This window comes from Arthrobacter sp. TMT4-20, from assembly GCF_054510775.1.
Genome location: NZ_JBTNDW010000006.1, coordinates 1 through 57,671, shown reverse-complemented (window position 1 = coordinate 57,671; position 57,671 = coordinate 1). Strand labels below are relative to the sequence as shown.

Annotated in this window: 53 protein-coding genes, 1 tRNA gene and 1 riboswitch (1 of these 55 running past the window's edge); of the genes, 38 read left to right on the top strand and 16 right to left on the bottom strand. The window is 64.0% G+C overall.

From position 1 onward, the window contains the following. A protein-coding gene (locus ACX80Z_RS07525) for a DUF7455 domain-containing protein (protein ID WP_019483236.1) crosses the window boundary here: on the bottom strand, positions 1-107 show its 5' end (the start). The gene continues 118 nt to the left of window position 1, outside the view; 107 of the gene's 225 nt are visible here — the first part of the coding sequence; the start codon lies at positions 105-107; the stop codon falls past the left edge of the window. Positions 108-365: 258 nt separating this feature from the next. Here ACX80Z_RS07525 and ACX80Z_RS07520 point away from each other — a divergent pair, with 258 nt between their 5' ends. Then, complete coding sequence (locus ACX80Z_RS07520; protein ID WP_019483235.1) at positions 366-2,474, top strand: DNA gyrase/topoisomerase IV subunit B; 2,109 nt, start codon at positions 366-368, stop codon at positions 2,472-2,474. Positions 2,475-2,539: 65 nt separating this feature from the next. Here ACX80Z_RS07520 and ACX80Z_RS07515 read toward each other — a convergent pair whose 3' ends face one another. Next, on the bottom strand, positions 2,540-3,997 hold the full coding sequence (locus ACX80Z_RS07515; RefSeq protein WP_459315515.1) for a multicopper oxidase family protein: 1,458 nt from the start codon (positions 3,995-3,997) through the stop codon (positions 2,540-2,542). 10 nt (positions 3,998-4,007) lie between these two features. Beyond that, on the bottom strand, positions 4,008-4,277 hold the full coding sequence (locus ACX80Z_RS07510) for an SHOCT domain-containing protein (RefSeq protein ID WP_459315449.1): 270 nt from the start codon (positions 4,275-4,277) through the stop codon (positions 4,008-4,010). 302 nt (positions 4,278-4,579) lie between these two features. On the opposite strand from ACX80Z_RS07510, the gene ACX80Z_RS07505 reads away from it, so the two are divergent. Further along, positions 4,580-4,903: a heavy-metal-associated domain-containing protein gene (locus tag ACX80Z_RS07505; protein ID WP_459315448.1), complete on the top strand. Its 324-nt coding sequence runs from the start codon at positions 4,580-4,582 to the stop codon at positions 4,901-4,903. Positions 4,904-5,136: 233 nt separating this feature from the next. Here ACX80Z_RS07505 and ACX80Z_RS07500 read toward each other — a convergent pair whose 3' ends face one another. Then, positions 5,137-5,544, bottom strand: coding sequence for a metal-sensitive transcriptional regulator (locus tag ACX80Z_RS07500; RefSeq protein WP_459315447.1), 408 nt, complete (start codon positions 5,542-5,544; stop codon positions 5,137-5,139). Positions 5,545-5,846: 302 nt separating this feature from the next. Then, positions 5,847-6,063, top strand: a riboswitch (cyclic di-AMP (ydaO/yuaA leader). Positions 6,064-6,066: 3 nt separating this feature from the next. Here ACX80Z_RS07500 and ACX80Z_RS07495 point away from each other — a divergent pair. Then, positions 6,067-6,948: a C40 family peptidase gene (locus tag ACX80Z_RS07495; RefSeq protein ID WP_459315446.1), complete on the top strand. Its 882-nt coding sequence runs from the start codon at positions 6,067-6,069 to the stop codon at positions 6,946-6,948. A 342-nt stretch (positions 6,949-7,290) separates the two neighbouring features. On the opposite strand, the gene ACX80Z_RS07490 is transcribed toward ACX80Z_RS07495, so the two are convergent. Both ACX80Z_RS07490 and ACX80Z_RS07485 read right to left on the bottom strand, forming a co-directional pair. Beyond that, complete coding sequence (locus ACX80Z_RS07490; RefSeq protein WP_019483228.1) at positions 7,291-8,271, bottom strand: M56 family metallopeptidase; 981 nt, start codon at positions 8,269-8,271, stop codon at positions 7,291-7,293. Positions 8,272-8,275: 4 nt separating this feature from the next. Continuing rightward, entirely contained in the window at positions 8,276-8,641 is a 366-nt protein-coding gene (locus tag ACX80Z_RS07485; protein WP_019483227.1) for a BlaI/MecI/CopY family transcriptional regulator, read from the bottom strand. 133 nt (positions 8,642-8,774) lie between these two features. On the opposite strand from ACX80Z_RS07485, the gene ACX80Z_RS07480 reads away from it, so the two are divergent. Beyond that, positions 8,775-9,761 (top strand): GNAT family N-acetyltransferase, encoded by a 987-nt coding sequence (locus ACX80Z_RS07480; RefSeq protein WP_459315445.1) that lies wholly within the window; start codon positions 8,775-8,777, stop codon positions 9,759-9,761. Positions 9,762-9,823: 62 nt separating this feature from the next. Here ACX80Z_RS07480 and ACX80Z_RS07475 read toward each other — a convergent pair whose 3' ends face one another. Further along, on the bottom strand, positions 9,824-12,304 hold the full coding sequence (locus tag ACX80Z_RS07475; protein WP_024477343.1) for a DNA gyrase/topoisomerase IV subunit A: 2,481 nt from the start codon (positions 12,302-12,304) through the stop codon (positions 9,824-9,826). Positions 12,305-12,389: 85 nt separating this feature from the next. On the opposite strand from ACX80Z_RS07475, the gene ACX80Z_RS07470 reads away from it, so the two are divergent. The 4 genes from ACX80Z_RS07470 (at position 12,390) to ACX80Z_RS07455 (ending at position 17,784) form a co-directional block, all read left to right on the top strand. After that, a complete protein-coding gene (locus ACX80Z_RS07470) occupies positions 12,390-15,110 on the top strand; it encodes a bifunctional acetate--CoA ligase family protein/GNAT family N-acetyltransferase (RefSeq protein WP_459315444.1) in 2,721 nt (906 codons plus the stop codon). Between the two features lie 90 nt (positions 15,111-15,200). Then, the gene (locus ACX80Z_RS07465) at positions 15,201-15,875 is read left to right on the top strand and encodes a DUF5998 family protein (RefSeq protein ID WP_019481102.1); all 675 of its coding nucleotides are present in this window, start codon (positions 15,201-15,203) and stop codon (positions 15,873-15,875) included. 6 nt (positions 15,876-15,881) lie between these two features. Then, positions 15,882-17,078 (top strand): alkaline phosphatase family protein, encoded by a 1,197-nt coding sequence (locus tag ACX80Z_RS07460; RefSeq protein WP_459315443.1) that lies wholly within the window; start codon positions 15,882-15,884, stop codon positions 17,076-17,078. Beyond that, on the top strand, positions 17,071-17,784 hold the full coding sequence (locus tag ACX80Z_RS07455) for a thymidine kinase (protein WP_459304627.1): 714 nt from the start codon (positions 17,071-17,073) through the stop codon (positions 17,782-17,784). The genes ACX80Z_RS07460 and ACX80Z_RS07455 overlap by 8 nt, the downstream gene beginning before the upstream one ends. Before the next feature lie 49 nt (positions 17,785-17,833). Here the strand turns inward: ACX80Z_RS07455 and sepH are convergent, their stop codons facing one another. Continuing rightward, positions 17,834-19,111, bottom strand: a complete 1,278-nt coding sequence (sepH, locus tag ACX80Z_RS07450; RefSeq protein WP_459315442.1) for a septation protein SepH — start codon at positions 19,109-19,111, stop codon at positions 17,834-17,836. 60 nt (positions 19,112-19,171) lie between these two features. On the opposite strand from sepH, the gene ACX80Z_RS07445 reads away from it, so the two are divergent. Together ACX80Z_RS07445 and ACX80Z_RS07440 are read left to right on the top strand one after the other, a co-directional pair. Next, positions 19,172-19,312 (top strand): hypothetical protein, encoded by a 141-nt coding sequence (locus tag ACX80Z_RS07445; protein ID WP_162148071.1) that lies wholly within the window; start codon positions 19,172-19,174, stop codon positions 19,310-19,312. 37 nt (positions 19,313-19,349) lie between these two features. Beyond that, the gene (locus tag ACX80Z_RS07440) at positions 19,350-19,649 is read left to right on the top strand and encodes a DUF4193 domain-containing protein (RefSeq protein ID WP_459304629.1); all 300 of its coding nucleotides are present in this window, start codon (positions 19,350-19,352) and stop codon (positions 19,647-19,649) included. Between the two features lie 23 nt (positions 19,650-19,672). Here ACX80Z_RS07440 and ACX80Z_RS07435 read toward each other — a convergent pair whose 3' ends face one another. After that, positions 19,673-20,137 carry a DUF3093 domain-containing protein gene (locus ACX80Z_RS07435; RefSeq protein WP_019481097.1) on the bottom strand — a complete coding sequence of 155 codons (465 nt, stop codon included), beginning with the start codon at positions 20,135-20,137 and terminating at the stop codon, positions 19,673-19,675. Positions 20,138-20,265: 128 nt separating this feature from the next. On the opposite strand from ACX80Z_RS07435, the gene dut reads away from it, so the two are divergent. The 4 genes from dut to ACX80Z_RS07415 all read left to right on the top strand — a co-directional run bounded on the left by dut (position 20,266) and on the right by ACX80Z_RS07415 (position 22,787). Continuing rightward, a complete protein-coding gene (gene dut, locus ACX80Z_RS07430; RefSeq protein ID WP_024477339.1) occupies positions 20,266-20,760 on the top strand; it encodes a dUTP diphosphatase in 495 nt (164 codons plus the stop codon). Between the two features lie 68 nt (positions 20,761-20,828). Further along, a complete protein-coding gene (locus ACX80Z_RS07425; RefSeq protein ID WP_459315441.1) occupies positions 20,829-21,677 on the top strand; it encodes a DUF3710 domain-containing protein in 849 nt (282 codons plus the stop codon). Then, positions 21,670-22,050 carry a single stranded DNA-binding domain-containing protein gene (locus ACX80Z_RS07420; RefSeq protein ID WP_459315440.1) on the top strand — a complete coding sequence of 127 codons (381 nt, stop codon included), beginning with the start codon at positions 21,670-21,672 and terminating at the stop codon, positions 22,048-22,050. The genes ACX80Z_RS07425 and ACX80Z_RS07420 overlap by 8 nt, the downstream gene beginning before the upstream one ends. Beyond that, a complete protein-coding gene (locus ACX80Z_RS07415; RefSeq protein WP_019483775.1) occupies positions 22,047-22,787 on the top strand; it encodes a DUF3159 domain-containing protein in 741 nt (246 codons plus the stop codon). Before ACX80Z_RS07420 ends, ACX80Z_RS07415 begins: the two co-directional genes overlap by 4 nt. Here the strand turns inward: ACX80Z_RS07415 and ACX80Z_RS07410 are convergent. Beyond that, positions 22,784-23,500 (bottom strand): potassium channel family protein, encoded by a 717-nt coding sequence (locus ACX80Z_RS07410; RefSeq protein ID WP_019483774.1) that lies wholly within the window; start codon positions 23,498-23,500, stop codon positions 22,784-22,786. The two genes, ACX80Z_RS07415 and ACX80Z_RS07410, sit on opposite strands and share 4 nt — an antisense overlap. Continuing rightward, a complete protein-coding gene (locus ACX80Z_RS07405; protein WP_459315439.1) occupies positions 23,497-24,171 on the bottom strand; it encodes a potassium channel family protein in 675 nt (224 codons plus the stop codon). Before ACX80Z_RS07405 ends, ACX80Z_RS07410 begins: the two co-directional genes overlap by 4 nt. Positions 24,172-24,299: 128 nt before the next feature. On the opposite strand from ACX80Z_RS07405, the gene ACX80Z_RS07400 reads away from it, so the two are divergent. From ACX80Z_RS07400 to ACX80Z_RS07320, 17 genes are all read left to right on the top strand, one after another. Further along, a complete protein-coding gene (locus tag ACX80Z_RS07400; protein WP_459315438.1) occupies positions 24,300-26,276 on the top strand; it encodes an APC family permease in 1,977 nt (658 codons plus the stop codon). Beyond that, positions 26,273-27,586, top strand: a complete 1,314-nt coding sequence (locus ACX80Z_RS07395) for a class I SAM-dependent RNA methyltransferase (RefSeq protein WP_019483771.1) — start codon at positions 26,273-26,275, stop codon at positions 27,584-27,586. The genes ACX80Z_RS07400 and ACX80Z_RS07395 overlap by 4 nt, the downstream gene beginning before the upstream one ends. Before the next feature lie 56 nt (positions 27,587-27,642). Further along, positions 27,643-30,453, top strand: a complete 2,811-nt coding sequence (gene acnA, locus ACX80Z_RS07390) for an aconitate hydratase AcnA (protein WP_459315437.1) — start codon at positions 27,643-27,645, stop codon at positions 30,451-30,453. Between the two features lie 56 nt (positions 30,454-30,509). After that, complete coding sequence (gene dxs / locus ACX80Z_RS07385; RefSeq protein WP_019482659.1) at positions 30,510-32,483, top strand: 1-deoxy-D-xylulose-5-phosphate synthase; 1,974 nt, start codon at positions 30,510-30,512, stop codon at positions 32,481-32,483. A 393-nt stretch (positions 32,484-32,876) separates the two neighbouring features. Next, the gene (locus ACX80Z_RS07380; protein ID WP_459315436.1) at positions 32,877-36,023 is read left to right on the top strand and encodes an Rne/Rng family ribonuclease; all 3,147 of its coding nucleotides are present in this window, start codon (positions 32,877-32,879) and stop codon (positions 36,021-36,023) included. Positions 36,024-36,240: 217 nt separating this feature from the next. Further along, complete coding sequence (gene rplU / locus ACX80Z_RS07375; RefSeq protein ID WP_019482657.1) at positions 36,241-36,549, top strand: 50S ribosomal protein L21; 309 nt, start codon at positions 36,241-36,243, stop codon at positions 36,547-36,549. Positions 36,550-36,584: 35 nt separating this feature from the next. Further along, positions 36,585-36,845 carry a 50S ribosomal protein L27 gene (rpmA, locus tag ACX80Z_RS07370; RefSeq protein WP_081743419.1) on the top strand — a complete coding sequence of 87 codons (261 nt, stop codon included), beginning with the start codon at positions 36,585-36,587 and terminating at the stop codon, positions 36,843-36,845. Between the two features lie 116 nt (positions 36,846-36,961). Continuing rightward, on the top strand, positions 36,962-38,617 hold the full coding sequence (obgE, locus tag ACX80Z_RS07365) for a GTPase ObgE (RefSeq protein ID WP_459315435.1): 1,656 nt from the start codon (positions 36,962-36,964) through the stop codon (positions 38,615-38,617). A 1-nt stretch (position 38,618) separates the two neighbouring features. Further along, positions 38,619-39,758 carry a glutamate 5-kinase gene (proB, locus tag ACX80Z_RS07360; RefSeq protein WP_459315434.1) on the top strand — a complete coding sequence of 380 codons (1,140 nt, stop codon included), beginning with the start codon at positions 38,619-38,621 and terminating at the stop codon, positions 39,756-39,758. 9 nt (positions 39,759-39,767) lie between these two features. Then, on the top strand, positions 39,768-41,051 hold the full coding sequence (locus tag ACX80Z_RS07355) for a glutamate-5-semialdehyde dehydrogenase (RefSeq protein ID WP_019482653.1): 1,284 nt from the start codon (positions 39,768-39,770) through the stop codon (positions 41,049-41,051). 93 nt (positions 41,052-41,144) lie between these two features. Further along, complete coding sequence (locus ACX80Z_RS07350; RefSeq protein ID WP_019482652.1) at positions 41,145-41,393, top strand: hypothetical protein; 249 nt, start codon at positions 41,145-41,147, stop codon at positions 41,391-41,393. A gap of 88 nt (positions 41,394-41,481) precedes the next feature. After that, positions 41,482-42,102: a nicotinate-nucleotide adenylyltransferase gene (gene nadD / locus ACX80Z_RS07345; RefSeq protein WP_459315433.1), complete on the top strand. Its 621-nt coding sequence runs from the start codon at positions 41,482-41,484 to the stop codon at positions 42,100-42,102. A gap of 7 nt (positions 42,103-42,109) precedes the next feature. Next, a complete protein-coding gene (locus tag ACX80Z_RS07340; protein ID WP_459315432.1) occupies positions 42,110-43,216 on the top strand; it encodes a hypothetical protein in 1,107 nt (368 codons plus the stop codon). A 31-nt stretch (positions 43,217-43,247) separates the two neighbouring features. Continuing rightward, entirely contained in the window at positions 43,248-43,649 is a 402-nt protein-coding gene (rsfS, locus tag ACX80Z_RS07335) for a ribosome silencing factor (protein ID WP_019482649.1), read from the top strand. Then, a complete protein-coding gene (locus tag ACX80Z_RS07330; protein ID WP_024477433.1) occupies positions 43,646-44,326 on the top strand; it encodes a histidine phosphatase family protein in 681 nt (226 codons plus the stop codon). Before rsfS ends, ACX80Z_RS07330 begins: the two co-directional genes overlap by 4 nt. A gap of 108 nt (positions 44,327-44,434) precedes the next feature. Further along, positions 44,435-44,510, top strand: a tRNA-Ala gene (locus tag ACX80Z_RS07325). Between the two features lie 190 nt (positions 44,511-44,700). After that, entirely contained in the window at positions 44,701-44,943 is a 243-nt protein-coding gene (locus ACX80Z_RS07320; RefSeq protein WP_133185422.1) for a hypothetical protein, read from the top strand. Between the two features lie 45 nt (positions 44,944-44,988). Here the strand turns inward: ACX80Z_RS07320 and ACX80Z_RS07315 are convergent, their stop codons facing one another. Continuing rightward, the gene (locus ACX80Z_RS07315) at positions 44,989-46,011 is read right to left on the bottom strand and encodes a DUF808 domain-containing protein (RefSeq protein ID WP_024477432.1); all 1,023 of its coding nucleotides are present in this window, start codon (positions 46,009-46,011) and stop codon (positions 44,989-44,991) included. A 134-nt stretch (positions 46,012-46,145) separates the two neighbouring features. Then, positions 46,146-47,186, bottom strand: coding sequence for a GGDEF domain-containing protein (locus ACX80Z_RS07310; RefSeq protein WP_459315431.1), 1,041 nt, complete (start codon positions 47,184-47,186; stop codon positions 46,146-46,148). 210 nt (positions 47,187-47,396) lie between these two features. On the opposite strand from ACX80Z_RS07310, the gene ACX80Z_RS07305 reads away from it, so the two are divergent. Next, positions 47,397-47,786, top strand: a complete 390-nt coding sequence (locus ACX80Z_RS07305; RefSeq protein ID WP_459315430.1) for a hypothetical protein — start codon at positions 47,397-47,399, stop codon at positions 47,784-47,786. Between the two features lie 63 nt (positions 47,787-47,849). Continuing rightward, positions 47,850-48,239, top strand: a complete 390-nt coding sequence (locus tag ACX80Z_RS07300) for an SHOCT domain-containing protein (RefSeq protein WP_459315429.1) — start codon at positions 47,850-47,852, stop codon at positions 48,237-48,239. Between the two features lie 32 nt (positions 48,240-48,271). On the opposite strand, the gene ACX80Z_RS07295 is transcribed toward ACX80Z_RS07300, so the two are convergent. Further along, the gene (locus ACX80Z_RS07295; RefSeq protein WP_459315427.1) at positions 48,272-50,098 is read right to left on the bottom strand and encodes a S8 family peptidase; all 1,827 of its coding nucleotides are present in this window, start codon (positions 50,096-50,098) and stop codon (positions 48,272-48,274) included. Between the two features lie 291 nt (positions 50,099-50,389). Between ACX80Z_RS07295 and ACX80Z_RS07290 the strand changes: the two genes are divergently transcribed. The 4 genes from ACX80Z_RS07290 (at position 50,390) to ACX80Z_RS07275 (ending at position 54,655) form a co-directional block, all read left to right on the top strand. Continuing rightward, a complete protein-coding gene (locus ACX80Z_RS07290) occupies positions 50,390-51,736 on the top strand; it encodes a sensor histidine kinase (RefSeq protein WP_459315426.1) in 1,347 nt (448 codons plus the stop codon). Positions 51,737-51,752: 16 nt separating this feature from the next. Beyond that, complete coding sequence (locus tag ACX80Z_RS07285) at positions 51,753-52,442, top strand: response regulator transcription factor (RefSeq protein ID WP_459315425.1); 690 nt, start codon at positions 51,753-51,755, stop codon at positions 52,440-52,442. Between the two features lie 81 nt (positions 52,443-52,523). Then, positions 52,524-53,405, top strand: coding sequence for an ABC transporter ATP-binding protein (locus ACX80Z_RS07280; protein ID WP_459315424.1), 882 nt, complete (start codon positions 52,524-52,526; stop codon positions 53,403-53,405). After that, positions 53,402-54,655, top strand: coding sequence for an ABC transporter permease (locus tag ACX80Z_RS07275; protein ID WP_019482508.1), 1,254 nt, complete (start codon positions 53,402-53,404; stop codon positions 54,653-54,655). Before ACX80Z_RS07280 ends, ACX80Z_RS07275 begins: the two co-directional genes overlap by 4 nt. Positions 54,656-54,694: 39 nt before the next feature. Here ACX80Z_RS07275 and ACX80Z_RS07270 read toward each other — a convergent pair whose 3' ends face one another. Together ACX80Z_RS07270 and ACX80Z_RS07265 are read right to left on the bottom strand one after the other, a co-directional pair. Next, complete coding sequence (locus tag ACX80Z_RS07270) at positions 54,695-55,360, bottom strand: hypothetical protein (protein WP_459315423.1); 666 nt, start codon at positions 55,358-55,360, stop codon at positions 54,695-54,697. 203 nt (positions 55,361-55,563) lie between these two features. Beyond that, a complete protein-coding gene (locus ACX80Z_RS07265) occupies positions 55,564-55,923 on the bottom strand; it encodes a VOC family protein (protein WP_459315422.1) in 360 nt (119 codons plus the stop codon). Between the two features lie 345 nt (positions 55,924-56,268). On the opposite strand from ACX80Z_RS07265, the gene ACX80Z_RS07260 reads away from it, so the two are divergent. Beyond that, positions 56,269-57,549: an ice-binding family protein gene (locus tag ACX80Z_RS07260; protein ID WP_459315421.1), complete on the top strand. Its 1,281-nt coding sequence runs from the start codon at positions 56,269-56,271 to the stop codon at positions 57,547-57,549. Positions 57,550-57,671: the final 122 nt, after the last annotated feature.

The window sequence follows — 57,671 nt, the reverse complement described above, 5'->3', positions numbered from 1 at the left end:
AGCTCACCACCGGAGGACTGAAGAACTGCGCGCACATAGGCCTGGGCTCCGCAGCGGTCACAGCGGTCCAGCGCGGACATTTCGCGGGTTGCTACTGCTGTTGTCATGATTGCCTCCTTAGTGGTTCCTGTAGTTCATATAACCACTATTCGTTGCCGTTCTATTGCAGGCTGGGTGGTCTTTCGCTGAGCGCGTAGCATAGACCGACGTCGTCACACCTTTGCCGCTTGATCTGCGGCCCGCCTAAACCGAACGACCCGGGTGGGGGAATATGCTTAAGCCATGCGTCCGGAGGCCCCCGGCGCGGCGCCCGAAGACCGGTGTCGCCTCTCACCTGTACCCCCTGCCAAGGAGTCTCACCCAACGTGGCGCCACCAAGCACCGAATACAACGCCCGGCACCTATCCGTCCTGGAAGGCCTTGAAGCCGTCCGTAAACGGCCCGGCATGTATATCGGGTCAACTGATTCCCGCGGATTGATGCACTGTCTCTGGGAGATCATCGACAACTCGGTGGATGAGGCACTCGCCGGACACGGCCAAAGCATCAAGGTGATACTCCACCCGGACGGTTCGGTCGAGATTCACGACGACGGGCGGGGCATTCCGGTGGACGCGGAACCCAAGACCGGTCTGAGCGGCGTCGAGGTGGTCTTCACAAAACTGCATGCCGGCGGAAAATTCGGTGGCGGTTCGTACACGGCCTCCGGCGGCCTCCACGGTGTCGGCGCCAGCGTGGTCAACGCCCTGTCAGCCCGGCTGGATGTCCAGGTTGACCGCGGTAGCAAGACCTACCAGATGTCGTTCAGGCGTGGCGAACCTGGCCGTTTCCTGGACGCGAAGTCACCGTCACCGACCGCCAAGTTCGAACCGTTCCTCGAAAGCTCCCGGCTCGAGGTGGTCGGCACCACCAAACGGGGTGTGACAGGTACCCGGATCCGGTACTGGGCTGACCGGCAAATCTTCACCCCGGACGCAAAATTCTCCTACGAGGAACTCCAGGCACGGGCCCGCCAAACCTCCTTCCTGGTCCCAGGGCTGAGGATCACCCTCCGTGACGAGCGGCGCCTCCCTGGCACCGCAGCCGAGGCGGGAGCGTTGGAGGAAGTCTTCCAGCACGACGGCGGAATCTCGGAGTTCACCACCTTCCTCGCAGCGGACAGCGCGGTGACTGATGTGTGGCGCCTGCACGGCTCAGGCCGGTTCAAGGAGTCGGTGCCGGTGCTGGGCGAGAACGGGCATAGCGAGATCGCCGAGGTGGAACGCGATTGCGAGGTGGACATCGCGTTGCGCTGGGGGATCGGCTACGACACCACGGTGAAGAGCTTCGTGAACATCATTGCCACTCCCAAGGGCGGCACCCACCAGAGCGGTTTCGAACAGTCCCTCCTGAAGTCCTTCCGCAAAGTGATCGAGGCCAACTCTCGAAAGCTCAAGGCCGGCAACGACAAGATCGAGAAGGATGACGTCTTCGCCGGACTGACAGCGGTCCTGACCGTGCGTCTGGCAGAGCCCCAATTTGAGGGCCAGACCAAGGAAATCCTGGGCACTTCCGCGGTGCGGGCAATCGTCGCGAAAGTGGTCGAAAAGGAGATTCTGGCCAAGCTCAATTCCACGGCCCGGGGCGACAAGGCCCAGAGCGCGCTCCTGCTGGAAAAAGTTGTTGCCGAGATGAAATCCCGGATCTCCGCGCGGGTACACAAGGAAACCCAGCGGCGAAAAAACGCCCTGGAAACGTCCTCAATGCCATCGAAGCTGGCCGACTGTCGGATTGACGACGTCGAACGGTCCGAACTGTTCATCGTCGAGGGTGACAGCGCGCTGGGCACCGCCAAGCTCGCCCGCTCCTCCGACTATCAGGCGTTGCTACCCATCCGGGGCAAGATCCTGAACGTACAGAAGGCATCGGTGGGGGACATGCTCGCCAACGCCGAGTGTGGGGCGCTGATCCAGGTGGTGGGCGCCGGGTCGGGCCGCAGCTTCCAGCTGGACGCAGCGCGGTATGGGAAAGTGATCCTGATGACCGACGCCGACGTTGACGGCGCCCACATCCGCACCCTGCTCCTCACCCTTTTCTTCCGGTACATGCGGCCGCTCGTAGACGCCGGCCGGGTGTATGCGGCGGTCCCGCCGTTGCACCGGGTCGAGGTGGTCAACCACGGGTCCAAAACGAACGACACCATCTACACCTACTCCGAGCAGGAACTCTCCCGGCTGCTGGCAGAGTTGGAAAAGCAGGGCAAGCGTTACAAGGAACCCATCCAGCGGTACAAGGGGCTCGGTGAGATGGACGCCGAGCAGCTGGCGGAAACCACCATGGACCCGAGGCACCGGACTCTTCGGCGGGTGCGGATCCAGGAAGCCGAATCGGCTGAGCGGGTGTTCGATCTGTTGATGGGCAGCGACGTCGCCCCGCGCAAGGATTTCATCGTGGCTGGCGCCGCCTCCCTGGACCGGGAGCGGATTGACGCCTGACCCCTCGTGGGGTCAAGTCCCGCCAAGGGCACAAGGTCAGTCGGATAAGTCTTGCTACGGATTTGTCAGCGGACTTCGATGGTCCCCATCATGCCGAGGTCTTCGTGATCCAGGATGTGGCAGTGGTAGACGGAGCGTCCGCGGAAATCGTTGAAAGCCACCCGAACTTTGACACTTCCGTTGGCGGGCACGTTCACCACGTCCCGCCATATCGTTGTGTTCGCTACCTGACCGTTTTCTTCAATAATTTGCATCGGCCAGACGTGCAGGTGGAACGGGTGGTCCATGGGGCTCGTGTTGGTCAGCGTCCATTCCTCCACATTCCCGGCCGCTACCGTTGTGTCTGTTCTGTCCCGGTTAAATTCATTGCCGTTAATGGTGAAACGCATCATGCCCATGCCCCCGCCCATGCCCCCGCCGGCCATGACGATTTCCCGGCGTGCCGCGATGGGGGCTGACCTCAGGTCTCCCAGTCCCTTTTGCGTGGTCGGGGCTGTCAGGGATGCGACCGGTTCGCCGGACACGTGGAGGGTGGCCAGCGCGAAGCCGTCGGGGCGGTCGGCCGGGTTGTTGCGTGCTCCGGATTCCCGTCCCGTCATTCCTGGCGCCCTTCCCCGGCGCTGGTAGAACGCTCGGAGCACGGAATCACCGGCCGGGATGGAGATGAGAAGATCGGCCCGGTTTCCGGGCAGCAGGAGAAGTCGATCCACGTTCTCGGGTGTTGGCAGGCGCCCGGAGTCAATGCCGAGAAGCTGCAGTTGCCCCTCGTCGACCTGTAGGCGGAGGTAACGGGACACGCACGTGTTGATGATGTGCCACCGTTCCCGTTGCCGGGGGCGGGCACTGAATTGCGGGTTGCTTTGCCCGTTGACCAGGATCAGTTCACCTTCCCGGCCCATCATTCGTTCCATCGCCGGGACTGCGACGATGTTTCCCAGTCCGTCCAGGGTGGTGTCCGAAATGACCAGTACCCGTTCCGTACTCACCTCGATGGGTTCCACATCCTCAACGATGATTGCTCCAAAGAGCCCGGCGAAGATCTGATCGGCGACCATGCCGTGGTGGTGTGGGTGGTACCAGTACACGCCAGGTGGATGATCCTCTGGGAGTTTGTATTCGTAGTTGAAGGTGTTGCCGGGCTCGACTGAGATGAAGACATTGTCCCCATTGCCTTCGGGAGAAACGTGAAGCCCGTGAACGTGCAGGTTGGTGGGCTGGTCCAGGTTGTTGACGAGTCTGATCTTGAGGACATCGCCAGCTTGTACGCGGAGTGTCGGGCCGGGGATACCCCCGTTGTAACCGAGGGCTGCGGCCTGTCGGCCGGCCAGCAATATTTGTCCCGGTGCGGCTTCCAGCCGTACCTGTAGCTGACCGTTGTTGCTTCGTAACTCTGGAGGTTGGATTAGTTCGCTTCCCGTGACGGGTGGCTCCCGCGTTGTTAGCGTCCAGATCAGGCCTGCACCTCCAGTCGCCGTCCCCGCGATGCCGAGTCCCCCCAGTAGCAGCGCTTGGCGGCGGCTGATGGGGGGTTTGCTACGGGCCCTCACCGAGAACTTCGAGTTGTTCGCGGTACTCGTCGGCGGTGAGTTCTCCCTTCGCGAAGCGCTCGTCCAGGATCTGGTGGGCAGTGCTCCGGCCGTGGGGCGGGCCGCCCACCCCTGAGGCATCCCGTGACGCGTATCCGACACGGCCTCCGTTGCCAAGGACCCTGACTGCGAGCAGTACCAACAGCACAATCCCAACGATCAGGAGGACGCCCCAAAGCCACATCCACGCTGATCCCTGCCCATAACCCCACATCATGCCGGATACCTTTCACCTCGAGATGATTTCCAGTCTCCGCCTAGCGTCGGCCCACAAGTAGAGTCTTAGGTCCCAATCGGTCCCAGGGTGACTTCAGTCGCTGCGGGATCCGGGTACCCGGATCAACCCTTGACACATACCCCTAGGGGGTATACATTATGAGTACCCAAGTGGGAAGTCCGGCCCTAGATGGGCCGCTTACTCCCAGAAGGTCCCTCAAGCAGCTGTAGCCAACGTGAATGACCCCGGATGGCTACACCCGCTGATTCTCGAACAACCATTCCTCATTTTTGGAGACCCTCATGTGTGGCACTTCTTCCGAACTGACCCTGACCGACACATCATCTTCCGGATGTGCCTGCTGCGCCCCCCAGGACAGCAAAGCCAAAACGGTTCCCCAGGCTGGCAGCATCAGCGCCAGTTTCGGTGTCGCTGGCCTGACCTGTGGGTCGTGCGCGTCCCGGGTTAGCTCTGCAGTCGGCGGGATTGATGACGTCGCCGACGTCCAGATTGATCTCGTGTCCGGCGGGACCTCCACGGTCACCGTTTACAGTAACCAGGTGGTTCCCTCAGCAGCAGTACGCTCGGCGGTCGAGCAGGCCGGGTACCAGCTTTTGAGCGCCTGACTTTTTCCCTGGTCCGGCCGGATTTCCCGGGCGCGAGGTGGATCTCACCGATTCTGGGTACGGATGACCACCCTCGGATGTGCTTCTGTCAGATGAGGCAGATAAAGTCACCGACGCGAAAATCGAAACCGTCTTCGTGGCCGTTCCCGAAGCTCATCCGGCCGGGCTCACCAATTGAAGCCACTCACGCCAACCTGATGAAGCCTGGGGGCGCATATGCGCCGACGGAAGGCTCAGCGCAGTAGTCTGCTGATTGCCTGTGTTGCTTCCTTGACCTTCGCGTCGACGGCTTCGGAGGACCCAGTGGTTTGGGCTTCTTGGGCTGCGGTGACGACGCAGTGTTGCAAGTGGTTTTGCAGCAGGCCCAAACTCACGGCGTGCATGGCACTGTTGACCGCCGCGACCTGGGTGAGAATGTCGATGCAGTACTGATCTTCGTCGACCATCCGCGCTATCCCACGGACCTGTCCTTCAATGCGCTTCAGACGCCGCAAATAGGCCGCCTTGTCCGGGGAATAACCGTGCACCGCACCGGAGGTAACCGGCTGATCCGCGACGGTGGACTCCGCCGCGGGGGCTTCCGTGGCAGCTGCCCCAGGGGTGTCATCGGTACTGTTCCGAGGTCCGGCTCCGGCGTTCACGGCGCTATCCTTTCAATGCTCCGACCTGTTCTGGTCGGACCCAGATGAGGCCGTTGGTACGTCCTCGACCATGCGCTCTGCGCGGCCTTTATAAGTATCATCGACGATCCGCTCCGCCGTGAACGCTCGATAGATGAAATAGGTTCCCTGAAGGGTCGGTGGCCCGCGGGTACGGTGATCCTTGAAAAGCCCGTTACCTTAACGTGACTTCAATACCACGGTGGGGTATTCTCATTCGAGTGATCCCGGCACCCCGCCGAGATGACATTCCCGCGCAGAATGCCGAGCCCTGCCGCTGCACCGGGACCCGTTCGCACAATCCAGATGGCAGGGACGGGGGAACCACGTTTCCACCGGGCCACCGCACGCGGTGACCCTCGGGGTTAAGTCGATCTGACTATCCAGTGCTAGACCTGCAGCATCGTTCGCGATGGCAGGCGTAGCCCATAGGTAGAGGACGGCCGGGTGACTCCCATCCGAACCCGACAGCTCACCCCGCAGGCATGGGAGAGGCAAACAATCATGTCACGTCAGTCCATTTCGGCACGCCACCGCGCCGCCACCACCCACTCCATCGCCCTCGAGGGTCTGACCCAGTCGGCCAGGACCAAGGCCGTAGCACTGGGCAAGCCAGCCATCATCGCCGTCGCGACCGGCAGCCTCGTCTTCTCCGTCGGAGCGACCGCCCACGCAGGAACCTACACCCAGGGCGCAGCAACCACCGCGCCAGCAGTCTCAGCACCCGCAACAGGAGTCCACACTGTCGCAGCCGGAGACACGCTGGGAGCGATCGCCGCATTGCACGGTATTAACCTCGACACCCTGTTGGCGCAAAACGGCCTGTCCTACGCTTCAATCATCTACCCGGGTCAGCAGATCCAGCTCACCGGCGGCGCAGCCGTCAGTGCAGCCGCCGTTCCAGCAGCAACTGCAAGCCAGGCGTTCTACTCAACACCTGCACCAGCACCCGCCGCACCGGCAGTAGTTCCAGCACCAGCCGCGCCCGCTGCCGATGCGGCACCAGCAATGATGACACTGGCCTCCGGTGCCATCACCCCGATCGCACCCGTAGCCAAGGCGGCTCCGGCCAGCGGAGTTGGCGCAGCACTGGTCGCCTCGGCCTATGGGCAGCTCGGTTCCATCCAGGACTGCACCATCCTCGTCGAACGCGCTCTGCGCTCCATCGGCCTGAACGTCGGCGACCTTGGACCCCTGCAGTTCGACCAGTACGGAACCCGGGTCTCCAGCCCCGCGCCCGGCGATCTCGTCGTCCGCCCCGGCCACATTGCCATCTACGTCGGCAACGGCAAGGTCATCAGCAGCGGCATGAACGGATCAAACCTCACCATCGAGCACCCACTGTCCGACCTCGGCGGTTCATACTTCGTACGAGTCAACGGCTAATACCCTGACTCACGGAGTTTCTTTGTGAACTGAACTGAAAGTGGCGGGTGTCCTGGACGGAGGGCACCTGCCATTTTCGTATCTCAAGAGAGCAGATAGTGCCACACGATCCGCTCCCATGACTACTCGTCATGGCACCTGCCACGAGCCAACTCATTAGCTCGCCGAGCTCCCCCCCCACTTTGGGGCGCGGATTATTTCCACAGTTCTTGTACCAGCCGCGCCGGATGCCGCGACTAAGTGTCCCAACGATCACCGACGGTCACTGAGAGTATTTAGACAATCCCAGTGACCGTGCCCGATCAGTGGGAGCATTGTTCATAAAACCAGCGCCAGGCAGCGCTAACCCAGCACCCAGGGGGCAATCAGCAGTAGCGTCGGCGCCCCCAGTAGCAGTCCCGAGGCACCGAGGGCGGCCGCCTGCTGGGGCAGCGACAAGGGCGGCTGCGGAGTGAGTAGCCGGTGAATCCGGTTAAGGGTGGCACCAGCATCCTGGTCAGGGGTCGCACCGGGAGCAAGCGCCGTCACCGCAAACGAGTCACCGTGGGCGAAGCCGCCCTGCTGGTCGGGCAGCGACCCGGAGGCGACGATAGCGATCGCCCGGGCCAGGACTGGCTCCCGAACCTGCTTCAGAGCCTCGTCGTCGGCGAGCATCTCGATCAACTCGTTGACGGCCCGCTGCGCCAGTTGTGACGTGGGCAGCCACGGGAGGGCCGCGCGCCAGGCTGCAAACGCCCACAGGAGTAGGTGATGTCGCTGGTGGAGGTGTGCCAGCTCGTGCACCAGTACGGCGTCGAGTTCGGCGGGGGTCAGCAGGTCGAGGAGCCCGTCGGAGAGTACGGTCACTGATCTGGCACCACCCGGAAGGCAATAGGCCACAGGAGTGGGATGGTTGATCACCAGCGTTGCCGGCCGGTTTGCTGCCGGGGAGCTGAGCAGGTTCAGCATGTCTCGGTGTCGCTTACGCTGCCCACGAATCTTGGCGTAGGTCAGCAGCAGGGTAAAGATCAGGTGGGCGCTGAGCAGCCCAGCGGCGCTCAGGGCGAAGACGTGGACCAGGCCGAGCGTGTCGACCGGCTGGTTGGCAAACGCCATGTCGCCGAAGCGGCCAAGGGCTTCCACCAGGTTGTCGCCGAGCGGGTCGAGACCCCAGACCAGCATCGCGCCAATCATTGACAGTCCGCCCGCGAGGGCGATCGCCTGCCACAGAATCATCGCCGTAAACGGTGAACGGGTGGGCCACTTTGCCCGAGACAGGGCTACCGGCGCAGGCCAGGCGAGGACGACGGCGAGCCCGGCCAAAAAATGGGCGGCCCAAAACATCCGTTCAGCTGCCGAGCAGTTTGCGCAGAGCCTGTGCCTCGCTGTCGGAAACGCTTCCGATGAACCGTGCCAGGACTGCTTCCCGGTCAGGGGCGGTGACGAGGACTTCGTGCATCAACTCGGCGGTGTGTTCCTCCCGGCTGGTGATCGCACGGTAGCGGTGCGGGCGGGTTTCCCGCTCCCGTTCCACGAGCCCCTTCTTCTCCAGCCGTGAGAGGACAGTCAGGACTGTCGTGACGGCGAGCTCCTTGCCCACGGCTTCCTTCGTCGCCAACGCCAGCATGTCGCGCAGTGCGTTCGCGGTCAGTGCCCCGGGGGTGCCCCACAGCAAATCCATCACTGTGCGTTCGAGTTCTCCGAGGGTGGCCATGCAAGTCCTTCGCTAAAATTGTGGATGAGTACTTCAAATCTACTCTCTTTTTCGCCAAGGTTCTACATGCGGTAGAACAAGATGTCGGTTGCTCAGCCGATGGTTGACCGTCCCGGTGATTTAGGCTTTTGCCATGACAAAGCCAGAATCGGACTTCTTTCCCTCCGGCACGCCGCTGCATTGGCGTGCCATCACGCCTAAGGATCTGGGTAGTTGGCATGAGCTGCTGCACCGGATGGCCAAGGAAGACCAGCCGGACTGGGTGGAGGAGCGGGCCGACCTGGAGCAGATACTGGGCTCATCGAAAACCGACCCGGCAAAGGACACCATCCTGGGTCTCGACGATGCGGGTGTGCCCCGCGCCGTTGGGGTAATCCAGCGGAATCCCGGGTCCACTGTGGTTCACAGTATGGGTGGGGTGGACCCCGCCAGGCGCCGGCAGGGGATCGGTACCGCACTCTACTCCTGGCAGGCGGGGCGCGCGCGTCGCAGGTTGGACGACGACGGCGCCGGGGAAGGAGTGCTGCGTACCTACGCGGAGGAACGGGTGCCATCCCAGCTGGCGCTGATGGAAGCTACCGGCAACGCCGTCGTCAGGTATTTCACGGAGATGACCCGTCCGCTGCAGGCGGAGATCCCCGAAGTCGATATTGCAGCCGGACTGCAGATTGTCACGTTCTCGGACGATCTGTCCGAGGCGGTACGGCTCGCCCACAACGAGGCGTTCCAGGACCACTGGGGGAGTGAACCACGCGACGAGGAGTCCTGGCGGTTCACAGTGACGCACCCCGAGTTCAAACCCGAATGGAGCCTCGCGGTGGTGGACGAGGCGTCCGGCGAAGTGGCTGCCTACCAGCTGGCCAGTTACGATCCCGCGTCCGGGGAACTGCTGGGCCACACCGAGGGCTACACCGACCTGCTGGGAGTGCGGCGGAAATGGCGGGGCCTGCGGCTCGCCCCGGCCCTGCTGGTCGAGGCGATGCGCCGCTTCAAAGCTGACGGCATCGAGCACGCTGGCCTGGGCGTCGATACCGAGAACCCGTCGGGTGCCCTTGGCCTGTACGAACGTCTGGGTTACGAAGCCACCCACCGGGTCAGGGTGTACGAACTGCGCATCTAAACCATGGACGCGGTTGGCCCCGGCCAACCATAGCCGGGGCCAACCCTAGACCGGGGCTAACCCTAGACGAGGCTGGGTCCGATCGAGTCGACTGACTGGCTCAGGGTGACACCAGAACCGTCACGGCGCCCGTGTTCGGTGGGGAGGGCCCTGGATACTCCGGAAGCTGACGCGGCTTTTGCCGGACCGTGTCCGGCCCAGGCGAGCAGCAGGATGTCCTCATCCTTGAGGAACCGGTGGGCCCGGACCCCCGCTGTAGCCCTACCCTTGGTCGGATACTCCGCGAAATCGGTCACCTTGACCGATCCAGCCGAGGTGCCCGGCAGCGCTCCGCTCGCGGCGGCAATCGTCACGACGACGGCGGCCGAATCCTCGGCACCCACAGCGCCGAAGTGGATGACCGAGTCACCGGATCCCAGTTTGATGCCTGCCATACCACCGGCGGTGCGGCCCTGCGGACGGACGGTCGATGCGGGGAAGCGCAGCAGTTGCGCCTGGGCCGTGATGAAGACCAGCAGGTCCTGGTCACTGGCCGCGGCCAGGCCCACCACCTTGTCTTTGGGCTTGAGGGAAATGATCTCCCATTCGTCGCGGTTCAGTGGATACTCGGGGGCAACCCGTTTCACCACGCCCTGCGCACTGCCCAGGGCGATTACCGCGTCGAGCGGTGCCAACCCCACCAGGGATTCTCCGGGCAGCAGGGTCATGAACTCCTGCGCCGGTACGCCGCCCGCCAAATTGGGAATCCCGGCGGTTGGTGCGAGAGCAGGCATATCCATCACCTGAAGGCGCAGCATTCGCCCGGCCGAGGTGACCGCTCCAACCTCCGCCCTCGCCGTTGAACGAATCACCGAACTGAACACGTCGTGCTTGACCCGTTGCCCGCCCTCACCGAACGGTTCCTGGTCGGCGGTGCGTGCCAGCTGTCCCGACGTCGACAGGATCACCCAGCAGGGATCGTCAGCAATTTCCAGGGGTAATGGCGTCGTTTTCCCGCCGGGCGATATTGCCGCGGGCATCACCGTGCCCTTCAGTGGTGCACTGGACTCGGACTCCAGCAACACCGTGCGACGGGGGGTAGCGAACTTCGCCGCCACCTCTGCAAGTTCCTCCGACAGGAGGGCACGCAGCTTCTCTTCCGAGCCGAGCAGTTCCTCCAGCAGGGCAATCTCCCGGCGCAGTTCGTCCTGCTCCTTCTCCAACTCGATGCGTGAATACTTGGTCAGCTGACGCAGCCGAAGCTCAAGAATGTAGTTCGCCTGCAGCTCGGTCAGATCATAGATCGACATCAGCCGTTCCCGGGCCTGGGCCGACTCATCCGAAGAGCGAATGATCTGGATGACCTCGTCAATATCGACGATCGCGATCAGCAGACCCTCGACCAGGTGAAGCCTGTCCTTCTTGCGTCCCAGCCGGTAGGCGGTGCGGCGGCGGACCACCGACAGTCGGTGCTTGATGTAGACCTGCAGCAACTCCACCAGGCCGAGTGTCCGGGGCTGACCGTCAACGAGGGTCACATTGTTGATGCCGAACGAATCCTCCATCGGCGTGTACCGGTACAGCTGGGCCAGCACGGCGTTGGGGTTGAAGCCGTTCTTCAGCTCGATCACCAGGCGCAGCCCGTGACGCCGGTCGGTCAGGTCCACAATGTCGGAGATGCCCTGGAGCTTCTTCGATGTGACGGCGTCTTTGATCTTCTCGATGATCTTTTCGGGGCCCACCGTGTAGGGCAGCTCAGTCACCACGAGGCCGGTGCGCCGGGCGGAAAGCTGCTCGATTCCCACGGTGGCCCTGGTTTTGAAGGACCCCCGGCCGGTCGCATAGGCGTCCCGCACACCCTCAAGCCCCACGATTTTACCGCCACTGGGAAGGTCCGGTCCGGGGATGAAACGCATCAGGTCATCGAGCCCGGCGTCAGGGTTGGCGATCAGGTGCCGGGCTGCCGCGATTACCTCGCCCAGGTTGTGGGGGGCCATGTTCGTCGCCATACCGACGGCGATGCCGGTCGCCCCATTGACCAGCAGGTTGGGGAAGGCGGCGGGGAGCACCTCCGGCTGCATGAGCTGGTTGTCGTAGTTCGGGACGAAGTCCACCACGTCTTCGTCGAGGTGGTCGGTCATGGTGAGGGCCGCCGCGGCGAGGCGGGCCTCGGTGTAGCGGGGGGCGGCCGGGCCGTCATCGAGTGACCCGAAGTTGCCGTGCCCATCGATCAGGGGCAGGCGCAGCGAAAAGTCCTGTGCCATGCGGACCATTGCGTCGTAAATCGCGGCGTCGCCGTGCGGGTGGAGCTTACCCATCACTTCGCCCACGACCCGGGCGGACTTCACATGGCCACGGTCCGGGCGCAGCCCCATATCGGTCATCATGTACAGGATGCGCCGCTGCACGGGTTTCAGCCCGTCCCTGGCATCGGGTAGGGCCCTGGAGTAAATCACCGAGTACGCATACTCAAGGAAAGAGCCTTCCATTTCGGAAGTGACGTCAATGTCGATGATGTTCTCGGTGTAATCCACCGGGGCTGCTGTGCTTTGGCGCCTGGCCATGATCGGATGGTCCTCGGGTTGTGAAAAAGGGTAGGTGCTGCCAAGGGTAATGACGTGAACGCCGAACGCCCACTAGGGTGAGTCTATGGCGGCTGACGGACATTACCCGGAATATTGGGAGGCCGACGTCGTGTTGCGGGACGGCGCCACTGCACATTTGCGGCCGATTTCGCCCGATGATGCGCCAGCAATGCAGCACTTCCACATGCAACAGTCCGAGAACTCGATCTACCTGAGGTTCTTCACCTACAAGTCCTCGCTGAGCAACAAAGAGCTCAAACGATTCACTGAGGTGGACCACCGGGACCGCGTGGCGTTCGTCGTCACCCGCGGTACGGACATTCTGGGTATTGGGCGGTACGACCGGCTCGATGACCCCACCGAAGCCGAGGTCGCCTTCAACGTCTCTGATGCCCACCAGGGCAGGGGGTTGGGGTCGATCCTGCTCGAACACCTCGCCGCGGCTGCCCGGGAGAACGGCATCAGCCGGTTCTCGGCAGAGGTCCTGCCGGAAAACCGCAAGATGATCACCGTCTTCGCCGAGGCCGGCTACGAGGTGCAACGGCGCTTCGACGACGGCGTGGTGATGCTGGAGTTCAACATCGACCCCACCGAGAAGTCACGCGCCGTGATGGAGTCCCGGGAACACCGCGCCGAGGCACGCAGCGTCGCCGGACTGCTCTCGCCGTCGTCGGTCGCTGTAATCGGTGCCAGCCGCGAGTGGGGGACCGTCGGGTATTCCTTCCTGGAACACATCATCGATGGCGGCTACACCGGTGACGTGTATGCGGTGAATCCCGAGGCTTTCGAACTGGCGGGCATGATTTCGTTCGCCTCCATCGGCGAAGTCCCGGGGCCGGTCGAACTAGCCGTGATCGCCGTCCCCTATGACCAGGTGGCGTCGGTCGTGGATCAGTGCGGCGTGGCCGGGGTGAAGGGCCTCCTCGTGGCGACCGCCGGGTTCGCCGACGACGGCGCCGAAGGGCTGGCCCGGCAGCGGGCCCTGGTGCATCGTGCGAGGGCCTACGGCATGCGGGTGGTCGGCCCGGCATCTCTGGGCCTGGTCAACACGCACCCGGAGGTCAGGCTCAATGCCTCGATGGCCCCCGCACTGCCGGCCGCCGGTGCACTGGGTTTGTTCAGCCAGTCAGCGGCGATCGGAGTGCTGTTGTATGCGGCGGCAGGACGCCGCGGACTGGGCCTGAGCTCCTTCGTGTCTGCCGGCAACCGGGCCGATATCTCGGGCAATGACGCAATGCAGTACTGGGAGGATGACCCGTCCACCCGCGCCGTGGGGCTCTACCTGGAGTCGGTGGGCAACCCACGCAAGTTTTCCCGGATTGCCCGCCGGCTGGCGAAGACCAAACCGGTCATCGTCGCGAAGTCCGATGTGATGGGCCTGCAACTACCGCCCGGCCACGCCGTCCGCACCACCCAGGCGCCCTCGGGGGCGCTCGACGCAATGCTGAGGCAATCGGGGGTCATCCGGGTGGAAACGACTGCCCAGTTGGTGGACATTGCCCAGATTCTCGTCAGCCAGCCCCTCCCGGCCGGTCCAGCGCTCGCCGTTTTCAGTAATTCGCTGGCTCTCGGCAAGGTGGTCGCCGACGCCGCCGCTGCCCAGTCCCTCGACGTGCGGCGGCTGGTGACGGACATCGATCTGGACACCGGGCAGTCCATTGCGCTGCCAGTCCTGCGCGCGGCAGTTCTCGACGCGCTGTCCGACGACGAAGTGCACTCGGCCGTTGTCGCCCTGCTCCCGGCGCCCGGGCTGACAGTCGAGGCCATTGCCGACTGCCTGCGGGACTGCGCCGAGACAGCCAACAAGCCTCTTGTCGCCTCCTTTGCTGGCATCCTGGACCCGGCTGTGCAATCAGATGGGCTATTGGCTTCACCCCGAAACCCGCTGGCGTCAGCCGACGGGGACGCCGCGGTGCCAAGCCAGCGTGGGGTGCCCTGCTACGCGGGACCGGGGGCCGCCGTCGCCGCCCTCGGCGCAGTGGTGACCTATGCCCGATGGCGCTCCCGGGACAGCGGCGGCTTCCACGAACCGGCTGACATCGACTCCGATGCCGCGTCTGCGGTGCTGCAGCAGGCGCTGCTCCGGGTCGACGGCGATGGCCTGACCCGGCTGGACGGGGCCGAGTCGGCCACCCTGCTCGGCCACTACGGCATCTCCCTGCTACCCGCCGTCCGCTTCGCGACAGCCGATGAGGCTGTCGAAGCCGCTGACCGGCTCGGGTGGCCGGTGGTCATCAAAACCGTCGACGAACATCTACGGCACCGCCTCGACCTTGGGGGCGTCCGGTTGAACATCGAGGACGCAGAATCCCTCCGCCAGAACATTTCGCAGATGGAGAAGGTCCTAGCACCCTTCGGAGTCAGCGGAATGGAGGTGCAGTCCATGGCGCCCTCCGGACAGGCCTGTACGCTCCGCGCAATTGAAGATCCCCTGCTGGGGCCGGTGCTGTCCTTCGGACTGGCAGGCGACGCCGTCGACCTTCTCGATGACTGGGCGCACAGCATCCCGCCGCTATCCGCCGTCGACGTTTCCGATCTGGTCCGCGGCCCGCGCGCATCCCGCAAACTGTTTGGCTACCAGGGCCTGCCGGCGACCGACATCGCCGCGATCGAAAACCTGATCAGCCGGGTGGCTGTCCTCAAGGACCACCACCCGGAGATCGCTTTGCTTGAGTTCAACCCGGTGCTGGTCTCGGCCACTGGACTGGTCATCCTCAGCACCGACATTATGGTCGGCAACCCGCAGCGTCGCACCGACAGTGCACGACGGGCCATGCGGGACTAACGACGACGCCGGCCGCCGTCCTGGGTGAACGGCGCGCCCTACCGGTCGCCGGGTTAGGTGGCGGGTGCCCGGGTGGGGGAAACTGGAGGTATGACATCGCTTTCCGCTGAACGCCGCAGCCTCGACGCCTCCCTGGAACGGGCAGGATTTTATCCGCGCCTGGTGGCAGACACGGTGCACGACGCCCTTGACGGTCGGGAACCGCTCTCCCATGTGGTGCACCTCGAAACCCACTTCGAACGCAACGAGGTTCACCGCCATATCACCGTGCTGGTTCTCACCGAGGACATGCTGGTGATCACCCACGTCGACGACCAGCAGCTGGACGAGGACGGGCAGCAGATGATGGCCCAGGTCTCCACCGAGTCCGTCCCGGTCAGCCAGATCCGCTCAGTGGTCCTCAGCTACCTCTACGCCCAGCCCCAGGACTACAAGCCTTCCGACCAGGCTCGGGAGCTGACCCTCGCCATTGCCTGGTCCGGCGGGCAGCGCCTGGACATGGGTCCGGCCGGGTGCAGCGACCCCCAGTGCGACGCCGACCACGGGTACACCGGCACCATTTCCCAGGAAGACATCGTGCTGCGCGTCAGCGCTGAGGCCGACGGTATGCAGGCGGTCCAGAACGCGAAATCATTCGCCAGGGCCCTGCGGAAGGTCAACACAGCCAACCCGGTGATGCCGGGTGCCGGGAGCACCGTCAGCCCGACGCCGCGCAGGCAGCCCGGCCTCGGCGCCCGCTTCAGCCGAACCCACCACCAGGGCTAGCCGCTGGTGGAATCCCTGACCGAACACCGGGAGCCTCTTCCGGCGGCGCCGCCCTATGGGCGCAGCACCGTCGCCGAGGTCTTCACCAGCGCGGCGGCGGCCCTGGGACTGGACTCAGCGTCCGGCCCCTTCCTCAACGCCCTGGGCTTGCCCACGGCCTCACGAGTGTGTGTGGTGGTGGTCGACGGGCTCGGCTCCTCATTGCTGAAGAAACGCGGCGGTCACGCGCCGTTCCTGCGCCGCCATCTGGACGGCGCACGAACCCTCAACTCGGCTTTCCCCTCAACAACAGCCGCATCCCTCGGGAGCCTGGGCACCGGCCTGCCGCCGGGCAAGCACGGGCTGGTTGGCTACGATGTGCTGGACCCGGAGCAGGGGAAAGTCGTCAACATGTTGGGCGGGTGGGACCCGGGAGTCGACCCGCTGCAGTGGCAACCGTATCCCTCAGTCTTTGAGCAGGCGGCCGGGCAGCTCCCGGTGGTCAGCGTGTCCCTCCCCAAATTCGCCGACTCTGCAATGACCAGAGCGGCGTTGCGGGGCGGCAGTTATGTGGCGGCGGGAACACTCCAGGCCCGGGTGCGCGGCGCCCATGAGCAACTCGCTGCCTCCGACCGGGCGCTGGTCTACCTGTATTTCAACGAGATGGATAAGGCCGGCCACCGCTACGGCTGCGGCTCGGCCGAATGGGGCAACCAGTTGGAGGATGTTGACTCAGCGATCAGGACCCTCGCGGCACGCGTACCGTCCGATACGCTGTTGCTGCTCACCGCCGATCACGGGATGGTCGACGTCGACGTCGACCACCGCCACGATTTCTCCACCCAACCGCAACTCATCGACGGGGTGGCCCACACCGCTGGCGAGCCGCGGATGCTCCACTTGTACTTTGAACCGGGCCTGTCCCCCCAAGGGCAGGAACGACTCCTGGCGGCGTGGCGGGACGCCTACGGCCGGCTCGCATGGATCTTCACCCGCGACCAGGCCGTTGACGCGGGCCTGTTTGGCGAGGTCGATCAGCGAGTGCTGCCCCGCATCGGAGACCTCATGATCGCGGCGCGGGAGCCCATCGCGTTATACGATCGCCGTCGGACCTCCGCGTCGGCCATGGAAGTGGTCGGCCAGCATGGCTCGCTCACCCGGGCCGAGCGGGAAGTCCCACTCCTGACCCTGAACCGCCCGGGAGGGAAGGGCACCCGTGGCTGAGCTGATCTTTTTCTCCGGCACCATGGACTGCGGGAAGTCCACCCTGGCGCTGCAGATGGACCACAACCACCGCGCCCGCGGCCGGGCCGGTCTGCTCTTCAGCTCCCATGACCGGGCGGGGGAGGCAATGATTTCCAGCCGGCTCGGGTTACAGACCGCAGCGGTGGAAGTCACCGACACCACCGACTTCTGGGCCGAAATTGTCAGGCGCCGGACGTCAGCTGAACGGGTGGACTACCTCATCTGCGACGAGGCCCAGTTTTATCTGGGCGAGCAGATCGATCAGCTGGCCCGTATCGTCGACGAGATGGACGTCGACGTGTTCGCGTTCGGTATCACCTCCGATTTCCGCACCAGGCTCTTTCCCGGTTCGCAGCGGCTCATCGAACTCGCCGACCGGATCCAGGTCCTTCAGGTGGAGGCGCTTTGCTGGTGCGGGCGCCGGGCAACCCATAACGCGAGGACCGTCGACGGCGTCATGGTAGTTGAGGGCGACCAGATGGTGGTCGGCGACGTTGAGCTGGCCTCGGAGCCGCGGGATCCGCTCCAGCCGGAACTACCGCTCACCGGCGGCTCGGTTGCCGAGTCCCCGCACGCACCAGTGACAGGCTATGAAACACTCTGCCGGCGCCATCACACGCGGAGGGTCACCCTGAGGACCGCTACGGCGATGAAAAGCAACGAGATGTTGCTGCCGTTCGCCTAGGAGCAAGCGGCAACCAGGAAATCCCCGGCGATCTACTCGTTCACTGCGACTAGTCGCTTTTGGTGCCGAAGACGATTTCGTCCCAGCTGGGGACGCTCGAACGCTTCGGCCGGATCTTGCGATCCGATGCTTCCTCAACCGGTTTCGCCGATCGATCTGCTGCTGATCGATCGGATGCTGAGGCGTGCTCGGGAGCGGGACCGCGATCCTCACGTGGTTCGGTGGCTTCCGGCCCGGGCTGTGCTGGCCGATTGGGGCGGGCAAAAATGCTGATTTCCCGGGTTTCGGTGCTGACCGATTCGAAGAGTCTTGGTGTGCCGTCGCTGTAGGTCGCTTTGCCCTCAATGCCGGACTCGACGTCGTCGGCAACTGACGGGGCCAGGCTCAGGCCCGCGAACTTGCGTGGCTCGACGTCGTCGTCATCAGTTGAGGCTGGGGTTTCCGTCCCATCGTCCTCCGTGGGGCGGGGATGGGCTGCCGGGATCGCCCCCTTGGCCAGCAGATGAGCCAGGGCGTCATCGCCGTCCTCGTCCACGCCGAGACGCTGGCCACGGCGGGACCGGAGGACGTCGAGCAGGTTGTCTGAGGCTTCTTCCTCTTCGGGTGCAGCCTCAGGGGTTTTCTGCGCTTCAAAGTCGAAGACATGATCAGCAACGGCGCTGAGCCGCCGTGTGGGCAGGGGGCCGTCGAGCGGTTCCAGTTCGCTGAGCAACTGGGCCCACCGGTTGGTGTTCAGGACGGTTTTCCGGCTGGGGTTGAACGTCCACTGAGCGGGAGGTTCCTCTCCAACGGTGACCCGGGTGTCTGGTGCCAGATCAAAACGTGCCACCACGTTCCAGAGTCCATCCTGGCGTCGCCAGGCATCCCACTCAACAGCGTTGGCATCGACCCCATACGCCTGCAACCGGTATGCGACCATGTCGCCGAGTTGGGCGGGGTTTTCCCCGAAGGCTGACCGGTAGCCGTCGTTCGAAGGCACGGCAGAGGAAACCTCCACCCGCTGGGCCAGAATGGCCATATAGTCGCGTTCGGCTCGCACTGGCCCTTCATATCGGAGCACCTGCGCAAGGTCCTGGCCGGACTCGTCGACGATATCCTGGGCAGTGGCACCGCTGCGGATGCGGGACTGGATATCGCGGGGTGAGAGCGGAACAATTGGTTTGCCTGCGGGGGGAGGTGGAGTGCTGATCTTGTGCTGTTCCATTGGGCGGGTGACCGCCATGCGCAGCGCTTCGTTGATCGGCAGGCTGAAGTTGGAGCCGTCCTCACCGTTCAAGTGCAGGTGTCCGCCGTCCTCGTGAACACCCACCAGCCGTAGTTCCTGCATGAAAATCCTCCGAGCCGACAATGCTTCCTTACCCTGAAACTCTGCCACCTGAAGGCCGACATGCCTACTACACCCGTGGTGTGGCGCGGAAGTTTCGACGCCGATTGGGATCAGAGTGGGTTGTTCAGCGACAATCTTTGGCGTACGGGCACAAAATACCGGCTGTCAGCGTTGGACTCGACGTTGGACAGTCCCGACTAACCAATCTCACAGCACACCGGAGAGTGAACCCCCAATTATGGCGACCGATTACGACACGCCGCGTACCACCCCCGAAGACGCCGGGGACGCCTCAATTGAAGAGTTGAAGGCCCACCGCGCTGGCCACCAGTCACCTGTGGTTGACGAAGACGAGATCGAGGCAGCGGATTCCTTCGAACTCCCGGGAGCTGACCTTTCCAGCGAAGAGATCCAGGTGCTGATTCTTCCCGCGCAGGCCGACGAATTCACCTGTGCGTCATGCTTCCTTGTCCGGCACCGTTCCCAGATCGCCAAACACGTAGACGGGCTTGCCTACTGCAGCGACTGCGAAGGCTGATCGGCCCGGCGAGGGAGGAAGCCTCAGCCGGCGAGGGCTGCCACCAGGCGGTCCGGTCGCCGGGTGGACGTCAGCCAGTAGGGAGTGGGGTCATCCGGGTCGGTGATCTCCACCCGGACAACCGGTGAGATCCAGCCGCGAATACACAGGTAGGCAATCCCATTGAGCTGCGGCCCTCGCTGCGCGGTGGCGTCTTCACCGGTGTAGGCGGCAGCGCCGCCCAGGAAGCGGCGCTCGATCGTGGCCCGCCCCACCGTCAAATGTGTTGTGGTCACCACGATCCGGGGGGTTGACAGGACCAACAGGGTGCCGAGGACCACTGCAACCACAGTCGCAGCAATGAACCCGGTGGTGAGATTGATCGGAGCAAACGTGACCACCGATGCACCTGCCGCTCCCGCCGCGACCAGCCAGATCCAGAGGGCGGGCCACAGCCGCTCCTCATAGAGGACAGTGCTGACTGATGATCCTGGCGCGGGTGTTGACATACCCCTACCTTCCCAGATTTTCCTGGGTAGTTCATCCTCGCCCGTTGGCCTGCCGGTACCCGGTGATCGTTCAGGTTTTCGCGCTAGAGTGAAGGCCTAACCCCGATCACTTTCAAGGCAGCTGGAGTATGAACGTGCTGGACCCACAGCGGAGACTTCCCGTGCAAATCAAACTGCTCGACGCCGGGATGGCCCCACCCGAATATGCGCAGCCGGGTGACGCCGGCGCTGATCTACGGAGCCGCATCGACTTCCGGTTGGCGCCGGGTGAGCGTTTGCTGGTGCCTACCGGTCTGGCCATCGCGCTACCGGACGGGTACGTTGGGCTGGTCCATCCCCGGTCAGGTTTGGCCACGAAGCACGGGGTGACGGTGGTGAACGCACCTGGCACCATTGACGCTGGTTACCGGGGCGAGATTGCTGTCACCCTGCTGAATACTGACAAAACCGAATCGCTGGCGTTTCAACGAGGGGACCGGATTGCCCAACTCCTCATCCAGCAGGTTGAGCACGCCGAATTTACCGTGGTTGAAGAACTCCCCGGATCAGTGCGCGGCAGCGGGGGCTTCGGCTCCACCGGAGGCTACAGCGTTGATGCTGCTGCCGCTCCGACTCACGCATAACCTCAAGGATATCCAGACCAGGAACCCCCTCCCGGAGGATCCACACACCCAAGGAAAGGAACCCAATCATGGTTTTTGGGCGCCTGAAGAAGAAGCAACAGAATCTCCCGGCTGAAGACACGACACCCGCTGACGCGCCGGTCGAGGTAACCGAAACTGCCGAGACCGCTGAGCCGACGGACGCCGAGCCAACGGGCCCCGCAGCCACCACGGACACGGCCGAGCCGACGGACACCGAGCCTGTCGGGACGCCTGCGGCAGCCGACGCGGAGCCGGCTGCCGGCGTAGTCGTCTCGCGGAGCAACGGCCCGTTTGACGTGTCGGAGAAGGACTCCGACGCCGGATATATTGACCTGGGAGCGCTGCGTATCGGCGCAGCCGAGGGTCTCCAGCTTCGGCTCGAGGTGGAAGAGAAGACCAAACGGGTAATCGCTGTCACCCTGGACCTCAACGGTTCCAACCTGCAGTTGCAGGTGTTCGCCGCACCACGCACCGACGGCCTCTGGGACGAGATTCGGTCCCAGATCGGCGTCTCGGTCGGCGCGCAGGGCGGAACGGTCCAGGACCGGGTCGGTTCCTTCGGCACCGAGTTGGTGGCCAAGCTTCCGGCTCAAACCCCCGATGGCCAGCCTGGGTACCGGGTTGCCCGGTTCATTGGAGTGGACGGCCCCCGATGGTTCCTGCGCGGAGTGATTGGTGGGCCGGCGGCGATCAACCGCGAGGCTGCCGCACCGATGGAAGAACTTTTCCGCAACGTTGTAGTGGTCCGGGGAGATCACCCGTTGCCGCCACGTGAGTTGCTGCAGCTTCGCCTTCCCAAGGAGACTGCCACCGCATCACCGGCCGCCGCTGCGGCGCCGAAGCCCGATCTCACCGATCCGCTGAAGCGCGGACCCGAGATCACTCACATTGGCTGACCGCCCGGGCTTCGATGGGATCGACGGGACCCCGCATTCGGCCACGGTGGCGGGGCTTCCCAGCCGGGGGCGTGCCCGGGCGCGGGGTTTCATTTCCCGGATCACCATTCTTCCGCGGGGCGCGGCGCCCCAGTTCGCTGCGGTGGTCTCCGACGACACGCCGCCGGGGGCCGCCGGATTCGAGCGTCGGGTACACGCCTCACGACGTCGGTCCGCCCAGGTGCGGCTGGTCTGGATTGGGCAACGCCGGGTTCCGGGCATTGAAGCCGGAACCCAGATTGCCTTCGAAGGAATGGTCAGCCCGGTGGACGGGATGCCCACGATCTACAACCCACGCTATGAAATCATCGGCCGTCCGGAGGCACAGCAGTGAGTACCACCCCACCCCCCAGCACCCCGTCTGGGGATAACCCGGCCCCGCGTCAGGGTCCTACCGCCGCCGAGTTGGCCGGTCAGTACGCCGCACGATCCGGGGTGCAGCGCAGCGACGACGGGCAGATCGACGTGCTGCAGTCGATTGGCGGCGTCCGTGGGCTGGCTGAGAGCATCCTGCCGGGCCTGATCTTCACCGTCATGTTCACGATCAACCAGGACCTGCAGGTCTCCCTGATCGCGGCCATCGGCGTAGCAGCCATCTTCTCGATCATTCGGTTGGTTTCACGGACACCCCTGACGCAGGCGCTGTCCGGTCTGATCGGCGTGGCGATCTGCGCCTTCGTTGCCGGCCGTACCGGGAATGCCGAGGACTTCTTCGTTCCCGGTTTCTTCACCAATGGTGGCTACATCATCGCAATGGTCATCTCCATAGCGGTCCGCTGGCCGATTGCCGGCCTCCTGTTCGGCTTCATCCGCGGCGAAGGCGTCGAATGGCGGAAAGACCCCAAACGGGTCAGAGCCTACACCATCGCCACCTGGATTATCGTGACTGTCCTCGGCCTCCGGCTCGCCGTGCAGATGCCCCTCTACTTCGCGGAGAATTTCGTGGCGCTCGGAACTACCCGGCTGATCATGGGGCTTCCGCTCTACGCACTCGGGTTATGGCTCGCCTGGCTCGTATCCCGCCCGACGGCCCAACCGCAGGAGTCCAGCGAACCCCGCGAACGCAGCTAAGGCAGGCCGGGGGCGTCGATCTGCCCGCCGTCGTCGGGATCCCCGGATTCCCCAGGAACCGCCAACAGGACACTCCGGAGCGCATCCTCCGCGGCGATCGCGGCAATCAGGAACAGCTCATCTCCGGGTTCGACGACGTCGTCCGGGCTCGGTGTAATCGACGCATCGTCCCGCAAAATTGCCACCACCGTGCAGTCCTCGGGCAGGATCAGCGAGCCCAGCGTCCGACCCACGATCGGGGACTCCTGGGGGACAGTAAACTCGACGATCGAGGTGACACCGCTCTGCAGGGTCAGTAGCCGGACCAGGTCGCCGATTTCGACTGCTTCCTCAACCAGCGCAGTCATCAGACGGGGAGTATTGACCGCGACGTCTACACCCCAGGAATCGTCGAACATCCAGTCGTTTTTCGGGTTATTGACCCGGCCCACCGTCCGGCCCACCCCGAACTCGCTTTTCGCGAGCAACGACACCACCAGGTTCACCTTGTCGTCGCCAGTGGCAGAAACCACCACGTCGGCTTCATCCAGTCGGGCATCCTTCAGGGTGGTCAACTCGCAGGCATCGCCGATCAGCCATTTGGCGCCCTTGAGCCCGCTGCGGCCAATCACCTCGGGTTTCTCGTCAATCAACAAGATCTCGTGGTTGTTGGAGAGCAGCTCCTTGGCGATCGAAGATCCCACGCTTCCCGCGCCCGCAATGACAACCCTCACTCGGACTCCTCCACTGGTTTCTTGGCGAGAATGCGCCCTATTTCGTCGGTAACGGCGGTCTGCATCATTGCATGCACAATGTCACCTTCCTGGTAGCTGGTCTCCGAGGTGGGCAGCATGCCCTCCCCAAACCGGGTGAGGTAGGCGACTCGGATCCCCGAGGCCGCTTCGATATCGGCGAGGGATCGGCCTAGCCAGCCATCGTGCAACGAGAGCTCGCCCAGGATCAGGCGGCCCGAGGTTTCCCTGAAGTCTCCGTTGATGCTTTGTTCCGGCAGGATTCGGCGGAGCACCTGATCGGCGCTCCAGCGTACGGCCGCCACCGTGGGGATTCCCAGCCGCTGGTAGATTTCCGCGCGTCCTGGATCATAGATTCGAGCCACCACGTGGGGCACATGGAATGTCTCGCGTGCCACCCGGGTGGCGAGGATATTGGAGTTGTCACCGCTGGACACGGCGGCGAAGGCGTAGGCGTTCTCGATGTCGGCGTTCTTCAGCGTCTCCCGGTCAAAACCAACCCCGGTAACCTTGCGGCCGCCAAAGGAGCCCCTGAGCCTCCGGAACGCGCGGTCATCCTGGTCGATGATTGCGACGGTGTGTCCCGACTCATCCAACGTGTGAGCGAGGCTGACGCCTACTCGGCCACACCCCATGATTACAAAATGCGCCACCCGTACTACCTGCCGTTCCAACCGATTGCCAGCCTGCTTGTCGGCGCCGCCCCCCCTGATGGGGCACTGCGTCCGCTGCACCCAGCCTAATGGAGTTGCGCGGGCGGAAACGCGCTAGTCTGTGGGCTGTGCTGACTTTCTTTGAAGCCGCCAAGCGGGTCGTGGTGGGCAAGCCGTTCCGCAACGACCGGCTACGGCATCAGACCCTGCCCAAGCGGATCGCGATGCCGGTGTTCTCCGCCAATGCCCTCTCCTCGGTGGCATACGCACCCGATGAGATCCTGCTGACCCTTGCCCTGGCGGGACTGGCCGCCGTGTCGGTTTCCCCATGGGTGGGTCTTGCGGTGCTCGTGGTGTTGCTGGTGGTGATCGCTTCCTATCGGCAGGCCGTCCACGCCTATCCCACTGGCGGGGGCGACTATGGGATTGCCCGCCGCAACCTGGGCAACTCTGCTGGCCTCACCGTCGCTTCGGCGCTGATGGTGGACTACGTCCTGACGGTCGCCGTATCGGTGTCGGCCGCCGCCCACTATGTCATAGCCCTGGCTCCCGGGTTGGCCGGGGGACAGACGGTCATGGCGGTGGCAGGCGTCGTCGTCCTGGTCTTGTTGAACCTGCGCGGCGTCACGCGTAACGCGCTGGCCCTGGCCATCCCGACCTACGTTTTCCTTGCTGCGATTCTGGGCATGTGCGCCGTCGGTATCATCCAACGGCTCAACGGGACTTTGGGCGAGGCCCCCAGCGCCCGGTTCGAAATCATCCCCGACCCAGCCCTCGACGCCGGTCTCGTGGGTCTGGCTGGGGCGCTCCTGATCCTGCGGGCCTTCTCCGCTGGCGCGGCCGCGCTGACCGGGGTGGAAGTGCCCAGCGCCAACGTGCCAAGCTTCCAATCCCCGCGCAGCCGCAATGCCGCCTCCACCCTGTTGATGCTGGGGGTGGCGGCAGGGGCGATGACTGCGGGCGTCATTTACCTCGCGAACGCGGTGAAGGTCCATGTGGTGCAGAACCCGCAGGAACAGTTGCTGCTGGACGGCAATCCGGTGCCAGAGGATTACATTCAGAACCCGGTGGTGAGCCAGCTCGCCCGCACCATTTTCAGCGAAGCAGCTGTGCCGTTCGTTCTGGTCGTCGGCGCCACTGCCCTGATCCTCGTGCTGGCAGGACACGCCGCTTTTAACGGCTTTCCGGTGCTGGCCTCGATCCTCGCCAAGGACGGGTACCTGCCACGCCAGCTCAGGACCCGCGGCGACAGGCTGACCTTCAGCAACGGCATCCTCGCGCTGGGCGCCGGAGCGATCCTGCTGATCCTGGTGTTCAGCGCCGATGTGACCCAGTTGGTTCAGCTCTACATTGTCGGCGTGTTTGTCTCCTTCACCGCGAGTCAGGCCGCATTGATCAAGCACTGGACCCGTGAGCTGCGGAGCACCGCCGATAAAAAACGCCGCTGGCGGATGAAAAAGTCGCGGGCCATCAATGCCGTCGGCTTCGTGCTGACCGCCGCCGTGCTGGTGGTGGTGCTGGTGACCAAGTTCGAGTACGGGGCGTGGGTGGCGGTGCTGGCGATGGTGGTGCTGTTCGCCGTCATGCACGGCATCAAACGGCACTACGACCAGGTGGCCCGCGAACTGGCGCTCGACGACAGCACCTTTTCCCGGGCGTTGCCTTCACGGGTGCACGCGGTAATTCTGGTGTCCCTCGTTCGTAAACCAGTGCTGCGGGCCCTGGCCTTCGCCCGCGCGTCCCGTCCGTCCAAGCTGGATGCCATCGTGGTCGACGTTGACCCGGAGGAAACCGAACGGACGCTGCAGGACTGGGAACGATACGAGATTCCCGTGCCGATCACCGTCCTGGCGTCGCCCTACCGTGACACGATCACGCCCATCATGGAGTACATCCGAAGCATCCGCAGCGACTCGCCGAGGGACCTGATCGTGGTCTACATCCCGGAGTACGTGGTGGGACGCTGGTGGGAGCGGCTGGTCCACAACCAGACAGCACTCCGAATCAAAACCCGGCTGCACTTCGAGCCGGGGGTTATGGTGGCAAGTGTCCCTTGGCAGCTCGCGTCTTCTGACGCCGCACGAAAGTTTCAGGATCTTCAGTGACAGATGACCCGGCAGGCACCCTAGAACTCACTATCGGCCCGGTAGCCCATGGCGGCCACTGCGTCGCCCGACATGAGGGCAGGGTCATTTTCGTTCGGCACGCCCTGCCGGGGGAGACGGTGCGTGCCCGGTTAACCGAGCACGACGACGGCGCCAGCTTCTGGCGTGCGGACGTGGTCGAGGTGGTCCAGGCCTCCCCGGATCGGGTCAACCACCCGTGGCCGCTCGCTGACGCCCTGTTGTCAGCCCAGCGCGGAGCTTCCCCGGTGGGCGGCGCCGAGTTCGGGCATATCGCTCTCGCCGCCCAACGAAAGTTGAAGGCAACGGTTTTCAGCGAGCAGCTTCACCGCCTCGCCGGAGTGGACCGAGAAATTGAGGTGGAGCCGGTCCCCGGCGAATCCCCTGACGGCCTGCGGTGGCGCACCAGGGCCAGCTTCGCGGTCGCACCGGACGGGCATCTGGCCATGCACGCCCACCGTTCCAATGAGCTGATCCCCGTCGCCGAGATGCCGCTGGCCATCGATGCCATCAACGAACTACAGCTGTGGACCGTTAACTTCAGCGGAATCCAGCGGGTCGAGGTCGCTGTGGGCTCCGCAGGAGACCCGCCACTGGTGCTCCTGGTGCCGGCCCCCGGCGCCCGGCGGAAACAGACCGCCGCCGTCGTCCACCAGATCGACGGACCATCGGTGGCCCTCTGGGACCCGGAAAAGGGCACCGTCGAGCGGGTGAAAGGCAAGACCTGGCTGGCTGAAACTGTCGGATCCCAGACCTACCGGATCACCGGGGACGGTTTCTGGCAGATTCACCGGGGCGCGCCCGGACTGTTGATGGACGCCGTCCTCGGCGGGCTGGCCATCCAGCCAGGGGAACGCGCCGCCGACCTTTACTCCGGGGCAGGGCTTTTCACGGCCCCCATCGCCGACGCGGTCGGGGAAACCGGCAGCGTCCTCGCCGTCGAGGGATCCCCGGGCGCCTCCCGCGACGCTAAACGGAATCTCCATGGCCGGGGTCAGGTGGACATTGTGCAGGGCAAGGTTGACCGGGTACTCCGAGACCGCAAACCCTCGCTTGACGTAGTGGTCCTCGATCCGCCCCGCGCCGGTGCAGGGCAGGCGGCCATCACCGAGGTAATTGCGGCGGGCCCCCGCGCTGTCGGGTACGTTTCCTGCGACCCGGCGTCGTTTGCGCGCGACGTCGGCTACTTTCAGCAGGCGGGCTGGGAACTGGACACCCTCCGGGTGTTTGATCTGTACCCCCACACCCACCACATGGAGTCCTTCGCGGTACTCCGGCCCAGCCAGGGATAGCGGACCGCAAACGGACTAGGATGATGTTCCCGGGTGCAGGCGAGAGGAGCCCAGCAATGAGCAGCATGGACAGCTTTGGTGCCAAGGGAACGCTTGATGTTGCTGGCGCCCAGTACGAGATCTACCGACTGAGCGCGGTAGCAGGCGCCGACAGTCTTCCGTTCAGTCTCAAGGTGCTCCTGGAGAACCTGCTCCGCACCGAGGACGGCGCCAACATCACGGCCGACCACGTGCGTGCCCTGGCCAACTGGGACCCCGAAGCTGAGCCCGACACCGAAATCCAGTTCACCCCGGCCCGCGTGATCATGCAGGACTTCACCGGTGTGCCCTGCATCGTCGACCTCGCCACCATGCGCGAGGCAGTCGTCGAACTCGGTGGAGACCCCAAGCGGGTCAACCCGCTGGCGCCCGCCGAACTGGTCATTGACCACTCGGTGCAGATCGACGTTTTCGGGAACGCCAACGCACTCGAGCGCAACATGGACATCGAGTACCAGCGCAATGGCGAGCGGTACCAGTTCCTGCGCTGGGGTCAGACCGCGTTCGATGACTTCCTGGTGGTGCCGCCCGGCATGGGCATTGTCCACCAGGTCAACCTCGAGTACCTGGCCCGCACGGTGATGACCCGTGAGGTCACCACCGACGGCACCACCGCCCTGCAGGCCTACCCCGATACCTGCGTCGGCACCGACTCGCACACCACCATGGTCAACGGGCTCGGCGTGCTCGGCTGGGGCGTCGGCGGCATCGAGGCCGAGGCTGCCATGTTGGGCCAGCCCGTGTCCATGCTGATCCCTCGGGTGGTGGGCTTCAAGCTCACCGGTGAGATCCCCGCCGGCGCCACCGCGACCGACGTCGTGCTCACCATCACCGAGAAGCTGCGTCAGCACGGCGTCGTCGGCAAGTTCGTCGAGTTCTACGGCGAAGGTGTCAGCGCTGTGCCATTGGCCAACCGCGCAACCATCGGCAATATGAGCCCGGAGTTCGGCTCCACCGCTGCCATGTTCCCGATCGATGAGGTCACCATGGACTACCTGCGGCTGACCGGCCGCTCGGAGGAGAACCTGGCACTGGTCGAGGCCTACGCCAGGGAACAGGGCCTCTGGCACGACCCATCGCGGGTCACCCGGTTCTCCGAATACCTGGAACTCGACCTCTCAACCGTGGTGCCCTCACTCGCCGGCCCGAAGCGCCCCCAGGACCGGATCGACCTGACGCGCGCCAAAGACCAGTTCCGGAAGGACATCCACCATTACGTCAACTCGGTGGACGACGCAGCGCTCGACGAGGCGCTCGAGGAATCCTTCCCCGCGTCGGACGTCCCCGCGATGACCTCCACAGTGAGGCATGCAGGGCGCTCACGCGTAATGGGCCGGCCATCAAACGCAGTCCAGGTCACCATGCCGGATGGCCGGGCGTTCGAGCTGGACCACGGCGCCGTCACTATTGCGTCGATCACCTCCTGCACCAACACGTCCAACCCATCCGTGATGCTGGCCGCTGCGCTGCTGGCACGCAACGCGGTGGACCGCGGACTCACCGCGAAACCCTGGGTGAAGACCTCGCTTGCTCCCGGCTCCAGAGTGGTCACCGATTACTACGACAAATCGGGGTTGACCCCCTACCTCGAAAAGCTGGGATTCTACGTGGTGGGATACGGCTGTACCACGTGCATTGGAAACTCGGGTCCCCTTGACGAAGAGATTGCTGCGGCGATTCAGGCCAATGGCCTGGCGGTGACAGCGGTGCTCTCGGGGAACCGCAACTTTGAGGGCCGGATCAATCCCGACGTGGTGATGAATTACCTCGCTTCACCGCCGCTGGTGATTGCCTACGCCCTCGCCGGCACCATGGACTTCGACTTCGAGTCCGACCCCCTGGGACAGGACCGGGAGGGCACCAACATCTTCCTGCGGGACATCTGGCCCGCCCCGGCGGAAATCCAGCAAACCATTGACTCCTCAATCGACCGGGAAATGTTCGACAGAGGCTACGAGGGAGTGTTCAAAGGCGACCACCGGTGGAAAGCACTCGACACCCCCCACGGAAGCACTTTCGCCTGGAATGCAGACTCCACCTACGTCCGGAAGCCCCCGTACTTCGAGGGGATGCAGGCGACGCCGGACCCGGTCGCCGACATTACGGGCGCACGAGTGCTCGCCGCGCTCGGTGATTCGGTGACGACCGACCACATCAGCCCGGCCGGATCCTTCAGGGCGGATAGCCCCGCCGGACGCTACCTGCTCGAACACGGGGTGAACCGGAAGGACTTCAATTCCTATGGGTCCCGCCGAGGCAACCACGAGGTGATGATTCGCGGCACCTTCGCCAACATCAGGCTGCGCAACACCCTGTTGCAGGGGGTCCAGGGGGGATTCACGCGGGACTTCACCCAGACCGGCGGCCCCCAGACCTACATCTACGACGCAGCCGTGAACTATCAGGCAGCCAATATCCCCCTGGTGGTTCTGGCCGGAAAAGAATACGGTTCCGGCTCATCCCGTGACTGGGCGGCGAAAGGCACCGCACTGTTGGGCGTCCGTGCGGTAATTGCCGAGAGCTTTGAGCGGATCCACCGGTCCAACCTGATCGGCATGGGGGTGCTCCCGCTGCAATTCCCGGCGGGGCAGAGTGCAGCAACCCTGGGCCTCACCGGCACCGAGACCTTCGCCGTCGCAGGGGTGACGGCGCTCAACGAGGGCAGGACCCCGGAAACGGTCCGAGTCAGTGCCGTGCCGGAGGAGGACGGCGACACGATCACGTTCGACGCGGTGCTGCGTATCGACACTCCGGGGGAAGCCGACTACTACCGCAACGGTGGAATCCTTCACTATGTGCTGCGACAGCTCACAGCCAACCCGCGTTAGAGTTAATGACCCGCAGGCGTAGGTCCGGCGGGAATGACAAATACAAGGAGGCACCGATGGGACTCTTGGAAACCATCCGCCACCCTCAGGATCTCAGCCGGCTCACCAGCGACCAGTTGGAGCGACTGGCAGGTGAAATTCGTGACTTCCTCATCACGAACGTCTCCCGGACCGGAGGGCACCTCGGCCCTAACCTGGGGGTCGTTGAACTGACCCTTGGCATGCACCGGGTCTTTGATTCCCCGCGTGACTCGATGATCTTCGACACCGGTCACCAGTCCTATGTGCATAAACTGCTCACCGGGCGCCAGGATTTCAGCACGCTGCGCCAACAGGGCGGACTCTCCGGATACCCCTCGCGGGCCGAATCCGAGCACGACGTCGTCGAAAGCTCCCACGCCTCATCCTCCCTGTCCTGGGCTGACGGAATTTCCCGCGCCCGGGTCCTCGCTGGCGAGGGCGACCGCTACACGGTGGTCATGGTCGGTGACGGCGCCCTGACCGGCGGTATGGCCTGGGAAGCCATCAACAACATCGCCGCCGACAAGCGGCGCCGCGTAGTGATCGTCGTCAACGACAACGGCAGGTCCTACGCACCGACCATCGGGGGAGTGGCCGACTATCTGGCGTCCCTGCGTCCCACCCTTGACACGGTCCGTACCCACCGCGTCTACGAGGGCACTCTCGACTGGTCCAAGCGTCGCCTCCAGAACGGCGGGCCGCTCGGCCGGTTCACCTACAAGAGCCTGCACGCCACCAAGAAGGGCATCAAGGACTGGTGGGCGCCCCAGGGGTTGTTTGAAGACCTCGGAATGAAATACATCGGGCCCATCGACGGCCACGATATGTCAGCCGTCGAGCATGCGCTCCATCAGGCACGCAACTACGAGGGTCCGGTGATCGTGCACGCGATCACCGAAAAGGGGTATGGCTACGCGCCGGCCCGGGCCCACGAAGCTGACCAGTTCCATGCGGTAGGCGTCATTGACCCAGAGACCGGCCAGCCCGTCGGGGCAGCTGGACCACAGTCCTGGACCAGTGTGTTCGCCGACGAAATCGCGGCCCTGGCCGACGAGCGCACGGACATTGTCGGTATCACCGGCGCCATGCTCATTCCCGTCGGGCTCCACAAGTTCGCTGAGAAGTACCCCGAACGCGTGTTCGACGTCGGGATCGCCGAGCAGCACGCCCTCACCAGCGCCGCGGGCATGGCTTTTGGTGGGTTGCATCCGGTCGTGGCGCTGTACGCGACGTTCCTGGGGCGCGGATTCGATCAACTGCTCATGGATGTTGCCCTGCACAAAGCCGGGGTGACAGTAGTTTTGGACCGCTCGGGCGTCACCGGCCCCGACGGCGCCAGCCATCACGGGATGTGGGATATGGCGATGCTGCAGATCATCCCCGGATTGCACCTGGCCGCTCCACGGGATGCCACCAGGCTGCGTGAGGAACTCAGGGAGGCCGTCGCTATTGGTGACGCGCCGAGCGTGGTGCGCTACTCGAAGGGCGCTGTGGGTGCCGAGGTGCACGCGATTGAACGGCTCGACGACGGCGTCGAGGTGCTGTCCCGCCGCCCAGCGGGGTCCAACAACAACGATGTCCTGATTGTCAGCGTCGGCGCGATGAGCGAACTGGCCCTCGACGTGTCCAACCGGTTGGGTGCCCAGGGGATCAGCTCGACCGTGATTGATCCACGCTGGGTGCTCCCGGTGCGCCAATCAGTGATCAGGATGGCCGCCGAACACCGGATCGTCATTGTGATTGAGGATGGCGTGCGGGCTGGCGGGGTTGGGTCACGGATCCGGCAGGAAATGCGCGCCGTCGGTGTGGATACTGCGTTGAACGAGGTGGGGTTGCCCGTCGAGTTCCTCGACCACGGCACACGCAGCGAAGTGCTGGAACGGGTTGGGCTGACCGCGCGTAAGGTGGCCCAGGATGTCGTCGAGCAGGTACTGGGTACCAGGGTGCCGGTCGCCCGTCCCCTCCCGGGACAGGACGCACCAGTCACCGGGCAGCTGCCCAAGCTCTGATCGAGTCAGCTCAGAAAGTCGGATACCAAAAGCCGGGCGCCTGAAATAGTCTGTGAGACAATGAACGTGGCTGGCAGGGGAACCACATTCCCCGGCCGGTCCAGTGACAGGCTTCCGGCTTCGCCGGCGACGCTTCTGAGCGCATCGTGAAAACATCCGTACGGATGGGATGCCGAGAATCCGCTGTGCAGGCCAACCGTTGGGAAAGCAGCGGATAAGGAAAAGCGCCACTGGTCTTCGAGTGATGCCGCACCCCACGGATGGTGCGACCTCGAAGCTCACTTAGACGACTTCCGGTAGACGCGAGGCGCCAAGGTCCGCGAACAACCGACATACTGCCCCCGGGGGCGTCGGAATGTGGCCGACGCCGCAGGGGCTGGAGCAAAACACCATATGGATACTCAGCAGAACCCGACAGAGCAAAATCCCACAGAGCAGAATCCCACCGGCCAGGATTCGACCGGCCAGGTCCAGGATGCTGCGCAGGAGCACCCCGATGTTCCAGTGAAGAAGGCCACGAGGACCCGACGCAAAAAAGCGGATCCAGTAGCCGACGACGCCGCCTCGGCTACCGCAGAACCGGCAGAACCGGCCGGACCGGCCGCCGCGCCGAAGCGTCGTGCCACTCGGAGCCGTAAGGCTGCCACCAGTGATATCGTGCTTCCCGATGCGCCCACCACGCCCCCCACCGGGGCCGATTCCGGATCTGACGCAGAAGCTGCTGCAGCGGAGCCAGCGAAGGCACCGGCCCGGCGCCGGACCACCCGCAAGGCAGGTAGCCCCAGCGGGGCGCCAACCGCCGTCGAGCCCGCGGCCACCGCGCCAGATAAGGCCGCCGCCGTCGAGACGGTTGATGCCGCTGCTGCACCACCAGCCGACGCCGTGCTGACGCCGGTGAAAAAGACCACCCGGCGCCGTTCGACTGCCGCGCAGCAGAAAGCTCCCGCGGCCGAAGAGGCAGCAGCGACTGCGCCCGCCGAGCAGGAGGGTGATGCCGGCCGGACCGCGCCGGTTCAGCAGGAAACTCCCGCCGCGCAGGCCGAGGAGACCACCCCCGTCCAGGAACCCATCTCCGTGTCAACGGCGTCCGATCCTTTCAGCATCCCCGCGTCGCTGTTCCATGCACCAGACCTGAGTGTTGCAGTAGTTGCGGCAAGGAAGGCTGAGGTTCCCGCCGCTGCTGACGCGGATGAGGACGAGGACGGCGATAGCGAATCCGGTGGGCGCCGGCGTCGTCGGAACCGCCGCAGCCGTGGCAAGGGCCGCGGCGACCAGGATGCCACCACGGACGAGAACGGCTCAAACCTCGACGCCGGCCCGGACGGGGACGCCGAAGACGGCGTGACCTCCCGCCGCCGTCGCAGGCGCCGTCGTGGAGACCAGGATCTCGAACTGACCGGTGGCCAGGATGACGATCCGCCCAACACCGTGACCCGGGTGCGCGCACCGCGGCAGGCCCAGGAAACGGCCCCATCCAACAAGGTCACCAGCGTCAAGGGTTCCACCCGGCTGGAGGCCAAGAAGCAGCGTCGTCGTGAATCCCGCGACACGGGCCGCCGCCGCCAGGTCATCACCGAAGCCGAGTTCCTCGCCCGCCGAGAGTCGGTGGACCGTCAGATGATCGTCCGCCAGCGCGATGACAGGATCCAGATTGCTGTGCTGGAGGACGGATTGCTCGCCGAGCATTTCGTGTCCAAAACCCAGCAGGATTCCCTGATCGGCAACGTGTACCTGGGCAAGGTCCAGAACGTGCTGCCCAGCATGGAAGCAGCATTCGTTGACATTGGCCGCGGCCGCAACGCCGTCCTGTATGCGGGTGAAGTCAACTGGGACGCGTCACGTCTCGACGGGCAGCCGCGCCGTATCGAACTGGCGTTGAAGTCCGGTGACACCGTCCTGGTGCAGGTCACCAAGGACCCGGTCGGCCACAAGGGCGCACGCCTGACCAGCCAGATTTCCCTCCCCGGCCGCTACCTGGTGTACGTGCCGGGCGGTTCAATGACCGGAATTTCCCGCAAGCTTCCTGATGTGGAACGCAACCGGCTCAAGCGCATCCTGAAGGACCGCCTCCCCGAGAACGCCGGTGTCATTGTGCGCACGGCGGCGGAGGGGGCCAGCGAGGAAGAGCTGACCCACGACATCAACCGGCTGCGGTCACAGTGGGAAACGATCGAGGCAAAGTCGGGCTCCACCAAGTCGCTCGCCCCCGAACTGCTGTATGGCGAGCCGGATTTGACCATCAAGGTGGTCCGGGATGTCTTCAACGAGGACTTCTCCAAACTGATCGTGTCCGGCGAGGAAGCCTGGGACACCATTGAGGCCTACGTGATGTACGTGGCCCCCGACCTGGTGGGACGCCTCGAGAAGTGGACCGGTAACGAGGACATTTTCCTCGCGAGCCGGATCGATGAACAGATCCACAAGGCACTCGACCGGAAGGTCTACCTGCCCTCTGGCGGGTCACTGGTGATCGACCGCACCGAAGCCATGACCGTGGTGGACGTCAACACCGGCAAGTTCACCGGCAGCGGTGGCAACCTGGAAGAAACAGTCACCAAGAACAACCTGGAGGCCGCAGAGGAAGTTGTCCGTCAACTGCGTCTCCGCGATATCGGCGGCATCATCGTCATCGACTTCATCGACATGGTCCTGGAAGCCAACCGTGACCTGGTGTTGCGTCGGATGGTGGAATGCCTGGGCCGCGACCGCACCAAGCATCAGGTTGCGGAGGTCACCTCCCTGGGGCTGGTCCAGATGACGCGGAAGCGGATGGGCACCGGACTGCTGGAAGTCTTCGGCGAGAACTGTGAGCACTGTGCCGGGCGCGGGGTCGTCACCCATGACGAGCCGGTGGAGCACAAGCGGCACGCCGTCGCCCCCGAGAACCACCAGCAGCATCTGCGCCAGGAGAAGGTGTCCCGCAGCGAACGCAAGCGTAACCGGAGCCGGTCCAACTCGCCCGCCGACGAGGACCAGCAGACACCCGAGGCGCCGCAGGACGACGCCGAGCGTCAGGCCCGGGCTGAAGCGGCCCGGGTGGCCCTCGCCAGCATCGCCGCAGCCACCCACGCAGCGCACGAGGCCGAGGGTCATCCAGCGACCAACGATGCCGCCGAGGTGGTACTGACCATCAACGGTGAGACGGTGAGCCTGCCCCGTGCCGAGGCCAGCGACGCCGAAGTGCAGGAAGCCCGCCGGCTCACGCTCGATAGCCTCACCCAGGCCTTCGACCGCAAGCCCGCGGCAGCCGACTCCGGAAGCGATCCAGTTGCCGGGTCCGCTGCGGAACCGGCCGTCAGCCCCGAGCCGGCTCCCCAGAGTCCACGGCGCAACCGCCGGAGGGCTGCCAGCAGCCCCCAGGGGACCGCTGCGACGTCGGCTATCGAGCGGCAGCAACCGGGCCAGGAGGAGTCAGCGGGGCAGCCGGCGGCGCAGTTCGTCGCCAGCGTCCCGGCGGCACCTCGCCGGGACGCAACGGCGACGCCTGCCAAGGATGAGCCGATGATCCTCGGTGTAGGGGTTCCAGCGTCCGAGTTGTAGCCGCAAGCCGGGCACACGACGCGCCCACACACCGGGGGATTTGCAGGAAACCGCCAAACTGGCGTAATCTTGATCTTCGGTGCGTTCGCCTTCTAACCGGTTATCCGGGGCGTCGATGCACAGCGTCAGCGGTAGGACCAAAGTAGTTCGGTTTGCCGGTGTAAGTACGCACACAGTAGTTTTCCAAGCATAGTTGTCGAGAGAAGTGAGTTCCCAAGTGGTGTACGCGATTGTCCGCGCAGGCGGCCGCCAAGAAAAGGTTTCCGTGGGAGACCTCGTAACCCTTGACCGCGTCACCGGTAAGGCCGGCAGCAGCTTTCAGCTGCCCGCCCTCCTTCTGGTCGACGGCGACAAGGTAACCTCAGCAGCAGACGACCTGGCAAAGGTCGCCGTGACTGCCGAGATCATTGAGAATCTTCGTGGACCGAAGATTGTCATCCAGAAGTTCAAGAACAAGACCGGCTACAAGAAGCGCCAGGGTCACCGTTCAGAGCTGACCCGCGTCAAGATCACAGGCATCAAGTAACCTCTTCGTTCTTTATCAAAAGGTAGGCAAAGCAGATGGCACATAAGAAGGGTGCGAGTTCCACTCGCAACGGTCGCGATTCAAACGCCCAGTACCTTGGCGTCAAGCGGTTCGGTGGACAGGTTGTCAAGGCCGGCGAAATCATCGTCCGCCAGCGTGGCACCCACTTCCACCCCGGCGCTGGCGTTGGCCGCGGCGGAGACGACACGCTGTTCGCGCTGGAGGCTGGCTCGGTTGAGTTCGGCAGCCGTCGTGGACGCCGCGTTGTCAACATCGTCGGCGCAGTCGCAGAGTAGTACCTGCGCACTAAGCATTAGGCAGTGAGGTGGGGTGAGCCGATCCGGCTCGCCCCACTTTCTTTTTAAGCCGGGATAGACTCGGCATCAATTCACAATTTACTAAGGAGTTCAACGTGGCAAGCTTCGTTGACCGAGTGGTTCTGCATGTGTCGGGCGGTACCGGCGGTCACGGCTGCGTTTCCGTCAAGCGGGAAAAGTTCAAGCCATTGGGTGGCCCCGACGGCGGTAACGGTGGCGACGGCGGCAGCGTGATTCTCCGCGTCGACTCACAGACCACCACCCTTCTGGACTACCACCACGCACCACACCGGCACGCCACCAACGGCGGCAACGGCATGGGCGACTGGCGTGGCGGCAAGCAGGGCGAAACCCTGATCCTGCCGATGCCAGACGGCACAGTCATCAAGACCAAGGATGGCGAAGTACTCGCCGACCTGGTCGGCGAAGGCGCCGAGTTTATCGCTGCCTCCGGCGGCCAGGGTGGGCTCGGGAACTCCTCGCTCTCCTCCCAGAAGCGCAAGGCGCCAGGCTTCGCCCTGCTCGGCATCCCGGGCGACGCCCGGGACATCGTGCTGGAGCTGAAATCCATTGCTGATATCGCTTTGGTGGGCTTCCCCTCCGCTGGCAAGTCAAGCCTCGTCGCAGCGATGTCCGCGGCTCGCCCCAAGATTGCCGACTACCCATTCACCACGCTGGTGCCGAACCTCGGAGTCGTCGAATCGGGCGACGTCCGGTACACGATCGCCGACGTGCCCGGTCTCATCGAAGGGGCCAGCGAAGGCAAGGGCCTGGGCCACAACTTCCTGCGCCACGTCGAACGTTGCGCCGCCCTGGTCCATGTCCTCGACTGCGCCACCCTGGAATCGGACCGCAACCCCCTGAACGACCTCGACATTATCGAGCGCGAGCTGGAGAAATACGCGGTGGACATGAGCTTTGCCGGCCCGGATGGCGACGTCGTGCCCCTGAACCAGCGCCCCAAACTGATTGCCCTGAACAAGGTCGATGTGCCGGACGGAAAGGACATGGCGTCCTTCGTCAGGCCCGAGCTTGAGGCCCGCGGCTACCGCGTGTTTGAGGTGTCCGCGTCCAGCCACGAAGGACTGCGGCAACTCGGGTTCGCGATGGGCGAGATTGTGTCCGCAGCCCGCGCCGAGCTGAAGGCCGCCCCACCTAAAATTGTGCCCCCAGTACTGCGCCCCCGTGCCGTCAACTCGCGCGGCTTCATCATCCGCAACGAGGAGAAGAACCTGCTGCCGTTGTTCCGGATTCTCGGCGAGAAGCCGGAGCGTTGGGTCAAGCAGACCGACTTCAACAACGACGAGGCGGTTGGCTACCTGGCCGACCGGCTCGCGAAGCTCGGCGTGGAAGAGCAGCTCTTCAAGAGCGGCGCCAAGCCCGGCGACACGGTGGTCATCGGTGAGGATGACGGCGTCGTCTTCGACTGGGAGCCGACCATGATGGGCGGGGCCGAGCTTCTGGCGTCGCCACGCGGCACCGACATCCGTCTCGCGGAGTTCGTCCGGCCTACCCGCGACGAGAAGCGCGAGGACTACCAGGACCGCAAGGACGCCCGAGCGGCGGCACGGCTCGACCTTGAGACTGAGCGTAAAGCCGGGATCTGGACGGAATCGGTCAACTACAAGACCCGGACCTCCCCGGGTACCACTATCGAGACATCCCAGGCTGTCCCGGACAAGGCCGGAGACGACGACGCACCGGGGGATAACCCTGCGCCAGCCTCAGATAGCGAAGAAGCCGGACGCTAAGGTGACGACGAGTATAAAACGGCCCCTGAAAACCCGGTCCGGTCTGGCGAAGGCCAAGCGGATCGTCGTGAAGGTGGGGTCGTCGTCCCTGACTTCCATCACCGGCGGCCTGTCGGAGGAAGCCCTCGTGTCGCTCTCCAACGTGCTGGCCGCCCGGAGGAACGAGGGCACCGAAGTCATCCTGGTCTCCAGTGGTGCCATCGCTGCGGGTCTGGCGCCCCTCGGGTTGAAGCGCCGCCCCAACCAGTTGTCTTCCCAGCAGGCTGCGGCGAGTGTGGGGCAGGGCCTGCTGATGGCGCGATACACCGCGGCGTTCGGGGCTCACGGCGTGACAGTCAGTCAGGTGCTGCTGACCGCTGAGGATCTGATCCGACGCGGCCACTACGCCAACGCCCACCGGGCGATGGAGCGGCTACTGAACTTCGGCGTCGTCCCGATCGTGAACGAGAACGACACCGTTGCAAGTCACGAAATCCGGTTCGGTGACAATGACCGGCTGGCCGCCCTGGTGGCCCACCTGGTGAAAGCCGACGCTCTGGTGCTGCTGTCCGACGTCGACTCCCTCTACGACGGTCCGCCGAAAGATGGTGCGCAACGGATTCCCGAGGTGCGCGGACCCGTTGACCTTGAGGGCGTCGAAATCGGCCGCACCGGCAAGGCCGGCGTCGGAACCGGCGGCATGGTCACCAAGGTTGAAGCGGCAACGATTGCGGCGAGCTCGGGTATTCCCGCCCTCGTTACCTCGGCCGAGAATGCCGCCGCCGCGCTGGCAGGGGACGACGTCGGTACCTGGTTCAGCACCAACGGCCGCCGGAAGCCCATCAGGCTGTTGTGGCTCGCCCACCTGGCGGACATTCGGGGCACACTCACCCTCGATGATGGTGCGGCGAAAGCCGTCGGGGAGCGTCGTCGTTCGCTGCTACCGGCGGGAATTGTGTCAGTTGGCGGGGACTTCGAAGCCGGTGATCCGGTGGCGATGACGGACACCAGCGGTGCGGTGGTGGCCCACGGGCTGGTCAATTACAGCTCGTTCGAACTTCCGAGGATGCTGGGCCGGACCACCCGGGAGCTGTCCAAGGAACTCGGGCGGGAGTATGAGCGGTCGGTCGTCCACGTCAACGATCTGGTGGTCCTTCGTTAGACTGGGGCAATGACTTCAGTGACCGAACAGCAGACAGATGTGACAGCCGCAGTGCACGCGATCGCTGATCGCGCGCGCGAAGCAGCCCGTCAGGTGGCGGCCGCAAACAGGGCCACCAAGGACAGGGCCCTGCTCGCGGTGGGTGCTGCCCTCGTCGCCAACAGTTCAGCGGTCCTTGCAGCCAACGCGTTGGATGTTGAAGCGGGACAGGCCAACGGGACCTCCACGGCGCTCCTGGACCGGCTCAGCCTCACCGGGGAGCGGATCGAGGGGCTTGCGACGGCGTTGCAGAACCTGGCTGGTCTCCCAGACCCCGTGGGGTCGGTGGAGCGGGGCCAGACCCTCCCCAATGGGGTGCGGATGCGCCAGATTCATGTGCCGCTCGGCGTCGTCGCCGCCATCTACGAGGCCCGACCCAACGTGACCGTCGACATTGCCGGGCTTGCTCTCAAGAGTGGTAACGCGGTTATCCTGCGCGGCGGAAGCGCCGCGGCACACACCAACGCAGCGCTGCTCGGCATCATCCGTGACGCACTGGTCAGCTCGGGACTGCCCGCCGATGCCGTGCAAAGTGTTGATGACTACGGACGCGAAGGCGCCAATGTGCTGATGAAGGCACGCGGTCGGGTGGATGTTCTGATTCCGCGGGGCGGCCGCGAGCTGATCCAGACGGTCGTCACCAACTCTGCTGTGCCGGTGATCGAGACTGGCGAGGGCAACGTCCACATTTACGTCGACCGGAGTGCCGACCCCGCGATGGCCGTGGACATCCTGTTGAACGCCAAAACCCAGCGACCCAGTGTCTGCAATACTGTGGAGACCCTCCTCGTACACCGCGATGCGGGCGCAACCACGGACGTCCTGAAGGCCTTGGCCTCTGCCGGGGTGCGGCTACATGCAGACCAGCGCACCCTGGACAGCCTGCCCGACGGCGTCACCGCCGACCTCGCCACAGACGACGACTGGGCCCGCGAATACATGGACCTTGATCTTGCGGTCGCGACAGTGGACTCGATGGAGGAGGCCATGGCACACATTCGCCAGTGGACCTCAGGACACACCGAGGCCATCATCACGAATGACCTGGGCAACTCAGAGCGGTTCATCGCCGGCATCGACTCGGCCGCAGTGATCGTCAATGCGTCAACCCGTTTCACCGACGGCGCCGAACTGGGTTTGGGTGCCGAGGTGGGCATCTCCACCCAGAAAATGCATGCGCGTGGTCCGATGGGGCTGCGGGAACTGACGACCACCAAGTGGATCCTGCAGGGTGATGGTCAGGTCCGGTCCTAGGACCACGTCGCGAAGCGCGTAACATGGTAGGGAACCTATCCACCGGTTGGTGCTGACCGGTACGCCATTACTTTGATTTCTAGGGGAGAATTTATGCTTTCTCAGCTTCTCAACGCCACACTCGTCGCCAGCGAGACTGGCGGGGGCCACGGGGGACACGTCGAACTGCCGATGGACCCGGTGTTGTACGGCGTCATCATCATGGGCGCGCTGGTTGCCTTGATGTTTGTCACTCTCGCCTTCTCGAGCCTCGGCAACCGCCACGAGGCAGTTGAAGAGCACGCCGATCCCCACAAGCAGCACCCCAACAAGCACGACCACGGCGAAGCCTCACACCGCTAGTAGCGGGGCGGGGAAGGTAGCTAAGTCGCGCCAAGTGAATCCAGCTGACAGAGCACACCCGGACGGAAGTCCGTGGCGCCTAGGCGTCATGGGCGGAACCTTCGACCCTATTCACCACGGACACCTGGTGGCTGCGAGTGAAGTCGCAGCCGTCTTCAACCTCGACGAGGTGGTGTTTGTACCGACCGGGCAGCCGTGGCAGAAGGCCGAACGTGAGGTCAGCGCCGCCGAGCACCGGTACCTGATGACCGTGGTCGCGACAGCTTCCAATCCCAGCTTCACGGTGAGCAGGGTGGATATCGACCGCCCCGGTCCCACCTACACGATCGACACCCTCCGGGATCTGAAGGCCGAACGGCCGGAGGCGGAGCTGTTCTTCATCACCGGGGCCGACGCGATGGCGCAGATTCTGTCCTGGAAGAACGCTGATGAACTGTGGTCGTTGGCCCATTTCGTCGGTGTCACCCGGCCCGGCCACGAACTCGATGGCAAGGGCAGGGATGTGAGTCTACTGGAGGTGCCCGCGATGGCCATTTCCTCCACCGATTGTCGACGGCGAGTCGCCGCCGGCGATCCAGTCTGGTACCTGGTGCCGGACGGCGTGGTGCAGTACATCGCTAAGCACGGACTGTACCGCGACGCCTCAAGGCCTGCTGAACCACTTGAACCACACGTTTCACACGACGACATAAGATCTACTACTGGGTGAGAAAGCAATGAGTAACGGCAACGAATCCGCACAGAGCCGGAGGTCACCTCGGCGTACCCGCGGGACCAACGCCGACGGGCAGACAGCCGAACTGGAAACTGGTTCGCAGTCGTCCACCGAACAGCAATCCACCGGAGAGCGCCCCCCTGAACGGGCTACTCCTGAACTGCCCCACTCCGAACCGGTCATTTCTGAGCGGCGGAGTCGTCGCGCCGCTGACGCTCCCGTCGATGCGACGCCAACCCACCCGGGTGAGCGGGTTTCGCAGACCCGCGCACGCGACCGGGAAGCGCTGAGGGCCTATCGCGCCCTGGCGGAGCAGCGCCCCCAGGCAGAGGCTGCGCCCGAGCCGTCACGGCGCCAGCGCCGCGTCCAGCAGCTTGGCACCTCCACCCCGGGCACGCAAACACTGCCGCCAGCGGCCGCCGAGCCAGCGCCCGAGGTGGACCGCCCGGTGGCCGGTCTGGGGCCGGTGCGCGAGGGCGGCAGGCGGGACCGTCGTCGTCGGATGGATGGACCGGCCGACCAGCCCGAGGGTACTGCTGCCAAGCCGACCGGGCAGACAGCCAAGCCAGTGGATAAGCCGAACGCTGTGCCAGTTCACCAGATGAGTGTTCAGCAGGCGCTGGCCGCGCGGGAAACTATCGTGCAGCAGGCCCAGGAGCAGGTTGCGCAGATGGTGGCTGCCCGCGACGATGATCCGTTCACTGTCGACCTGGAAATCCTTGCGCAGCAGAAAGCCCTTGCCGAACGTGCCGCCGTACTCAACAGCCGCGCCCAGAAGATGCAGCAACTCGCGCAGGCGAACGAGCAGCGGAAGCCGAGCGCCAATGACCCCACCACGGCGCACAACCTCTCGATCGTGTCGCCCAAGGAATTCATCCGGGTTCCCGGGGTGCCCCGTGAGGTTTCCGCAGCCGGGCCAACGGCCCCCGCCTCGGACGCGGCCGTTCCCATTGGGGCGCGCACCGCTCACGGGCTTGAACCACTCGATGCCATGACGGCGGGGCTGGCGCGCGTCAAGCGCCTGCAGCTATTGCAATATTCCATTGTCAGTCTGGGCGCTTTGGCGCTGGTCACCGGAATCATGATGATTTCAGGTGTCTTCAATTGAACAAGACGGCTGACCACACCCAAGGAGATAAGTGAGCGCTAACGAAACGTCCATCGCGATTGCCCGGGCTGCTGCACATGCAGCATCGGAGAAAATCGGTCAGGACATTGTTGCTATTGATGTCAGCGAACGGCTGGCAATTACCGACGTCTTTCTGGTTGCCTCGGCATCCAGCGAACGGCAGGTCAACTCGATCGTCGATGGTATCGAGGAAGAGCTGTCCAAGCAGGGGCTGAAGCCTGTTCGCCGTGAAGGGCGCAGCGAGGGCCGATGGGTACTGCTGGATTACCTCGACGTCGTCATCCACGTCCAGCATGAGGAGGACCGTGTCTTCTACGCACTGGAGCGCCTGTGGGGAGACTGCCCGGTTATCGACCTGCAGCTCGACACCACGCCGCCGGCTTCGGCTGACGCCGCTTCCGCTGCCGAGTGAGGTTCGCCGCCACTGAATCGGCTGGCGCTCGGAGGATCATTTTTTGGCGGCACGGGCGGACTGATTGGAATGCAAGGGGCCTGTTTCAAGGTCAGGAAGACATTCCGCTCGACGAGTTGGGCAAGCAGCAGGCCCGTGAGGCTGCCGCCGAGCTGGCTCATCTGGCGCCCACGCGTCTGGTGTCCTCAGACCTGGGTCGGGCCGCCGATACTGCGGCTGAGCTGGCCTCCCTCACCGGGCTTTCAGTTGAACTGGACCCACGGGTTCGCGAAACCTTCGCCGGTCAGTGGCAGGGGTTGGCGTTTGCCGAGATCGCGTCGCGGTTTCCTGCCGACCAGACGGCTTGGCGATCCGGTGAACCTGCGGTGCGTGCCGGTGGCGGAGAGAGCCGGGTCGACGTCGGGCGGCGGATGGCCGCAGGGACGCTCGACGCCGTCTCCAGCCTCACCGCCGGGCAGACGCTGGTGGTTGCGAGCCACGGGGGTTCGATCCGGGCCGGTCTCGCCGCGCTAATGGGTCTGCCTCCCGAATTGTGGTCTTCGCTCTCAGGCGTTTCGAACTGCCACTGGTCGATGCTGGAGGAACTCGATCAGGGTCCCACGGGCATCAGCCGGTGGCAGTTGACCGAGCACAATGTGGGCCTGTCCTCGATGCCTTCCACCCCATTGGAAGGGTAATAGGGGGCTGAAAGTGGCGTGGATGCCGCCGATTTTGCAGGGGGCGGATTGTTGACTAAACTAAACAAGTTGCTTCGGCCAGTTCGGCGGGGGTGACACCAAGGAATTGGGGCTATGGCGCAGCTGGTAGCGCACCTGCATGGCATGCAGGGGGTCAGGGGTTCGAATCCCCTTAGCTCCACCAACGATCCGCTGGAACAACTGGAAGCATCAGTTGTTCCAGCGGATTTTTTTTGGCCGTAAATGTCTGTTTAGTCCGGGTCAGCTGTCTGATTAGTCCGCATGAGCCCAGGGAAGCGCCTGTTGCGGAAGATGCTAACGGTTTGGTTGCGCAGCCTGCGATACTCGTAGACACAAGCGACCCTAGGAGAGCCATGAAGGATCCACCGGCACCGGGCAGGGGTGAATACCGTCGGCGGCTTTGGGGAGCGCTGGGCGGAGCCAGCCTGGGTTTTGTCTTGGCTTACGTCGGCTACACGCTGATCACACCGGTGCTGGAAGCCAGCCCCGGACTAATCCGTGAGTTGCAGGGCCTGTCGTGGAATCTCGTTCCTGGTCTTACTGTGCTCGGGGGCATCGTCGGGTGGCTGCTAGCAGGCCCCCGGCGAGGGCGTTGAGTGGAGGCCTCCGCCACCCTCGTGCCGGCAGGGCCGTCGTCGTTGCTAGGAGGCAGGCTCGGAGTCGCGTTTGGCTGGCCGATGTCCGGCGATTGCGGCGCGGAGGTCACCCTCTTCGTGTCCGCCCTCTTTTTTGCCGAACGGCAACACCTTGAGCAGTGGGTGCAGCACTGCCATCACAATTAGACCCCAGGCGAGTCCCAGGACGGTTGAGCATAGGGTGTTCACGAGCCAGGCCAGGAAACCGCCGACCACTGCGATCCCGACGAACGGGGCCTCAAGGGCATGGACCAGGTCGTACGGTAGGTGCCAGCCAAGGTCATACACACCCTGCAGCATAATGTGCCCGCCGACCCACAGCATGGCGATTGTGCCGATGAAGGTGATGGCGGCGAGGACGGCGGGCATCCCCTTCACGAGCGCCTCGCCGAATCGCTTGGAGCTAGCGGAGTCTTTGGTGGTCAGATGCAGGCCGATGTCGTCCATCTTGACGATCAGAGCAACGGCTCCGTAGACGATCACAGTGATCGCAATCGCCACGACGACGAGGATAATCGCCCTGGCCCATATCGACTCGTCAGCCACCTCGTTCATCGAGATGACCATAATCTCGCAGGACAGGATGAAATCGGTGGTGATGGCACCTTTGGTGACTTTAGCCTCCGCCTCGGGTCCCCGGTCCACCGCCGGCGCCTTCTCCGCATCGTGATGCCCGCGGAGCTTGTGCCAGACCTTCTCGGCACCCTCAAAGCACAGGTAGGTGCCGCCCAGCATGAGGATGAATGGGATGATCCACGGGATGAAGGCACTGATGAGCAGCAATGCCGGCAGAATGATCAGCAGCTTGTTACGGAGCGAGCCCCAGAAGATTCGCTTGATCATCGGCAGTTCGCGGGACGGGTCCGCCCCGGACATGTACTGCGGGGTGACGGCGGCGTCGTCGATCACCACGCCTGCCGCTTTGGCGCCAGCCTTGGCGGCGCCAGCAGCAACATCATCCACCGAGGCAGCCGCTATGCGGGCGAGGGCTGCGACATCGTCCAGCAGGGCGACGAGACCGCCGCTCACAGTTCAATTCCAAACTGTTTGAGAGCGGAGAACCGGGTGCGTGGGCCTCGGTTGAGGCGAGTGATCAGCATGCTTCAAGTATATGGTCCGGATGGAGATTCGGCAGGGATGGTGGCGCTCACCCGGCTCCTGGTTCAGGCGACAGCCCACGCAACCCTGTTACGCCCAAGGTTCTTCGCCTGATACAGCGCGGTATCGGCCCGGCCGAGGAGCAGCGACGCGCTGTCCTGATCCTCGGACAGGGCCGCCCCCACCGAGCAGGTCACCTGCAGATCAAGCGCTGCTGCCCGGAGACGTTCAAGGATGTCGTCTGCCTCGCTCGCGGAACAACCGGGTAATAGAACGACAAACTCGTCGCCGCCGATCCTCCCCAGGGTGTCACCGGACCTCAGTACCCTCTGCCAGGCGCCCGCAAGTTCCTCCAATAGCCGGTCGCCTGCCGCGTGACCCTGACGATCGTTCACGCTCTTGAAATGATCGACGTCGATCAGTCCCGCGACCAGCCTCTTGCCAGTTGGATCGTCCCCGCTCAGAGCCGCTTGAAGGATCCGGTCCAGGCCTCGACGGTTCATAACAAGGGTCAGCGGGTCAATCTCGCTGTGTTCACGGGCCTGGGATAGCCACATGATGACACCACCGGTGGTGGTAACGACGGTGAAAAGTGCGATCGGTTCAAAGGCGGTCAACTGGTGGGTGGATTGCTCCTGGGGGAGCACTGCGACGCTGAGGTAGGCGACGGCGGCGAATCCGATCTCCACGGCGGCCACCAGCGGATTCAGGAACAGCAGCGCAAAGATGATCACCCAGAGGTAAAAAAAGCTGAATGACACTGTCACCGAAGTACTGCCGCCGGTAGCGGTCAGCGCGGTGATGACCGCTGTGCCAGCAGCCAACAGCCACGGCAGAAGCGCCAGCGGAGTCCGGTGCCGCAGCTTGTAGACGGGTAGACCGATCACGATGAGGAACACTCCCAGTCCGATCAGAAGGCGATCATTCAACGTGCTCGGGTGGGGGAAAACCAGGACGAGGAGCATCGCCACGCCACCCACCAGATAGAACAGGGCCATGGCGGAGACAGCCACCTCCCGCGGGTAGGGGAAGGGCCGTGTTCGGCGCAACCAGTTCAGGAGGCTCGCGAAAGCAGCAGGAGAGTTGGTGCGTGGGGGTGTGTACATGGCTGAGACCTTGCTGTTCAGTAGCCCATCTGCTGGCGAACCGCTCAGAGCAGCAAGGGCGCTTATGGCCAACCTACAGCAGAAGAAAACGTTGGTTCATCCAATGCGGGTGATGTGGTTACCTCTGCGCAGGGGCACAGTGCTGAGGTACAAGCATCGGGACCCCACCGCAGGTCGTGAAAACCCGCGCACGTCGCTGAAGGAGTAAAAGTGGAAATCCTTTCAACAATCTGGGACTTCTTTTGGCTACTGATCTGGATCTATGCCGTAATCGCCTTCCTGACCCTGTTGTTCTCGGTTGTGGCAGATCTGTTTCGCGACGAGACCCTGTCCGGTTGGCTCAAAGCGGTATGGCTTGTTTTCCTGGTGTTTGTCCCGTTCATTTCGATCCTGGTCTACCTGATCACACGGGGGGACGGGATGGCGGACCGGGGCCAGCGACTGGTCACCGAACGCAGGGAGGCGCAAGCCGAGTACATCCGGTCGGCCGCCGGTCCCAGCATCAGCGACGAGATTTCCAAGGCCCACGCTCTCCTCGATGCGGGAACCATCAGCGCCGAGGAATACGAGCTCATCAAACAGCGGACGCTAGCCCGGTAACGCACTCGCGGTGCCAGTCAACATGCGACGCTCAACGGGCGTCACCTTCTCTAGGGAGTAGTTATGGATTTCTGGAACAGTTTTTGGAGCATCTTCTGGTTCCTTTTCTGGATCTACGCGGTGCTGGCTTTTGTCACAATTCTGTTCTCAGTCATCGCTGATCTTTTCCGGGACAAGACCCTCAAAGGATGGCATAAGGCAGCCTGGCTGGTCGGCCTCATTTTCTTGCCTTTCCTGTCGATCCTCGTGTATCTCATCGCCCGCGGCGACGGCATGACGGCTCGGAACGAACAGCAGACAGTCGCCCGGCATGACGCCCAGTCCGCGTATATCCGGTCGGTGTCCGGTGTCAGTCTCAGTGACGAAATCAATAAGGCGAGGGCACTCCTCGATGCGGGGACGATCACCGATGAGGAGTACACCCTGATCAAGCAGAAGGCGCTGAGCGCCTAGTCGTGGAACCGGTCCTGTCAGGGTCAGTCACGTCAGTAGTCCTCGGAGAACCGGTACATGAACGCGGCCATCGCGTCACGGTTCACTGGGGTGAGGGCACGGTAGGTTTTTGTGCCATTGGGTCCAGCCCAGCCGGTGCTGATGCCGGTGGATGCCAGCCAGGCCATCTCCAGATAGAACTTCTGGCTGGTATCCACATCGGCAAACGGTGATCTTGTTGGGGGAGTGAACGCCGGGCTGCCCGCCATGCGGTACATGAACGCGGCCATCGCGTCACGGTTCACTGCTGTCAGAGGCCGGTATGCTCGGGCCCCGTCAAATTCGGTCCACCCAGTGCTTATTCCGCTGGCCGCCATCCACGACATTTCCCGCTGGAACTTCATGCCCACCGGAACGTCACTGAATGCCTGCGGATTAACGGCCGGTGCTACCGCTTTCACTGCCGCCGCGGCATCAACCAGCCCAGTTCCGCAACCTCCGGTGTAGCAAACTCCAGGGAATGGGCGGGAGGTCGCCTTGAGCTGTGCCTCGACCTGCGCCGGGGTAAGCGACGGATCAACCGACAGCATCAGCGCCGCGGCGCCCGCCACATGGGGCGTCGCCATCGAGGTCCCCTGTAGATAGCCGTAGCTCTCGGTCTCCGGGCCGGCGGCTCCGCTGTTCAGGGTGGACAGGATTGCGCTGGAGCGGCCGGTCGACGCATCGCCGCCGGGAGCGCTTACATCGACTTCGGGCCCGTGGTTCGAGTAGTTGGCCTTGTTTCCCTCACGACCGGTGGCCCCGACCACAACTACGTTGTTGCAGTTCGCTGGCGTCGTGTATTTTGCGAAGGTGTTTTCATTGCCCGCGGCGGTTATCACGACGGCGTTCTGGCTGTTTGCGTAGTTGATGGCGGTCTGGAAGGTTGTCCCGCAAGTGCCGGCGCCGCCGAGGCTGAGATTGATGACCTTCGCCGGGGTGGGGTTCAGGGGGAGGCCTGGCACGCTGCCGCCGGCGGCCCAGAGGGTGGCGGCAGCAACATCGCTGGTGTACCCACCGCAGGCTCCAAGAGCGCGGATTGGCTGAATCTGTGAGTCGTAGGCGACGCCGGCAATGCCCTGGGAGTTGTTCGCTACGGCGCCAATCGTTCCGGCTACGTGGGTTCCGTGCCAGGACGACGGATCGGAATTGCACTGGTCGCCTTCATCGGTCGGGTCTGAATCACGGCCGTCATTATCACCGGCGATCTGTGGGCTGGTGATGAAGTCGTAGCCGGGAATGATGTTCCCAGCCAAATCGCTATGTTCCGTAATCCCGGTGTCAATGACAGCCACCGTCACCCCCGCACCAGTTGACCGCTCCCAGGCCGAATCGACGCGCATCCCCGCCTCCGCCTCGAACAGGTTCCACTGGGAGTCGTACAGGCCATCGTCCGGGGCGATCGCCGTCGGCTGCATGAAAACATCGACCTCGGCGTATTCGACATCCCCGCGCGATTCCAGAGCGGCGACGACGCCGTCCGATTGTTCGGCAGTCAGGTCCTCTGTCGCTTCCACCACCGTTGCACCATCGACGGTGACGCCTACCTCGGTGACCGGTATCCCGAGACTGTTGACGGTGTTCTGGTAGGTCGTACCCCGTTCGCTGGTGCCGTCGCCGTTGCCGTCGAACTTCACAATGAAGCGGTCAGCAGGATGGTCTGCGGGATTGGTGTCCGTAGTCGGCGCCTCGACAACCCCAGTGGTTTTGTCGGACTGTTGCCCAGCGAAGGCGGGCAGCGCCGTGATCGACCCGGCCAGCAGGGCTGCAGCAGCAGCGGAAGCGATTGATCGAGTCAGCCAGGAACTTTTCGGATGCCGGGGACTGGGGCCAAACGTCATAACAAGTTCCTTGAGAGCGAGGTCAAGGGACCACCATGACATCCCCCACCGGAATCATACAACCGATCAGCGTTCCTCTTCCCAGCCCCACTCCAACCCGGATCGAGTCAACACAAATAGCCACATTCCGGCACCAAACCTGTCATATGTGTTGACTCGATCCAAAGCGAGGAGGGGGGGGAGGTCATCCGATCGGACTAGGCCGTGCGGGGGAGTCGGGGCGCACCACCCGCTGACTAAACTGGCACTCATGATGGATCCCGCGCGCCCTGCTCCCGGAAGGCCGGACCGGTGAACCTCCTCGCCCGGCTGAAATCCCAGACGGTCGGGGACCACGACAACAACTGGGAACGCCCCGGTCCCACAAAGGATGAGCTCCGCAGGGACGTCATCGGCGTCGTCATCTTCGCGCTGGTCAGCGCGTTCGCCCTGGAATTGACCCGCGGCTTTGGGATGGTGGAGGAGGACAACCACCCGGTATGGGTCCAGCACGGAGTGCTGGCACTGATGATCGTTCCCCTGGTGCTCCGGCGCAAATACCCGGTGCTGGTGATGCTGGCGATGTCAGCCCTCTTCATCGGGCTGAGCCTGCTGTCCCCCCTGGTGTCGCTTCAGCTCTCGTACCAGGTGGCGTATTTTGCCTCCCTGTATTCGGCTATTGCGTGGGCCAAGGACCGTCGGATGTTGTGGCTGGGCATAGCGGTGGTGGTGGCGGCGATGGCCCTGTGGCTCATCCTCGCCCTGACGGTGGCCAACACCTTCGACGGTGTCCTGGCGCAGAGTGAAGACAACCCTGACTTCGTTGGCGGGATCCTCGATCCGTTGGCATCGGTGGCGCTTTACAACTTTCTGGTGAACTTCGCTTACTTTGGCGGCGCCATCCTGGCCGGAATGACCTCGTGGCGCAACGCCTTGCAGCGAACCCAGCTCGCCGAACAGGCCGCGGAGATCACCCGTCAGGCCGACGAGCTGGCGAGGCGTGCGGTGGTGGAGGAACGGCTGCGAATCGCGCGTGAACTGCACGACGTCGTCGCGCACCACGTCTCGGTGATCGGCGTTCAGGCGGGTGCGGCACGCCGGGTTATCGAGAAGCGGCCGGAGGTCGCCGTCGAATCACTGCGCACCATCGAGCAAGCGAGCCGGCAAGCCGTGACGGATATGCGGAACCTCCTTGGCGTGCTCCGATCCGAGAGCACCGATCTCGGCGACACCGACGACGGCGGGCGGCGCCCCGAACCCGGCCTGGACGATCTGGAAGCACTGGCCCGCCAGCATCGGGAGCTTGGGCTGACCGTCAAGTTTGGCATGGTGGAAGACATCCCCGGCGCACTGGCGAGAGTTTCGGCACCACTGGCCCTTTCGCTATTCCGGACGGCCCAGGAATCGCTCACCAACGTGCGGCGCCACTCGACCGCCGGTTCCGCGGTGATGACGGTGCGGACCGGACTCGTCGGCGACCAGCGGTGGGTCGAGCTCGAAACAGTGGACAATGGGATGCCGCGTCCCAAATCCGAGCCAGGGTCCGGGTTTGGTCTGCAGGGCATCCGAGAACGGGTGGCACTGCACCGGGGCACTGCCGAAATTGGACCACGCTCCGAAGGCGGCTGGCGTGTCCGCGCCAGGTTCCTCGTTCACTAACCCAGAAAGACATTCCATGGATTCGATCCGCGTTCTGCTTGCCGATGACCAGGCCCTGGTTCGGGCAGGCTTCGCCACCATGCTCTCCATCGAGGAGGACATTGAGGTGGTCGGTCAGGTCACCAACGGTCAGGAGGCGGTTGATTTCGCCCACCAGCACGAGGTCGATGTGATCCTGATGGACGTGCAGATGCCACTCATGGATGGCATCCAGGCTACCGAGCTGATCACCCGGGCCGGCCGCGGGAAAGTCATCATCCTGACCACCTTCGAACGCGATGACTATCTCTTTGACGCTATCCGCAGCGGAGCCAGCGGGTTTCTCCTGAAGAACGCCGATCCTGACGATCTGATCGCCGCGGTGCAGGCGGTTGCCGGCGGGTACGCACTGCTCGCACCCGAGGTGACCGTTCGTGTGATCGAACGCTTCGCCAGGTCCCTCGAGGCTGCGGGGGAGACCACCCCCGGTGCCCAGCCCAGCGCTGAACTCCGCAAACGGCTTGACTCGCTGACCCAGCGGGAGAAGGAAATTCTCTCCAGCCTGGCGACCGGTCTCAGCAATGCCGAACTGGCCGGTAGGTTCTTTCTGGCGGAGGCCACCGTCAAGTCGCATGTGTCATCGTTGCTGGCGAAGGTGCAGGTTCGGGACCGGGTGCAGGCCGTGGTCTTCGCCTACGAAAGTGGTCTCATCCGTCCGGGGGAGTAGCAGGTTCAGCCTTTTGACTCATCCCCCGGGCGGGGGCGTTGTCTAGGGTTGATTCCAGGGAAATCTACAGGAGGACACCACATGCTGCAGGTCCAGAACCTCACGCGACGATTCGGTGAGAATACCGCTGTCGACGACGTCAGCTTCACCATCCCGTCCGGTCAGATGACCGGATTTGTTGGCGCCAACGGTGCCGGTAAAACCACCACCATGCGGATGATCATGGGGGTGCTCACATCGCATGGTGGGCAGGTGCTGGTGGACGGCCGACCCATTACAGCCGACGACCGGTCAACCTTTGGTTACATGCCCGAGGAGCGGGGACTGTACCCGAAGCAGCCCATTCTCGATCAGCTGGTCTACCTCGGCCAACTGCATCGGATGACGGCCTCCGACGCGCGGGCGCAAGCCCAGGACCTGCTGGATCGGTTTCAGCTCGGCGGCCGCGGCAAGGACAAACTCGAATCGTTGTCCCTCGGGAACCAGCAGCGCGTCCAGATTGCCGCGTCGCTGCTTCACCGGCCCACGGTTCTGATCCTCGATGAGCCGTTTTCCGGGCTGGACCCGGTAGCAGTCGACTCGATGGTCGAACTGTTGCGGGACCGGACAGCCGACGGAGTGCCGGTGCTGTTCTCCAGCCACCAGTTGGACCTGGTGGACCGGTTGTGCGACAACCTGGTGGTCCTGCGGCAAGGGCGCCTCGTAGCGTCCGGCTCCGGCGACGACCTCCGGGCAAAAGCACCCCGGCGCCACCGGATGACGGTCACCCCCGATGCCGGCTGGGTGCGTGAGGAAGCCGGGGTGCGGGTCATCGACGTCGCAGGACAGGACGCGGTGGTGGAATTCGACGACGACGACGCCGCGCAGCGCGTGCTCGCCTCAGCGATGACCCGCGGCAGTGTGCACGAATTCAGCCGGATCAGGCCCAGCCTGAGCGAAATCTACCGGGAGGTCTCCCAATGAGCACCGAAACGCCAGTCAAAGAGCGCGACGGCGGCGCGCCGTCGCCAGCATCGGGGCCCAGACCGCAGCCACCAGGAACCCAACCGCCCTGGCTGATCGTGACGCTGCGTGAGGTCATGATCAAGGCGAAGGATCGCAGCTATGCGATCAGCACGGTCGTCACGCTGGTGTTGATCGTCGCTGGCGTTGTGTTCAACGCCTTCATGATGAACCGCGGCGACGACTTCACGGTTGCCGTGCAGTCCGATTCAGCGGCCGCTGCCGTCGTCGAGCTCGCCGATCAGGCGGGCCAGGCCGACGACGGGAACGTCACCTTCACCGCCGTCGTCGCAGCGTCCGCGGATGCTGCCGTGGAACTGGTACGTGCCGAGGAAGCTGACGCTGCGTTGCTGCGGGAAACCGACGGTAGCTGGCAGCTCACGGGAAAGACCGAGGTCGATTCGGGGATCAGCCAGCAGATTGACGAGTCGCTCAACGAGTATGTGTTGGGTCAGAACGCCGCTGCGGCAGGAACCACGGCGGAGCAGCTGCTATCGGGGGCCGACCTGGAACAATCCCTGCTGGAAGGCAGCGAAGAAAACCAGTTGCTCGCTACGATCGCCGGATTCGTCTTCAGCTTCCTGTTCTATATGGCATCAATCATCTTCGGCATGGCCATTGCCAACTCGGTGGTCGAGGAAAAGCAGAACCGGGTGGTGGAAATCCTGGCTACCGCAATCCCGATCCGCCAGCTGCTCTACGGCAAGGTGTTGGGCAACACCATCCTGGCCATGGTCCAGCTAGCCCTCTACGGCGGTGCTGCCCTGCTGGCCCTGAACCTGACTGACACAGCCGATCTGGTGGGAAGTATCATTCCGGCTTCGGGCTGGTTCCTGGTGTTCTTCCTCTTCGGATTTCTGATCCTCGCCGCGATCTGGGCTGTTCTCGGGTCGCTGGCAAGCAGGCCGGAGGATCTGAACAATAATTCGACGCCGGTGATGGCCCTGATCTTTGCGGCTCTCTTTGTCGGATTGTTCGCCTCCGGCCAACTCCTGGTGGTGGCTTCCTACCTCCCCGTGGTGTCATCGGTGGCGATGCCGATCCGGGTACTGAACTCGCCGGTGGCTCTCTGGGAGCCACTCCTATCACTGGTGATCGCCTTGGCGGCAGCCGTTGCCTTGCTGCACGTCGGCGAGAAGATCTACCGACGTGCAGTCATGCAGGGTGGTGGGGCGCTGAGCTTACGGAAGGCAATCAAGCTGGAGCAGTAGCATCCCGAGGGGAGCCGGCGGTGTCTCCACCTGGGCGGTTTACGGCGCCCAGGTGGAGACAACCTCAATGAGGGCAAACCGCTTGGCTGCCTCCGACTCCTCGAAACCAAGACCCGTAGGAATGGCCATGAGGCCGTAATCGCCGGGCGCGAGATCTGGTGCCAGGCTGATCTGGAAGGTGTAGTTGCCGTTGGCGTCGGCATACACAAGGGGGTATCCGATCAGCGACGAATCGGTTTGGGCGGGTCCGAAGTTCATCTGGATTTCCGCACCGGGTGCATAGCCGGAGCCGACGACGTTCCAGGTGGTTCCGACATGGCGGACCACCCGTAGCCCATCCCAGGTGGAGACCAGTTCGAGGTCATCGTAAGAACCCGACAACCCGGGAATCGGAGGTTCGGACGTTTCGGTGATTGGCGCTTCTGTCGGCGCTGTGACATTGGTAGCGTCCTCGGTCGGTTCGGGCACCGGTGCTGTTGACGGTTCGGTGCCCGGTACGGGACCAGCCGATTCGGGAGCGTCAGGAGTTTCCGCAGGCGACGACGAACCCTCAGGGGTCGGCGTGGGGGTGGCCGACGACGTGGCGGCGGGGGAGGCGCTCGACTCTGGACTGGTCACCTCCGCCGAGGGCTCAGTGTTGGAACCGCAGCCGGCAAGGAGCAGGGCTGCGATGGGGAGGGCAAGAAGGGGCGAGAACTTCTTCACGGGCTGTGCTTTCGTAAGGATTGGTCGGTAGATAGCTTGGACACTACCGATGCGGCGCGCCAACCGACAGCACGACTTGGTTACGTGAGCCAACCGTTATACAACGTCCTGGTGCCTCGTGGTGTGCTCCTACCCGTTGCGGATCAGTTGCTCAGGAATGTTCAGCTCGATATCAGCCAGGGATCCTATCTGCATGGCGCTGCCTACGCGACACACAGGCAGAAGGGGTGGCTCACCGGATCAAGGAAGACCCGGAAGGTTTCACCGGGCTGGTCCTCGGCCTTGGTACCACCGAGGCCGAGGACCACAGCCTCGCCTTCGTCCAGGTTTTCAACCATCAGGTCGAAGTGCATCTGCTGTGGGCTGCCCTGGTCCGGCCAGGCAGGAGGTCGGTAATCTGCCACCTGCTGAAATGAGATGCAGTTACTCCCGTCGTCGGGGCGGATATCCGCCCAACCGTCGTTGGCATCCACTTTCCACCCGAGCAGTGCCCCGTAGAAGGTTGCGAGGGACGCCGCATCGGGGCAGTCAATGACGACACTGGGATAGCGAGCGATGGCCATGCCGGAAGCTTACTGCCGCACCTGGCCAAATTGAAGGGGCAAGCCCGGTGGGTGAAACTGATTCACAAAGGTTAAAACTTCCGTAATTGTTAATTTTTTTCTCGGCGTAGGGGTTATTCTGACAGAAGCAGGCGGAACGCTAAGTACCCTTTGGTTTACTGTTTGCCACCTATCCTGCATTTCGTCTCCTCTCTCTCGCGACTCAATCGAGGTCTTTCACTGTGAACGTTTCAGCAGTGGGATCGCGATCTTGGACGCACTCTCTCGCTGCTGGAAGGCATCCATATGGGCACTACTCGAAGCCATCGTCAATCTACTCACTTTGCCAGTCCACAGACGCGGGCCGTGGTGGGTGTTGTTGCCGCTACCACCGCCGGGTTCATGGTGCTGGTGGGAGCTCTCACCGGGCAGCCGTCAGCGTTTGCCGCTGACGCACCGCTACTGGGGACTGCGGCAAACTACTCAGTACTCGCCGGATCGACTGTCACCAATACCGGAAATAGTGTCCTCGACCGCCGGCTCGGGCTAAGCCCGGGGACGTCGGTGACAGGTTTCCCGCCTGGGGTATCGGCGGGGCAGGACGTTGCGAACGCAACGGCTGTTCAGGCTAAGTCAGATCTTGGAATTGCCTACGACAATGCTGCGGGCGAACCCAGTACAGCCAGCGTGGCGCAGGAGCTTGGCGGGCTCACTCTGGTGGAAGGCGTGTATACCAACGCCACCGCCCTCGGACTCAATGGGGCATTGACACTCGACGGCCAAAACAACCCCAATGCCGTTTTCGTTTTTCAGGCCGGGTCAACCCTCACGACGGGTTCGAACAGCAGCGTCCAATTCATCAACGGCGCCCAGGCCTGCAACGTCTTTTGGCAGGTCGGTAGTTCGGCGACGATTGGTACCGGTACCGCTTTCGCTGGGACCATCCTCGCGCTGACCTCGATCAGTGTGAATGGTGGCGCGACCATCGATGGGCGTGCACTCGCCAGGGAAGGTGCTGTGACACTCGACAACAACGTGTTCACCAGCTCGCCCTGCAACATTGCGACAGAAGCTCCCACAGCAACAGCGACTCCCACGGTGACGCCAACAGTGACACCCACAGAAGCCCCCACAGTGACACCCACAGAAGCCCCCACGGTGACACCCACCGGAGTCCCCACGGTGACACCCACCGGAGTCCCCACGGTGACGGCACCGCCGACCGGAGCCCCGACGGCAACGCCGATTCCAACGGTGGCGCCAACCACTACAGCACCGGTACCCACCCCGACCATGACAACACCGGTCCCTGCTCCCACGGAAACCACTACCGCTCCGGGCCCAACACCGACCCCAACTGAAACCGAGGCTGGGTCAGGATTCGGCTCCGGCAGCGGAGTCGGCGGCGGCACAGGCAATGGTGGTACTGGTACTGGTACTGGTACCGGCGGCGGGGGTACTGGTACGGGTGGCGAAGGTGCAGTGTCCGGTGGCGAGGCAGCGACAAACCGAGGCGCCAATATTCAGTCGGCGGCTGACGCGCCCAGCTACCCGGTCCCTGTAGTCCTGGCCGGATTTGCCGCGGTTGCCCTGGCGCTCATGACGGGCCTAGCTTCAGTCACACGCCGAGCACCCCGGAAGCACTGACCCTTGACTGACAGTCGGTTGTGGGGGGGGGGGGGGGGGGGGGGGGGAAAGAGGTAGGGAGAGGGGGGGGGGGGGGGGGGGGGGAGGGGGGGGGGGGGAGGGGGGGGGGAAGGGTGGGTGTC

Coding starts and splice junctions, on each gene's coding strand:
- ACX80Z_RS07510 (WP_459315449.1), bottom strand. CDS start 4,277: ATGATGTGGGGTTATGGGCAGGGATCAGCGTGGATGTGGCTTTGGGGC.
- ACX80Z_RS07505 (WP_459315448.1), top strand. CDS start 4,580: ATGTGTGGCACTTCTTCCGAACTGACCCTGACCGACACATCATCTTCC.
- ACX80Z_RS07495 (WP_459315446.1), top strand. CDS start 6,067: ATGTCACGTCAGTCCATTTCGGCACGCCACCGCGCCGCCACCACCCAC.
- ACX80Z_RS07490 (WP_019483228.1), bottom strand. CDS start 8,271: ATGTTTTGGGCCGCCCATTTTTTGGCCGGGCTCGCCGTCGTCCTCGCC.
- ACX80Z_RS07485 (WP_019483227.1), bottom strand. CDS start 8,641: ATGGCCACCCTCGGAGAACTCGAACGCACAGTGATGGATTTGCTGTGG.
- ACX80Z_RS07480 (WP_459315445.1), top strand. CDS start 8,775: ATGACAAAGCCAGAATCGGACTTCTTTCCCTCCGGCACGCCGCTGCAT.
- ACX80Z_RS07475 (WP_024477343.1), bottom strand. CDS start 12,304: ATGGCCAGGCGCCAAAGCACAGCAGCCCCGGTGGATTACACCGAGAAC.
- ACX80Z_RS07470 (WP_459315444.1), top strand. CDS start 12,390: ATGGCGGCTGACGGACATTACCCGGAATATTGGGAGGCCGACGTCGTG.
- ACX80Z_RS07465 (WP_019481102.1), top strand. CDS start 15,201: ATGACATCGCTTTCCGCTGAACGCCGCAGCCTCGACGCCTCCCTGGAA.
- sepH (WP_459315442.1), bottom strand. CDS start 19,111: ATGCAGGAACTACGGCTGGTGGGTGTTCACGAGGACGGCGGACACCTG.
- ACX80Z_RS07445 (WP_162148071.1), top strand. CDS start 19,172: ATGCCTACTACACCCGTGGTGTGGCGCGGAAGTTTCGACGCCGATTGG.
- ACX80Z_RS07440 (WP_459304629.1), top strand. CDS start 19,350: ATGGCGACCGATTACGACACGCCGCGTACCACCCCCGAAGACGCCGGG.
- ACX80Z_RS07435 (WP_019481097.1), bottom strand. CDS start 20,137: ATGTCAACACCCGCGCCAGGATCATCAGTCAGCACTGTCCTCTATGAG.
- dut (WP_024477339.1), top strand. CDS start 20,266: ATGAACGTGCTGGACCCACAGCGGAGACTTCCCGTGCAAATCAAACTG.
- ACX80Z_RS07425 (WP_459315441.1), top strand. CDS start 20,829: ATGGTTTTTGGGCGCCTGAAGAAGAAGCAACAGAATCTCCCGGCTGAA.
- acnA (WP_459315437.1), top strand. CDS start 27,643: ATGAGCAGCATGGACAGCTTTGGTGCCAAGGGAACGCTTGATGTTGCT.
- dxs (WP_019482659.1), top strand. CDS start 30,510: ATGGGACTCTTGGAAACCATCCGCCACCCTCAGGATCTCAGCCGGCTC.
- ACX80Z_RS07380 (WP_459315436.1), top strand. CDS start 32,877: ATGGATACTCAGCAGAACCCGACAGAGCAAAATCCCACAGAGCAGAAT.
- rpmA (WP_081743419.1), top strand. CDS start 36,585: ATGGCACATAAGAAGGGTGCGAGTTCCACTCGCAACGGTCGCGATTCA.
- ACX80Z_RS07355 (WP_019482653.1), top strand. CDS start 39,768: ATGACTTCAGTGACCGAACAGCAGACAGATGTGACAGCCGCAGTGCAC.
- ACX80Z_RS07350 (WP_019482652.1), top strand. CDS start 41,145: ATGCTTTCTCAGCTTCTCAACGCCACACTCGTCGCCAGCGAGACTGGC.
- nadD (WP_459315433.1), top strand. CDS start 41,482: ATGGGCGGAACCTTCGACCCTATTCACCACGGACACCTGGTGGCTGCG.
- ACX80Z_RS07340 (WP_459315432.1), top strand. CDS start 42,110: ATGAGTAACGGCAACGAATCCGCACAGAGCCGGAGGTCACCTCGGCGT.
- ACX80Z_RS07320 (WP_133185422.1), top strand. CDS start 44,701: ATGAAGGATCCACCGGCACCGGGCAGGGGTGAATACCGTCGGCGGCTT.
- ACX80Z_RS07310 (WP_459315431.1), bottom strand. CDS start 47,186: ATGTACACACCCCCACGCACCAACTCTCCTGCTGCTTTCGCGAGCCTC.
- ACX80Z_RS07300 (WP_459315429.1), top strand. CDS start 47,850: ATGGATTTCTGGAACAGTTTTTGGAGCATCTTCTGGTTCCTTTTCTGG.
- ACX80Z_RS07295 (WP_459315427.1), bottom strand. CDS start 50,098: ATGACGTTTGGCCCCAGTCCCCGGCATCCGAAAAGTTCCTGGCTGACT.
- ACX80Z_RS07285 (WP_459315425.1), top strand. CDS start 51,753: ATGGATTCGATCCGCGTTCTGCTTGCCGATGACCAGGCCCTGGTTCGG.
- ACX80Z_RS07280 (WP_459315424.1), top strand. CDS start 52,524: ATGCTGCAGGTCCAGAACCTCACGCGACGATTCGGTGAGAATACCGCT.
- ACX80Z_RS07275 (WP_019482508.1), top strand. CDS start 53,402: ATGAGCACCGAAACGCCAGTCAAAGAGCGCGACGGCGGCGCGCCGTCG.
- ACX80Z_RS07265 (WP_459315422.1), bottom strand. CDS start 55,923: ATGGCCATCGCTCGCTATCCCAGTGTCGTCATTGACTGCCCCGATGCG.